Origin of the sequence: Sedimentibacter sp., assembly GCF_038562225.1 — a bacterium.
In the GTDB taxonomy this organism is placed as follows: Bacteria; Bacillota; Clostridia; order Tissierellales; family Sedimentibacteraceae; genus Sedimentibacter.
This window is the reverse complement of record NZ_JBCFAS010000002.1, coordinates 922,743-980,413: the sequence shown is the minus strand read 5'-3', so window position 1 is coordinate 980,413 and position 57,671 is coordinate 922,743. Positions and strand designations below refer to the sequence as shown.

Annotated in this window: 55 protein-coding genes, 1 riboswitch and 1 other annotated feature (2 of these 57 cut by a window edge); of the genes, 29 read left to right on the top strand and 26 right to left on the bottom strand. The window is 43.8% G+C overall.

Going from position 1 to position 57,671, the window contains the following annotated elements; all coding sequences use genetic code 11:
* Window positions 1-1,754, top strand: partial view of an MASE3 domain-containing protein gene (locus tag AAGU76_RS10985; RefSeq protein ID WP_342485527.1) — the 3' portion only. The gene continues 340 nt to the left of window position 1, outside the view; only the last 1,754 of its 2,094 coding nucleotides appear in the window; its start codon lies beyond the left edge, outside the window; the stop codon is at window positions 1,752-1,754.
* Between the two features lie 25 nt (window positions 1,755-1,779).
* Here AAGU76_RS10985 and AAGU76_RS10980 read toward each other — a convergent pair whose 3' ends face one another.
* The 6 genes from AAGU76_RS10980 to AAGU76_RS10955 all read right to left on the bottom strand — a co-directional run bounded on the left by AAGU76_RS10980 (window position 1,780) and on the right by AAGU76_RS10955 (window position 7,458).
* Entirely contained in the window at window positions 1,780-2,460 is a 681-nt protein-coding gene (locus AAGU76_RS10980; RefSeq protein ID WP_342485526.1) for a response regulator transcription factor, read from the bottom strand.
* Between the two features lie 9 nt (window positions 2,461-2,469).
* Window positions 2,470-3,927: a DUF4118 domain-containing protein gene (locus tag AAGU76_RS10975; protein WP_342485525.1), complete on the bottom strand. Its 1,458-nt coding sequence runs from the start codon at window positions 3,925-3,927 to the stop codon at window positions 2,470-2,472.
* A gap of 90 nt (window positions 3,928-4,017) precedes the next feature.
* Window positions 4,018-4,518 carry a DNA-binding protein gene (locus AAGU76_RS10970; protein WP_342485524.1) on the bottom strand — a complete coding sequence of 167 codons (501 nt, stop codon included), beginning with the start codon at window positions 4,516-4,518 and terminating at the stop codon, window positions 4,018-4,020.
* Window positions 4,494-6,032: a potassium transporter TrkG gene (locus AAGU76_RS10965; RefSeq protein ID WP_342485523.1), complete on the bottom strand. Its 1,539-nt coding sequence runs from the start codon at window positions 6,030-6,032 to the stop codon at window positions 4,494-4,496. Before AAGU76_RS10965 ends, AAGU76_RS10970 begins: the two co-directional genes overlap by 25 nt.
* A 110-nt stretch (window positions 6,033-6,142) precedes the next feature.
* Window positions 6,143-6,808, bottom strand: coding sequence for an NAD-binding protein (locus AAGU76_RS10960; protein ID WP_342485522.1), 666 nt, complete (start codon window positions 6,806-6,808; stop codon window positions 6,143-6,145).
* Window positions 6,805-7,458 (bottom strand): TrkA family potassium uptake protein, encoded by a 654-nt coding sequence (locus AAGU76_RS10955; RefSeq protein WP_342485521.1) that lies wholly within the window; start codon window positions 7,456-7,458, stop codon window positions 6,805-6,807. Before AAGU76_RS10955 ends, AAGU76_RS10960 begins: the two co-directional genes overlap by 4 nt.
* A gap of 218 nt (window positions 7,459-7,676) precedes the next feature.
* Between AAGU76_RS10955 and AAGU76_RS10950 the strand changes: the two genes are divergently transcribed.
* The 5 genes from AAGU76_RS10950 (at window position 7,677) to AAGU76_RS10930 (ending at window position 12,152) form a co-directional block, all read left to right on the top strand.
* Complete coding sequence (locus AAGU76_RS10950) at window positions 7,677-9,122, top strand: LuxR family transcriptional regulator (RefSeq protein WP_342485520.1); 1,446 nt, start codon at window positions 7,677-7,679, stop codon at window positions 9,120-9,122.
* A gap of 98 nt (window positions 9,123-9,220) precedes the next feature.
* Entirely contained in the window at window positions 9,221-9,535 is a 315-nt protein-coding gene (locus tag AAGU76_RS10945; protein ID WP_342485519.1) for a LuxR C-terminal-related transcriptional regulator, read from the top strand.
* 179 nt (window positions 9,536-9,714) lie between these two features.
* Window positions 9,715-10,809: a hypothetical protein gene (locus AAGU76_RS10940; protein ID WP_342485518.1), complete on the top strand. Its 1,095-nt coding sequence runs from the start codon at window positions 9,715-9,717 to the stop codon at window positions 10,807-10,809.
* Between the two features lie 292 nt (window positions 10,810-11,101).
* Window positions 11,102-11,539, top strand: a complete 438-nt coding sequence (locus tag AAGU76_RS10935) for a hypothetical protein (RefSeq protein ID WP_342485517.1) — start codon at window positions 11,102-11,104, stop codon at window positions 11,537-11,539.
* A 139-nt stretch (window positions 11,540-11,678) separates the two neighbouring features.
* Window positions 11,679-12,152 (top strand): hypothetical protein, encoded by a 474-nt coding sequence (locus AAGU76_RS10930; protein ID WP_342485516.1) that lies wholly within the window; start codon window positions 11,679-11,681, stop codon window positions 12,150-12,152.
* 81 nt (window positions 12,153-12,233) lie between these two features.
* Here the strand turns inward: AAGU76_RS10930 and AAGU76_RS10925 are convergent, their stop codons facing one another.
* From AAGU76_RS10925 to AAGU76_RS10910, 4 genes are all read right to left on the bottom strand, one after another.
* Window positions 12,234-13,178 carry a 2-hydroxyacid dehydrogenase gene (locus AAGU76_RS10925; protein WP_342485515.1) on the bottom strand — a complete coding sequence of 315 codons (945 nt, stop codon included), beginning with the start codon at window positions 13,176-13,178 and terminating at the stop codon, window positions 12,234-12,236.
* An 82-nt stretch (window positions 13,179-13,260) separates the two neighbouring features.
* Window positions 13,261-14,004, bottom strand: coding sequence for an amino acid ABC transporter ATP-binding protein (locus tag AAGU76_RS10920; protein WP_342485514.1), 744 nt, complete (start codon window positions 14,002-14,004; stop codon window positions 13,261-13,263).
* Window positions 14,005-14,012: 8 nt separating this feature from the next.
* A complete protein-coding gene (locus AAGU76_RS10915) occupies window positions 14,013-14,798 on the bottom strand; it encodes an amino acid ABC transporter permease (protein ID WP_342485513.1) in 786 nt (261 codons plus the stop codon).
* Window positions 14,799-14,820: 22 nt separating this feature from the next.
* A complete protein-coding gene (locus tag AAGU76_RS10910) occupies window positions 14,821-15,681 on the bottom strand; it encodes a transporter substrate-binding domain-containing protein (protein WP_342485512.1) in 861 nt (286 codons plus the stop codon).
* A 246-nt stretch (window positions 15,682-15,927) separates the two neighbouring features.
* On the opposite strand from AAGU76_RS10910, the gene AAGU76_RS10905 reads away from it, so the two are divergent.
* On the top strand, window positions 15,928-16,599 hold the full coding sequence (locus AAGU76_RS10905) for an HDIG domain-containing metalloprotein (protein ID WP_342485511.1): 672 nt from the start codon (window positions 15,928-15,930) through the stop codon (window positions 16,597-16,599).
* Window positions 16,600-16,636: 37 nt separating this feature from the next.
* Here the strand turns inward: AAGU76_RS10905 and AAGU76_RS10900 are convergent, their stop codons facing one another.
* Entirely contained in the window at window positions 16,637-17,218 is a 582-nt protein-coding gene (locus tag AAGU76_RS10900) for a TetR/AcrR family transcriptional regulator (protein WP_342485510.1), read from the bottom strand.
* 217 nt (window positions 17,219-17,435) lie between these two features.
* On the opposite strand from AAGU76_RS10900, the gene AAGU76_RS10895 reads away from it, so the two are divergent.
* From AAGU76_RS10895 to AAGU76_RS10855, 9 genes are all read left to right on the top strand, one after another.
* Window positions 17,436-18,221: an ABC transporter ATP-binding protein gene (locus AAGU76_RS10895; protein WP_342485509.1), complete on the top strand. Its 786-nt coding sequence runs from the start codon at window positions 17,436-17,438 to the stop codon at window positions 18,219-18,221.
* Window positions 18,214-18,921: an ABC transporter ATP-binding protein gene (locus AAGU76_RS10890; protein ID WP_342485508.1), complete on the top strand. Its 708-nt coding sequence runs from the start codon at window positions 18,214-18,216 to the stop codon at window positions 18,919-18,921. Before AAGU76_RS10895 ends, AAGU76_RS10890 begins: the two co-directional genes overlap by 8 nt.
* An 88-nt stretch (window positions 18,922-19,009) precedes the next feature.
* Complete coding sequence (locus tag AAGU76_RS10885; RefSeq protein ID WP_342485507.1) at window positions 19,010-19,633, top strand: LysE family transporter; 624 nt, start codon at window positions 19,010-19,012, stop codon at window positions 19,631-19,633.
* Between the two features lie 87 nt (window positions 19,634-19,720).
* Window positions 19,721-19,834, top strand: a riboswitch (FMN riboswitch).
* Window positions 19,835-20,018: 184 nt separating this feature from the next.
* The gene (gene ribD / locus AAGU76_RS10880) at window positions 20,019-21,122 is read left to right on the top strand and encodes a bifunctional diaminohydroxyphosphoribosylaminopyrimidine deaminase/5-amino-6-(5-phosphoribosylamino)uracil reductase RibD (protein ID WP_342485506.1); all 1,104 of its coding nucleotides are present in this window, start codon (window positions 20,019-20,021) and stop codon (window positions 21,120-21,122) included.
* Between the two features lie 4 nt (window positions 21,123-21,126).
* On the top strand, window positions 21,127-21,777 hold the full coding sequence (locus AAGU76_RS10875) for a riboflavin synthase (RefSeq protein ID WP_342485505.1): 651 nt from the start codon (window positions 21,127-21,129) through the stop codon (window positions 21,775-21,777).
* A gap of 8 nt (window positions 21,778-21,785) precedes the next feature.
* A complete protein-coding gene (locus AAGU76_RS10870; RefSeq protein WP_342485504.1) occupies window positions 21,786-22,979 on the top strand; it encodes a bifunctional 3,4-dihydroxy-2-butanone-4-phosphate synthase/GTP cyclohydrolase II in 1,194 nt (397 codons plus the stop codon).
* Window positions 22,980-22,992: 13 nt separating this feature from the next.
* Window positions 22,993-23,460, top strand: coding sequence for a 6,7-dimethyl-8-ribityllumazine synthase (gene ribE, locus AAGU76_RS10865; RefSeq protein ID WP_342485503.1), 468 nt, complete (start codon window positions 22,993-22,995; stop codon window positions 23,458-23,460).
* Window positions 23,444-24,118: an HAD family hydrolase gene (locus AAGU76_RS10860; protein ID WP_342485502.1), complete on the top strand. Its 675-nt coding sequence runs from the start codon at window positions 23,444-23,446 to the stop codon at window positions 24,116-24,118. The genes ribE and AAGU76_RS10860 overlap by 17 nt, the downstream gene beginning before the upstream one ends.
* A 62-nt stretch (window positions 24,119-24,180) precedes the next feature.
* Entirely contained in the window at window positions 24,181-24,654 is a 474-nt protein-coding gene (locus AAGU76_RS10855; RefSeq protein ID WP_342485501.1) for an acyl-CoA thioesterase, read from the top strand.
* 58 nt (window positions 24,655-24,712) lie between these two features.
* Here the strand turns inward: AAGU76_RS10855 and AAGU76_RS10850 are convergent, their stop codons facing one another.
* On the bottom strand, window positions 24,713-25,369 hold the full coding sequence (locus tag AAGU76_RS10850) for a hypothetical protein (RefSeq protein WP_342485500.1): 657 nt from the start codon (window positions 25,367-25,369) through the stop codon (window positions 24,713-24,715).
* A gap of 166 nt (window positions 25,370-25,535) precedes the next feature.
* Here AAGU76_RS10850 and AAGU76_RS10845 point away from each other — a divergent pair, with 166 nt between their 5' ends.
* On the top strand, window positions 25,536-26,123 hold the full coding sequence (locus AAGU76_RS10845) for a TetR/AcrR family transcriptional regulator (protein ID WP_342485499.1): 588 nt from the start codon (window positions 25,536-25,538) through the stop codon (window positions 26,121-26,123).
* Window positions 26,124-26,332: 209 nt separating this feature from the next.
* Window positions 26,333-26,896, top strand: a complete 564-nt coding sequence (gene yyaC / locus AAGU76_RS10840) for a spore protease YyaC (protein ID WP_342485498.1) — start codon at window positions 26,333-26,335, stop codon at window positions 26,894-26,896.
* Window positions 26,897-26,929: 33 nt separating this feature from the next.
* Here the strand turns inward: yyaC and ilvC are convergent, their stop codons facing one another.
* From ilvC to AAGU76_RS10790, 10 genes are all read right to left on the bottom strand, one after another.
* Window positions 26,930-27,940, bottom strand: coding sequence for a ketol-acid reductoisomerase (gene ilvC / locus AAGU76_RS10835; RefSeq protein ID WP_342485497.1), 1,011 nt, complete (start codon window positions 27,938-27,940; stop codon window positions 26,930-26,932).
* A gap of 50 nt (window positions 27,941-27,990) precedes the next feature.
* Window positions 27,991-29,052: a 3-isopropylmalate dehydrogenase gene (gene leuB, locus AAGU76_RS10830; protein WP_342485496.1), complete on the bottom strand. Its 1,062-nt coding sequence runs from the start codon at window positions 29,050-29,052 to the stop codon at window positions 27,991-27,993.
* 51 nt (window positions 29,053-29,103) lie between these two features.
* Window positions 29,104-29,604, bottom strand: coding sequence for a 3-isopropylmalate dehydratase small subunit (leuD, locus tag AAGU76_RS10825; protein ID WP_342485495.1), 501 nt, complete (start codon window positions 29,602-29,604; stop codon window positions 29,104-29,106).
* Between the two features lie 23 nt (window positions 29,605-29,627).
* Window positions 29,628-30,893 (bottom strand): 3-isopropylmalate dehydratase large subunit, encoded by a 1,266-nt coding sequence (gene leuC / locus AAGU76_RS10820; RefSeq protein WP_342485494.1) that lies wholly within the window; start codon window positions 30,891-30,893, stop codon window positions 29,628-29,630.
* A 12-nt stretch (window positions 30,894-30,905) separates the two neighbouring features.
* The gene (locus AAGU76_RS10815; protein WP_342485493.1) at window positions 30,906-32,429 is read right to left on the bottom strand and encodes a 2-isopropylmalate synthase; all 1,524 of its coding nucleotides are present in this window, start codon (window positions 32,427-32,429) and stop codon (window positions 30,906-30,908) included.
* 91 nt (window positions 32,430-32,520) lie between these two features.
* Window positions 32,521-32,760: a binding site (T-box leader), on the bottom strand.
* Between the two features lie 335 nt (window positions 32,761-33,095).
* On the bottom strand, window positions 33,096-34,469 hold the full coding sequence (locus AAGU76_RS10810; RefSeq protein ID WP_342485492.1) for a S41 family peptidase: 1,374 nt from the start codon (window positions 34,467-34,469) through the stop codon (window positions 33,096-33,098).
* Window positions 34,470-34,572: 103 nt separating this feature from the next.
* Window positions 34,573-35,739 (bottom strand): amidohydrolase, encoded by a 1,167-nt coding sequence (locus AAGU76_RS10805; RefSeq protein WP_342485491.1) that lies wholly within the window; start codon window positions 35,737-35,739, stop codon window positions 34,573-34,575.
* Window positions 35,740-35,750: 11 nt separating this feature from the next.
* The gene (locus AAGU76_RS10800) at window positions 35,751-36,926 is read right to left on the bottom strand and encodes an amidohydrolase (RefSeq protein WP_342485490.1); all 1,176 of its coding nucleotides are present in this window, start codon (window positions 36,924-36,926) and stop codon (window positions 35,751-35,753) included.
* 61 nt (window positions 36,927-36,987) lie between these two features.
* The gene (locus AAGU76_RS10795; protein WP_342485489.1) at window positions 36,988-38,187 is read right to left on the bottom strand and encodes a hypothetical protein; all 1,200 of its coding nucleotides are present in this window, start codon (window positions 38,185-38,187) and stop codon (window positions 36,988-36,990) included.
* A gap of 38 nt (window positions 38,188-38,225) precedes the next feature.
* Complete coding sequence (locus AAGU76_RS10790; RefSeq protein WP_342485488.1) at window positions 38,226-39,512, bottom strand: L-serine ammonia-lyase, iron-sulfur-dependent, subunit alpha; 1,287 nt, start codon at window positions 39,510-39,512, stop codon at window positions 38,226-38,228.
* Between the two features lie 346 nt (window positions 39,513-39,858).
* On the opposite strand from AAGU76_RS10790, the gene AAGU76_RS10785 reads away from it, so the two are divergent.
* From AAGU76_RS10785 to dnaB, 6 genes are all read left to right on the top strand, one after another.
* Entirely contained in the window at window positions 39,859-41,172 is a 1,314-nt protein-coding gene (locus AAGU76_RS10785; protein ID WP_342485487.1) for a folylpolyglutamate synthase/dihydrofolate synthase family protein, read from the top strand.
* Window positions 41,173-41,183: 11 nt separating this feature from the next.
* The gene (locus tag AAGU76_RS10780) at window positions 41,184-42,917 is read left to right on the top strand and encodes a sigma 54-interacting transcriptional regulator (protein ID WP_342485486.1); all 1,734 of its coding nucleotides are present in this window, start codon (window positions 41,184-41,186) and stop codon (window positions 42,915-42,917) included.
* A gap of 104 nt (window positions 42,918-43,021) precedes the next feature.
* A complete protein-coding gene (locus AAGU76_RS10775) occupies window positions 43,022-43,975 on the top strand; it encodes a DUF2232 domain-containing protein (protein WP_342485485.1) in 954 nt (317 codons plus the stop codon).
* 19 nt (window positions 43,976-43,994) lie between these two features.
* Entirely contained in the window at window positions 43,995-46,004 is a 2,010-nt protein-coding gene (locus AAGU76_RS10770) for a DHH family phosphoesterase (RefSeq protein WP_342485484.1), read from the top strand.
* Window positions 46,001-46,447, top strand: a complete 447-nt coding sequence (rplI, locus tag AAGU76_RS10765; RefSeq protein WP_342485483.1) for a 50S ribosomal protein L9 — start codon at window positions 46,001-46,003, stop codon at window positions 46,445-46,447. The genes AAGU76_RS10770 and rplI overlap by 4 nt, the downstream gene beginning before the upstream one ends.
* A 21-nt stretch (window positions 46,448-46,468) precedes the next feature.
* On the top strand, window positions 46,469-47,791 hold the full coding sequence (dnaB, locus tag AAGU76_RS10760) for a replicative DNA helicase (protein WP_342485713.1): 1,323 nt from the start codon (window positions 46,469-46,471) through the stop codon (window positions 47,789-47,791).
* A gap of 167 nt (window positions 47,792-47,958) precedes the next feature.
* On the opposite strand, the gene AAGU76_RS10755 is transcribed toward dnaB, so the two are convergent.
* On the bottom strand, window positions 47,959-49,503 hold the full coding sequence (locus AAGU76_RS10755; protein ID WP_342485482.1) for an SPOCS domain-containing protein: 1,545 nt from the start codon (window positions 49,501-49,503) through the stop codon (window positions 47,959-47,961).
* Between the two features lie 356 nt (window positions 49,504-49,859).
* On the opposite strand from AAGU76_RS10755, the gene AAGU76_RS10750 reads away from it, so the two are divergent.
* Window positions 49,860-51,476 carry a CTP synthase gene (locus tag AAGU76_RS10750; protein ID WP_342485481.1) on the top strand — a complete coding sequence of 539 codons (1,617 nt, stop codon included), beginning with the start codon at window positions 49,860-49,862 and terminating at the stop codon, window positions 51,474-51,476.
* 147 nt (window positions 51,477-51,623) lie between these two features.
* Here AAGU76_RS10750 and AAGU76_RS10745 read toward each other — a convergent pair whose 3' ends face one another.
* Together AAGU76_RS10745 and AAGU76_RS10740 are read right to left on the bottom strand one after the other, a co-directional pair.
* Entirely contained in the window at window positions 51,624-52,787 is a 1,164-nt protein-coding gene (locus AAGU76_RS10745) for an O-antigen ligase family protein (RefSeq protein WP_342485480.1), read from the bottom strand.
* 12 nt (window positions 52,788-52,799) lie between these two features.
* Complete coding sequence (locus AAGU76_RS10740; protein ID WP_342485479.1) at window positions 52,800-53,678, bottom strand: DMT family transporter; 879 nt, start codon at window positions 53,676-53,678, stop codon at window positions 52,800-52,802.
* 113 nt (window positions 53,679-53,791) lie between these two features.
* Here AAGU76_RS10740 and cls point away from each other — a divergent pair, with 113 nt between their 5' ends.
* Window positions 53,792-55,237: a cardiolipin synthase gene (gene cls, locus AAGU76_RS10735; protein ID WP_342485478.1), complete on the top strand. Its 1,446-nt coding sequence runs from the start codon at window positions 53,792-53,794 to the stop codon at window positions 55,235-55,237.
* 62 nt (window positions 55,238-55,299) lie between these two features.
* A complete protein-coding gene (locus AAGU76_RS10730; protein WP_342485477.1) occupies window positions 55,300-56,190 on the top strand; it encodes a YegS/Rv2252/BmrU family lipid kinase in 891 nt (296 codons plus the stop codon).
* On the opposite strand, the gene AAGU76_RS10725 is transcribed toward AAGU76_RS10730, so the two are convergent.
* The gene (locus AAGU76_RS10725) at window positions 56,187-56,882 is read right to left on the bottom strand and encodes a 5'-methylthioadenosine/adenosylhomocysteine nucleosidase (protein WP_342485476.1); all 696 of its coding nucleotides are present in this window, start codon (window positions 56,880-56,882) and stop codon (window positions 56,187-56,189) included. The two genes, AAGU76_RS10730 and AAGU76_RS10725, sit on opposite strands and share 4 nt — an antisense overlap.
* Before the next feature lie 199 nt (window positions 56,883-57,081).
* On the opposite strand from AAGU76_RS10725, the gene AAGU76_RS10720 reads away from it, so the two are divergent.
* Together AAGU76_RS10720 and AAGU76_RS10715 are read left to right on the top strand one after the other, a co-directional pair.
* Window positions 57,082-57,324, top strand: a complete 243-nt coding sequence (locus AAGU76_RS10720) for a GIY-YIG nuclease family protein (protein WP_342485475.1) — start codon at window positions 57,082-57,084, stop codon at window positions 57,322-57,324.
* A 64-nt stretch (window positions 57,325-57,388) separates the two neighbouring features.
* Window positions 57,389-57,671: the 5' end (the start) of a DegV family protein gene (locus AAGU76_RS10715; protein WP_342485474.1), read on the top strand. The gene runs 542 nt beyond the window's last position; the window shows 283 of its 825 coding nt (coding positions 1-283); its start codon is at window positions 57,389-57,391; its stop codon lies beyond the right edge, outside the window.

The following is a 57,671-nucleotide window of genomic DNA, read 5'->3' as shown; positions in this document are numbered from 1 at the left end:
TACAGTTCTGGATGGTTGCAAGGGTAGCGGAACTGGCCACAGTCCTGTACTCAACGTCCTTCATAGACAAAAAAAACAGCAAGTCCAATTACAGCCTCACCGCTGCGGTAGGAATAGCTTATATGGTGCTGGCCATGTCTGCAATCATGAAGTATGATATTCTTCCGGTCTTTAAGGTGGAAGGGCAGGGCCTGACGGCAGCAAAGAAAGCCATCGAATATGCAGTTGCTGCCGGTTTTCTCATAAGTCTCGCAGTGATTTACGGGAAAAGAAAAATGATGGACAGCATAATGTTTGTTTACATAGGAATTTCCATATTGCTGAAGGTCCCCCAAGGCATTTGTTTCACCATGTATCTCGACAAAACCGACACGATCTTTTTCATAGGGCACCTTATAAAGATTGCATCATACTACTTCATGTACAAGGCCATAGTGGAAATCGGCCTGCAGCGTCCCCTGGAAATGCTCATAACTGACCTTGACAATGCAGACAGCTCCATAAAGGAAAAGGAAAGGCAAAGAAAGCTTCTTGAAGAGGCAATCACCGGCAATGAGGCATGCTATGACCTTATCATTGACCATGCGGAGGACGGGATAGCCATAATCAGGGAGGATAGAGTGATATATGCAAATTCAACAGCTGCAACTCTGTTGGGCGCTTCGGATAAATCGGAACTCATAGGCAGGACACCTTATGAATTTCTGGCTGGGGAACACGCGGCAGGCTTGAAGGACAGATTCAGTAAGCTGTTGAAGGAAAAGTCAAGGGTGCCATTTGAAGAAACAGCTATTGCGGCTATTGACGGCAACCCAAGCAGTCTTGAGTTTTCCTACAACTACTTCATATACAGGAAAGTACCGGCCATTCTTGCAATCATCAGGGATATGACTGCCCAAAAGGAAATCAGGTCTCTGAAGAAAGATATCAGTGAAAGTCAGAAAAAACTGATTCAGTCCCAGGAATACAACAGGGTACTGACTGAATTTTTTGCCAACATTTCACATGAGCTTAAGACTCCACTGGCAATCATTCTTGGTACTGTTCAGCTTATATCGCTTAGTAAAGAAGAGCACAAGGGAATCTATAAGGACAAGATCAACTCTTACACAAGCATAATGAAGCAAAACATCTACAGGCTCATAAGGCTTGTGAACAACCTCATAGATACGTCAAAGTACGATTCGGGACACATGAAGCTTAATCTCCACAACTTAGATATTGTAAGCGTTGTGGAGAACATATGCTTGTCCGTGAAGGATTATGTGAACTCAAAGGATATCGCGTTCATGTTCGACACTGATATTGAAGAAAAGATAATGGCTGTGGACGCGGACCAGATTGAGAGAATTGTCCTGAACCTATTGTCAAATGCGGTTAAGTTCACTGACAGAGGAGGAGAAATCCAGGTGAATCTGGAGGATTTGTGTGACAGGGTGCGCATCAGCATTAAGGACACAGGTGTGGGAATTCCGGCTGATATGCAGCAGGTTATATTTGACCGATTTGGCCAAGTGGACAAGACATTCACAAGAAACAGGGAAGGAAGCGGCATCGGACTTTCTCTGGTGAAAACGCTGATTGAAATGCACGGAGGAGAAATAGGCGTCATAAGCAAGCTTGGCGAAGGCAGCAAATTTTCTTTCGAGCTTCCGGTTACATTTATTGAAGAGGAGGAAACAGCTTTCTCTCAGGTGTTTGAAGATAAAGTTGAGAAAATAAACATAGAGTTCTCGGACATTTACGAAAATTAAAAACCGCTTATGCGGTTTTAGTTTTTTATTCATCTGCAAACCGGTATCCGATTCCCACCTCGGTCAGTATGTACCGAGGCTTGGCAGGGTTTTTCTCCAGTTTTCTCCTTATGTTTGCCATGAAAACCCTCAGAGTCTGCATGTCGCTTTCAAGGTATGAACCCCACACTTCCTTGAGAATGTAATTGTGGGTCAGCACCTTGCCTGCATTCTTCACGAGAAGCGTAAGGACGTTGTATTCCATGGGTGTGAAGTGCACTTCCTTTCCTTCCAGCAGGACCACATGTTTTTCCAGGTCTATTTCCAGGTCTGCAACCCTGTATGCTGAAGGTGCTTCTGCCCTGGAATTTCCCTTGTGGCGGAAAACTACCCTTATTCTCGCCAGAAATTCCTTTATGCTGAAAGGCTTTGTCAGATAATCATCGGCTCCCGCATCAAGGGCTTCCACCTTTTCGTTGTCCTGGTCCCTGGAAGACACAACTATTATGGGGACGTCCGAAAAGGATCGGACGCTTTTTATAATGTCGATGCCGTCCATGTCAGGCAGCCCCAAATCCAGCACAATCATGGAAATGTTGTTGGTTGCAATGATATTCATTGCATCTTTTCCTGTGGAAGCTTCAACGCATTCGTAATCCTGAGATCTCAATGAAAAGTTTATGAAGTTGCGTATCTGCTTATCATCCTCAACTATTAAAAATAACAATGTTGCCTCCTATTGTTTTAGATAGAATCTGAAGGTCGCTCCGCCTTCATCGTTGTTTTCAACAAAAATATCTCCGCCGTGGTAGTTTATTATAGCCTTGCATATGGAAAGACCAAGGCCCATGCCCTGCCTTGCATCCTGCATCCGGTTGCTCCCCACGTAGAACATCTTGAAGAGGTTGGGGAGGTCTTTTTCGTCTATACCCAGGCCGTTGTTGTAAACCTCAAACCACACCTTGCCTCCTTCGGGCCATATGGAAACCCTAATTTCATTTTCCGGTGTGGTGTGCTTGATTGCATTGTCAACCAGGTTCATTAGAACCTGTTCAATGAGCTTCCCGTCCATGGGTACGAATAGGACATCATCCGGGAGAATTATGGAAATTTTGTGGTCGGGATAATATTTAGAAGCACGGGCTATGGACGCGGCCACAATTTCTTCCACAGCCTCCTTTTTTATATTAAGTGCCAGTCTTCCTTCCTGAATTCTCGTAAGACTCAGCACATTTTCCACAAGCCTCGTGAGCCATCTTGAATCATCATATATTTCTGACACAAGCCTCAGACTTTCCTTGTCCTCCAAACTGTGGTACAGCATTTCAGAGGCGCCGGTTATTCTTGTAAGAGGTGTCCTCAGGTCATGGGAAATTGATCTTAAAAGGTTGTTCTTGAATCTTTCGTTTTGTGTTTCAGTCTTGGCATTTTCCTTTTCCTCTATGAGGATTTCCCTTTCCATGGCGATAGTAATCTGCATTACCATGGAATCAAACAAAAATTCATTGCTTTTTATCATGTCTTCCAGTTCCAAAGGAAAACATATGTGGCTTATGCACCTGCTGCGTACATTGACAGGAAACGAGCAGCGGTTTTTTAGTATTGTCTCCATCTTGTTAAAGTCTATTTCTTCGCTTTTAACTTCAAGGTTTCCTGACTTTGCAGAAAACATCAGAGGCTTGCTGCAGCTTTCCAGAATGCATAAGATGTCGCATTGCAGAAGGTTTGAAAGGCATTTTGCTGATACCCTCGCTACATCTTTTATTTCGCTTGTTTTTGCCAATGAACTGGTGAGGCTGTATAAAATGTGAGCCTGCCTTTCACGGTCGTCGGTCACTTCCTTAGTGTGTATGAGCTTGCTGGTGAGAGCGCTTGTGAAGACTGCCGAAAGAAGCATTACCACAAAGGTAAAGTAGTAGGATTTGTCTTCAACCTTGAAGGTGTACAGAGGAATGGTGAAAAAAAAGTTGAATGACAGTATGGAAATTACCGAGGCCGCAATTCCGTAAGCGTAACCCTTTGTGTATCTGGAAGTTATCAGCACTGAAAGAAGGTAGATGACGACTATGTTTGCTTCAGTAAATCCCAGATGCTGAACCAGCAGCGACAGCAGAGTGCTGGCTGCACTGAGGGCTATTGTGAGAGCTGACTGCCACGCTGAGTTTGAATGTTTTTTCTTATCAGACGTTAACATTTCATTCCTCCTTTGTTGTTTTGTATAATTATAGTCTTGCAGAAGCAAAATGTAAACAACATTTGGGTAAGGTCATTGTAACGTCTTGCTTTATTTTATCCTGTGACCGGTTTCAATGACGAAAAGCGTGAAAAGCGATGCGGCCAGAGTTGCAGACAGAACTGCTACGGATACTTTAAGGGATGATACAGGCCTCACTGTCTCCTGTCCCTTTTCTTCGATTTCCAGCGAAATTACGTGAATGTCTGACTCGCCGCCGTGCTGCTGGCAGGTTTTGTTGAAGGTGCCGGTTACGTTCAGCATATCTCCCTTGTACTTGTAGCTTCCGTAATGCTGAACTTTTTCTGCATCCTTTTCATCCATCCATATTCCGATGGCGTTTGAGCCGTCATATATATTTATCCAGGCGTGATCGCCGCGTTTCATTTTTTCTCCCACAGCCTCGCCCGTGACTTTGACCGTCTGTTCGTCGAAGTCATCTGCATTTTCAACTAGTTGATTTATTTCAACTAAATCGCCGGCATAGACATATTCAGAAAAGGATACTATCAGTCCGACGACGATGATCAGTGTTTTAATTTGCTTAAGCATGTTTTTTTAATTCCTCCGAAAATATACCCTATGAGAGCAAAGGCTGAAATGAATTCAAGCCTGCCAAGGTACATGGCAACTATATAGAATATCTTCATTGCCGCCGGCATTGATGCTGCCGTGATTCCTATGCTCAGTCCCACGTTTCCGGTTATGGATGCAGATTCAAACGCCGCCCAGGAAAGGGGATAACCGTAGTATGTTCCGAGCATTGTGCCGGCTGCAAAGGTAACTATATAGCAGCATATTATGAGGGCTGATGACTTTACGGCACCGTCTTCCAAGATGTAATCCTTTATGTGGTGAAACTTGTGAAGCCTCATGTTCCTTTCCGAAGACAGTATTTTTTTTATGTCCATGACCAGGCCCTTGAAAACCACTCCAACCCTGAGACCCTTGAAGCCTCCGGCCGTGGAGCAGGCGGAGCCTCCTATGAGCATCACTATTATCAGTATCATGATGCCGAAATCTCCCCATTCCAGCGCAAACTGCCTGGCATAAACTGAACCGAAGCCTGTTGTGGTATGGGCAGAAAGAATATTGAACACAACCCTTCTGAAACCCATGACGGCTCCCGAATACGCATGGATTCTTGATAGCCACATAAGCGCCAAGATGCAGCCTATGAAGGACGTAACGAAGAAGCTCTGCGTCTCGATGTTTTTGTAAATTTCCCTGCTGTTGCCGTGCCAGACTGCATAGTGAAGACCGAAGTTGAAGGACCCCAGTATGAAGATAACAACAGCAACTGTTTCATATGAAGCGCTGTGGTAGTACATGATGTTTTGAGACATAGGCGCAAAACCTCCGGTGCTCCACGATGATTCAAAGATGTAGAGAGCGTGTAAAAATGCGGATACAGGACTTAATCCAATGAGCATTCCGTTTATCCAAAGGGCTGAGGTGCCTATGGCCAGGTATATCATGCTTATTTTCCAGATTTGCCTTGCTGTTCCTTTTACGTTTGGAACAAGCTCCACGTCCTTTCCTTCACCTGCATATATCTTGTATGCTCCTCCGGTTTCTTTCATAAGAAGAGAAAGCGCAAGAACGATCATGCCCTGACCGCCTATGAACGTAAGTAGGTGTCTCCACATGTTCAGTCCGTTTGAAAGATGGTCAAGATCCTGTGTAAGAACCATTCCCGTGGTTGTAAATCCGCTCATGACATCAAAAACCGCATCAAGCATGGATAGGGCGTTGCCGCTGAGCCTGTAGGGTATGGCGCACAGCACTGCAAGCATTATCCATGACAGCGCAGCTACCACAAAACCGTGCTTCCACTGCACATTCACCTTGTTTTTTTTATACCTTATGCCGAAGGCCATGAGGCCAAGACCAGTGACTGTTGAAACAGACATACTTATGATAAAGTCCAGCAGCGGATTCCACTCCCTGAACAAAAGAGATGTGAAAATGGGGACTACCATTAGCATCGTCACTATGAGTATAATGAAGCCTGTGTAATAGCTTATGATACCCAGGCTGTTATTGTTGATTTTTAATGAACTCATTGAATCACCTCATTATGAGAAAAGCTGCTGCAAAGGTAATGGCAATATACGCCCCTATGACAATAAGTTCCTTTGCTATTCCTTTTATTTCAAATTTATTTAAATACATTTTAAAACCTCCGTCTGTGCATCTTCCTTGTTATTTCAGACAACGCAAAACTGTTGGACACTATGAGGATCTTGTCTTTGTCCATGATTTCGGTATCGCCCTTGGGATATATCACGTTGTCGTTCCTCAGTATTGATACGATGACGCACTCTTCCGGCATTACAATATCCTTTATCATTTTGCCGCACCAGGTATTTCCGCTGTCTATGATAAACTCAGCTATAACCATGGAGCCGCGTTCCAGCGTTGAAACTATCCTGTACTGGTTTTTGTCCAGCTCGTATTCTATAAGGTTCGCTATGACCTCGGTGCTGCACACTATGTTGTCGATGCCCAGCGTCTTGAACAGCTGAATGTTCTTGGGGTTGTTTACGCGGGCTATGGTTTTCGCCCCATTGCAGTTGAATTTTGCAATCTGGCATATGACCAGATTTTCCTCATCAGTGCCTGTTACGGCAGCAATTATTTCGGCTTCATCAATTACGGCATCCCGTAGGACATCATAATCCGTCCCGTCGCCGCAAATTACGTCGGACCCTGTGTCTTCCGCTATCTTGAGGCAGGTTTCCCTGTCACGTTCTATTACTACAACGTCATGGTTCTTTTCCAGCAGCGTTCTGAAAAGATTTGAGCCGACCTTTCCTCCGCCTATTATTATTGTTTTCATATTATCGTCCCCCTGGACACCATGTTCAGGAGGGTGTCCATGTTGTTTTTAGGTATGGTGCAGATTATCCTGTCACCCCAGCGGACTGATTGCTCCTTTTGAGGAATCATCCTGTCCTTTCCGCTGATGATGCAGGAAATCAGGCATGAACAGCTTTTTTCAATGCTGTCAACGGTAGTTTTCATGTCCCTGCTTACAAGCACGTCTGCTATTTCAAGATCTTCGCCTATGTCATACACTTCATTGACCTTGTTCAGGCTGAGCATTCTCTTCAGATTGGATATGCCTATGTTGATGGGCTTCAGGGTCTTTATGGCAAGCTTGTCGTAAATGTACTCCTTGCCTGGTTCGTTTACCCGTGCTATGACGTTGGGAACATGGTAGATTTTATCAGCTATGAGGGAAACGGTGATGTTTATGTTGTCGTCGGATGAAACGGCAAGGACTGTGTCGGCCTGTGCAATTCCGGCTTCCGACAGCTTGTCGTTGTCGAATTCTATTCCTTTGAGCCTCAATCCGTTGAATCCGGAGCCCAGAACATTCAGCTTGTTGCTGTCCCTGTCAATTATGCACACGTCGTGGCCTTCGTCTGACAGCTGTCTTGCAAGATTGCTTCCAAGCCTTCCGCAGCCGATTATTATGATATACATTTTATCTCTCTTTTCTTATAGATTTGTTCATTTTTATTAACAACCTGTATTGCTTACCTATGCTAACAGAAAAACCATAAACATTGTATTAAGAATTTAAGCAGGGACATAAATTTTGTATAAAGATTAATCAGACATGTCTATCTGAGATTTCTTGTTGAAACGACACTCAAGATGCTGTATAATAAAATGGAAATAAATAACAGTTTGGAGTTATTATGACGGATATAAACAATGTAGCCTCGGAAGGCGAATCTTCAGACAGCGTTACTAATTACAGGGTTCTGCGAAAACGCAACTATCCCTATGTATACATCTGGATTGTTTACTATGCCTGGGTGGTGGTGTTCACAACCTGGTGGACAGCATCTCCTCTCATCCAGAGCACCTATGGCGTGGATGCAAGAAACATGCTTCACTCGGTGAACCTGATTTCTTCAGCTGTCTTTGTTTTTGTTCTTAAGAGAGAATGGTTCATCACTGCGGCCAGGGCTGGTTCGGTTCTAATTGTGTCAGGCATGGCTGTTTTTTTGCTTTCGAAAAATCCGGCTGTAAATTTGTTCTCATCAGCCTTGACCGGGATATTTCTCGGATTTGTAAACATCAGCATACTTATACCCTTTGTTCTTGTGTTGAACAACACGGAAAAATTCTATGCAGTAGTTGGAAGCAACATTTTAATCAATGTGCTTTCCATCCTTAAGGAAGAATACAACGACTTGTACTTTAAAAACACTGCAGGTGCCGTTATAACCTTTGCAATGCTCATTGCAGGCCTTATTGCTGTTGTGCTGTTTAAAGAGGAAGATGCACAGGTCAATGAACCGTCAAAAGCAGAAATGCCTTCAAGGGTGTACATGACGCTGGTCATCAACTGTATATTCACAGTGCTTTGCAAGGGAATTGCCAAGGGAATGCTTAACTCAGCATCTCTAACCACATCCATGCCTGTAATGAACATATATTACGCAGGAGGTCTGGTGGGATGTCTGTTGTACTTCATTGTTTATAAACGCACGGAAAAAGGCATTCAGCTTTCCTGGAACATTACATTCGGTTCCATAACCATGGGATTTTTGTGCTATTCATTTATTTCCGGCATAGAAGGGCTTATAGGGGCATTCTCCGTGTTTCTGGGAATAGGAAGCACCATGGGCATGATAAACATGTACTACATCCTGGGTGTCATAGGAAAGAAATACCACAGCATGAAGTATGTCAGGATGTCCATACTGTTCATAGGCATATGCGGAGGACTGGCAGGAGTGGTACTGGGCAATCTTGTATATGAGGTAAACGCCTTCAACGTATCAGTGATATCATCCATTGCATCTGCAGGAGTCATGATGCTGTTTCTCATGTTTTCGCCGCTTCTCTCAGAAACGTATTACAGCGACGAATGGGCAGGAGATTCCCAAAAGATAGAAGTCGATAACGAGCACCTTCAAATGTTCAGGAAATATAACCTAAGCAAAAGGGAGACAGAAGTGTGTAAACTTCTCCTTGAAGGGTATACGCTGCGGCAGATATCCGCCATAATGTCTATTGCATATCCCACAGTCAATACATACTGCACATCACTGTACAGGAAGCTTTCCATAAACAGCCGGACGGAACTGTTCATACTATTCAAGGATTATCCCATAAAAAGTAGGTCTCATTAGAACTAATGAGGCCCTTTTTTTATGCTTATTAGAACTAGTGAATGGACTAATGAGCCTTCTTGAGCGAAAATAAGGTAAGCTGCAAAGGAGGTGGCGCCGTGTTTGACAAACTTAAAAAAATATTATCCTCGGGAGGCAAGGAAAGCTACACTAAGATTATAGAAGACGAAGCGTCAGACATGGAAGAGGACAGCAAGCTCAAGGATGTGTCTCAGCTGACGCCCAGGGAATACGAGCTGTACCTGCTGCTGCTTGAAGGCTTTTCACTGAAGGAATGTGCCGAGAAGCTCTCAGTCAAGTATTCAACAGCAAACACCCACATGACTGCCGTTTACAAGAAACTAAAGGTCAACACAAGGGCGGAGCTTATCATTAAGTACAGAAACATAAAAAATCAGGGGGAGATTACGTGAAACGAGCTTGCTGTGAAGCAGGTATGCGGGGAATACTGGCTAAAGGGAGGAGGCGTGTTCAAATATGTGGGGATGAGGGGACCTTTGAAAGTTTGAACGCGCTTAGGGGGTTATTATGATATGAATTTAAAATTTGTTTTGCCATATTATTATAACATAGAACTTATAAGGAGGGAAAAATGAAAAAAATAACAGCTTTACTGATGGCAATGATGCTGCTTTGCCTGCCGGCTGCATTTGCAGTCGAATTACCTGAGGGGGTTCCAACCACCCTCGCAGCTCCGACTATAAGCAACATGGAGCTTTTGAAAAATGAGGACGGCGTTCCGTATTTCCGAATGGAAATAACTGTGCCAAGTTCGATCATTGAACTGGACGAAGCAAGACCAACTGACGGATGGGTTGACGTGGAAATGGAAGGAACATATGGTGAGGGAGAGAATCAAGAACCATTAGCTGACGGAGGCGGGCTTTCTGTATGGGTAAATGAAGAAAATGCCGTACCTGGAAAAGCAAACACATATTATGCAACATTTGATCTGATTGATGAAGGAGGCATGACTGAAACTGACATCAAGGCAAAATCATATTCTTTCAGATACAGATTCTCTTACACCTACTATTACGGCGAAGGACCGGGTGAATGGGATTATGTATACTCTCCATGGTCCAATGAGCTTGCAAACAAATCGGAAAGCTTCTATAAGGACGCCAGTTCCTGGGCCATTCCGGAACTTGACAAAGCCAAGGAAGCAGGATTGATTCCTGCCATACTGGTTGGAGCAGATATGACAAAGCCTATCTCCCGTGAGGAATTTGCAGAGCTTGCTCTCGTCCTGTATGAAAAGACAACTGAAACTTCAGTGCAGCCTGCTGCTTCAAACCCGTTTACAGACACTTCAAATCCTCAGATACTTAAGGCATTAAATATCGGCGTTACCCAGGGTACATCATCAACGACATTTTCGCCTAAGGTTTTGATAAACAGAGAGCAGTGTGCTACCATGCTGTTCAGGACAATAAAGGCAATAGCTCCTGACGGTGACTACACTGTGGAAGGAATAAAGAATTTTCCGGATCAATCTAACATTTCAGAATATGCTGTTCTGCCTACCAAGTATATGTCAAAGCTTGGGATCATCAAGGGGGATGCATCAACAGGAAACTTCATGCCCAAGGCAACAACAACCGTGCAGGAAGCATCCGGCTACGGCATGGCCACAAGGGAGGCTGCTGTTCTGATGTCCGTAAGGACTTACGAAACCATGAAGTAACGGGCATAGCGTCTCATATACTTACCAGGGAACGGTGAAGTACCCTGGTTTTTTTATATAATAGGAAGTCCTTTTTCCTATTATATAAAAACGAGGATTGCAAAGGACGGGACGTCCTTGCCGTTAGGGGGGGTGCGGAGTCAAAAATGCGTAAGCGTTTTTACGCCGAAGGGGGACATAGGTCCCCAAGCGGAGTTGCGGAGCAACTTTTTTCTTTAAAAATAGAAAATTTATACATGATTAATCTTTTGGATTTTGCAGACAATAAATAAAAATTCAAAGGAGGTCAATTATGGAAAATAGTCAGAACACCGTTGATTTGCTGTCGGAAATTTACCGCGGGGCAAAAATGGGCGTTGAAACAATCAACAATCTTTTATCCAAGGTAAATGACAACAAAATTTACGACGAGCTCAAGTACCAGCTCCAAACATATGAAGAGATTGCCAATGAGTCATGCGTGGAGCTTTCCAGAAGAAACAGCGAACCGAAGGACATTTCCCTCATGAACAAGGTGAGTGCTAAAATGAGCGTGGGTATAAACACGCTTATCAGCAACAATCCTTCCCACGTAGCAGACATGCTCATCAAGGGAAATACCATGGGAGTCACTGAAATGACAAAGAACCTTAACTCCGGACAGTGCACTGACAAGGAAATCCAGGCACTTGCCGACAGGTTCATAAAGCTTGAGCAGGACAATATCGACAGGCTCAAAAAGTTCCTGTAATTTCCTTTTGTTGCAGCCGGCTCCAATTGTGCTGATGTTTAAAGTTTTATAATGATGGTATATATAGAATATGGTTTTAATACAATATAGAATATAGAGATTTAAATGCATGCTAATTCTTGAGTTGACGGGTGGTATTATGAAAAGATTTTTTTCAGGTTTATTGAAGTTTTTCAGTTTTATATTGGTCATGCTTTTTGTGTTTGCCGGTTCAGCCTATGGAGGATATCTGTATATTACGCCCTCAAGCACAGTGAGCCTCAAGGGCAGCCCGTCCATCAAGTATACGGTAAATTCCTTCAACAGGGTACTTAGTGTGGAAACCGACAATGAAGGCGATGACATCAGGTACGTGCTGGATGGTCTGAAGCTCAACAACATGAAGATATCCGATGCTCTGCAAAGCACTCTGGGCCAGCTTGCTGAAGAAGGATACATTTCCAGGTATGAAAACCCCGGATTTGTTCTTTCCATTTCGGATGAGGATGAACAAAAGGCCATCAGCCTGGTGGAAAAGCTTAAAAATGATGTGCAGGAATACCTCCAGGTCAGCGGCGTCCTTCAGAATGTGAATATAGAAACAACCGTCAACGTAACCAAAAAGGCAGAATAAAAAGTTCCGAAGAAATTCGGAACTTTCTGTTTAATAACAAGTACATTTAGAACAAATAATTTGGTGAACGAAACTGTGCAGCTATTTCATCACGTTCTGTGGTTTTCCTGCCACAAATGAATTTATGTTGTCAAACACTATTACCGCTCTTTTAACTAAAGCTTCCTTGGTTGCAAAAGCAATGTGAGGAGTAGCTATAAGGTTCTTTGCATGAAGAAGCGGATGATCTTCTGCAATTGGAGGCTCGATTTCAAAAACGTCCACGCCTGCTCCGGCTATTTTTCCTTCGTTAAGGGCATCAGCCAAAGCCTTGCTGTCAACAACAGGTCCCCTAGCTGTGTTTATAAGCACGGCATTTTTCTTCATGAGCGCAATTTTTTCCGCGTTGATCAATCCTTTTGTTGAATCGTTCAAAGGAACGTGCAGCGATACAACATCGCAGGTTGAAAGAAGAGTGTCCAAATCTGTGAACGTAACGCCTTCCATTTCTTTCACTGTCCTTGAATAAGCGAAAACCTCGCAGCCGAACGCCCTGGCAATGGCAGCGACCCTGCTTCCGATTGCGCCTGTTCCAACGATGCCGAATTTCTTTCCTTCAAGCTCGAAGCCCACAAGACCGTCTTTTGTGCCTGATTTTCTCACAACCTCGTTGCATGGAATTATATTTCTGTAAATGGATATGAGAAGACCGAACACTAGGTCGCTTACAGCTGCATTGGAGTAACCGGCGCAGTTGCTCACGACTATGTTTCTTTCTCTGCATGCGTCCATTGCTATGTGGTCAACTCCAGTAAAGGCAACTGCAAGCATTTTAAGATTTTTACATCCCTGTATAACTTCTCTATTTAATGGAAGGTTTGAAACGGCTATTATGTCCGCGTCCTTTCCTCTTTGGATCAATTCATTTGCGTCTGTGGTCCTGTTGTCATAGTATTCAATTTCCAGGGCATTTCCCAGGGCTTCACCAGCCATGCTCAGAAGCTTTTCCTTTTCCACTCCCAATGGTTCAATTATAACTAATTTCATGTTCATACCTTCTTTCATAATGTGTGATTCATTGCCTTAATTATAATAAAGTTTCATATGATTCGTCAATAATTCGATAGAATCAATTTAAGAATCTTGAAAGAAACTCCTTGGTTCTGGGGTTTTGGGGGTTTAAAAAAATTTGCCGGGGAGGACCGTCTTCGGCTATTACCCCCTTGTCCATAAAGACAACCCTCGTTGATACGTCCCTGGCAAAAGCCATCTCATGTGTGACTATTATCATGGTCATGCCTTCACTGACCAGGTTTTTCATGACGCTTAAAACTTCACCAACCATTTCAGGATCCAGCGCGCTGGTGGGTTCATCGAACAACATCATTTCAGGTTCCATTGCCAGAGCCCTGGCAATGGCAACACGCTGCTTCTGTCCGCCGCTTATCTGGGATGGCTTTGCATTTATGTAGGCTGCCATGCCTACCTTCTTAAGGTAGTGGAGGGAAATTTCCCTGGCATGCTTCCTGTCTTTTTTCAGTACGGCGGTAACGCCTATCATGCAGTTTTCCAGAACCGTCATGTTGTTGAAAAGGTTGAAGGACTGAAATACCATGCCCACCTTTGAACGGTAGCTGTTAAGGTCATCAGTGCTGTCGGACACTATTTTCCCTCGATGGAGTATCTCACCGCTTGTAGGTGTTTCAAGCATGTTGATACACCTTAAGAGCGTGGACTTTCCGGAGCCTGATGAACCTATGATGCATATGACTTCACCTTCGTTGGCGGTGAAATCAACGTCCTTCAAAACTTCGTTGTCTCCGAAGGTCTTCACAAGGTGATGTATTTCCATTATTGGATTCAAATTTGACATAAGCCCTCCTATATGGCTTCGATTTCTTTGTATTTTCCCGATTCTTCCTGTGCATATTCTTCACAAAGAACGTAGCTTGAAGGACCGTCAAGCTTAAGTTCCAGAAGCTTTAACAGTTTGGAAACAACAAGCGTCATCACAAGATATACGAGGCATATGATAAAGTACACCTCAAAGTATCTGAAATATGTGGTCGATGCGGACTTGCCGGCCAGAAACAGCTCCGGTACGGCTATGGCGCTTAAAACCGACGTATCCTTTATGTTTGTTATGAGGTTGTTTCCTATCTGAGGAATGATGTTCCTGAAAGATTGCGGAAGCACTATGGAATACATTGTTCTGAAGTGGGTCATGCCCAGGGCTTTGGCTGCCTCTGTCTGCCCCGGGTCTATGGATATTATGCCGCTTCTGACTGTTTCCGCCATGTATGCACCTGTGTTTATGGAAACAACCAGAAGACCTGCGGACATGGAGCTCAAGTCTATGGAAAATACCTGCATAAGACCGTAATATACTATCATGGCCTGCACCATCATCGGCGTTCCTCTGAAAAATTCAATATAGACCGTCAGAAGCTTTTTTACGGTCCAAAGTGCGGCATTTTTAAATTTATTTGTTTTATTATGGGGGATGGTCTGTATAATTCCTACCAGGAAACCTATAATCAATCCAATGAAAGTACCGATGAAAGCTATGAAGAAAGTTATAAAGGCTCCCTTTAAGAACATGGGCGAATATTCATTAAACAGGAAAGGAATCCATCCCCAGAAGGTTGTAGGCAAACTTGATTTCATAATTGTTTCCTCCCTTTGCTGATTAAGACAGCGGTTGAATTTCCAATGCTTTTTTCATCAATTCCTCTTTTTTTGCATCATCCAGTTTGGAAACAACCTTGTTCAGTTCTTCCACCAGCTCGGTGTTTCCTTTCTTAACGGCAATTCCAAAGTCGGTGTCTTCCGAGCTTGTGTCGAAGTCGCCTTCGGACAGGTTAAGAATCACCATGTCAGGGTTGGCCATCTGAGCAGCCAATGCTGTAGGCATGTCAATGACTATTACATCCGTCTTGCCGGACGTAAGGGTTGTGATGGTGGCCGGCGTGGAATCCACAGGCGGTTTTATGTCAGCGTTTTGCAGCTGGTTTTCAATGGTTTCGTACCAGATTGTTGCAACCTGCGAAGTTACCGTCGCACCTGTTAAATCCTTAAGGGACTTGGCATTTTCATACTTGCTTCCCTTCATCGTAACAGCGACTATGTCTGCAACGTAGTATGTATCTGTAAAGTCCACGCTTTCTTTTCTTTTTTCCGTCATAGCCATGCCGGCAACTACGGCATCTATCTTTCCTGAGTTTACAGCCAGAATCAAGCTGTCCCACTCAGTTTTGTATATTTCAACCTCATAACCCAGCTCTTCTGCAATCATCCTGCTGACCATTATGTCGTAGCCGTTGGCATATCCTCCTATTTCGGCTATAGGCAGAGCGCCGTTTTCGTCAGTTGTCTGCGTCCAGTTAAATGGAGCGTACGCGCATTCCATTCCTATTTTCAAAACCTTTTTTTCCGTCTTAGTTTCTGCAGCAGTCTGGGAATCCTTTGCGCCGCATGCTGTCATGGTCAGCACCATGGCGGTGCACAACGATGCAGCCAGTACAGTTGTCATTAATTTTTTTAATTTCATTTTCTCCACTCCTTTGATTCAGTAAAAAAGGCGTCAACTTCCCAAGGAAGCTGACGCCTTTGTCATACCGTTTTTATTTGCTTATTATACTCACACAAAACAGTTGTGTCAATACTTTTTACTTGCAATATAAAATTAAAAAAGGGATTTTTTTATGGAACTGCTTCCATTAATACAAAAGTATATTTTTCTTTTGTGGAGGCAACATAAATATATAAAAATCAATATTTTTAACAAGAGGTGAACATGCAGCTAAAACAGAGGAAGCTGGACTGCTTCAGGACAGATGATGAAACAAAGGAATTTCTTTTGTATGAAATGAACAACCATCTCCTGATGGATGAAAAGCCGTCGGAGTATTTCAACAGCATTTTGGAAAGTCCAATAATGAAGGAACATCCTTTTTCAATGCTGAGCAATTTGAAAAATGCAGAACAGTCGCCTGTTTACCATCCGGAAGGCAATGTGTGGAACCATACCATGCTTGTTATAGATTACGCTGCCAAAGAAAAAAGAAAAAGCAGGAATGAAAAAGTATTCATGTGGGCAGCCTTGCTTCACGACATAGGCAAGCCGGACACCACCAGAAACAAAAAAGGCCGTATTACATCCTACGACCACGAAAAAGTGGGAGCCGTGCTTGCAGCTGAATTCCTGAGGGAATTCACAACCGATGAAAAATTCATCAGAAAGGTAACATCCCTTATCAGGTGGCACATGCAGATACTGCATGTGGTCAAGGAAAACGGATTTGCCGACATACCGGGCATGAAGGAAGAAACCGACATAAGCGAAGTAGCCCTTTTAGGATTCTGCGATAGGATGGGAAGAAAGGGCAGTGACATAGGAAAGGAAAGACAAAACATAGCTGTCTTTCAAAAAAAATGCAGGGACTGTAATCCAAAGGTCCAGCAATGAAAAATGCCACAATTGTCAACGCAATTGTGGCATTTTTTTAACTTATGGATTTCAGAAGCCATTCAACCTGACGGACCATTTTTTCCCTTACAGGGTAATCGTGTCCTTTCTTAGTCCATTCGAGAAGGTATCCGCGCATCAGCACAAATATGGTTGAAGCCAGATCATCGGCATCAATGCTTATCTTAAAAAATTTTTCCCTGATGCCCGTTTCTATGATTTCTGTAAGTACATTGTAGATTTTTCTTCTTTGCCTGTTGCTATGCAATGCGTCATCTGCTATGGCTGTTTTCATGACAAGAAGATTTGCGTAATATCCCCACTGCTCTGCGTATAAACCAAAATGTGTGACAAAATCAATGATGTCCTCGTTTGCTGTGAAATGGCTGCAGATATTGTCTTTGTTGAGCAAAAAATATTCGTCCATGAGCTTGTACATTTCTTGAACGATGGAATCCTTTGAAGTGAAGTAATGATAGAACGACCCTACTGAAATATTTGCCTCTTCGCAGATATCCTTTATGGTTACATTCTTCAACCCTTCCTCATCCATGAGATTTGCAATGACATCGACAATACTCTTTTTCTTTGAGATTGATTGGTATAAGCTAACATTCAATATTATCACCGCCATTAAGATTATATTATACAGAGTATAAAAATGCAACATGCAAAAAACTAAAATCATTTGTATACGAATTTCAGAAACATGAATTTATATTCGTAAAAAAAGTGTTGACATATAAAATTCATGTGCTAAAATGTAAAAAATAGCAAAGGTGCTGTAGATTATCTACGGCGCCTTTTTTTACAAAAATTAAAGAGGAGGGATAACAATGGCATTGCTTGAAATAGATAAACTTACAAAGATATTCGGTGGCCTTACGGCAGTTTCGGATGTAAACATGAGTATTGACAAAGGTGAACTGGTTGGTCTCATAGGACCTAACGGAGCCGGAAAAACCACATTGTTCAATCTCCTTACGGGAGTTTACGCTCCCAGCTCAGGTACTATAAAGCTTGATGTGAACGGTTATATAAAAAGCATAGGCGGGCTTAAGCCCTACAACGTGACAAAGTCGGGTCTTGCCAGAACATTTCAGAATATAAGGCTATTCAAGGATCTTACGGTTTTGGACAACATCCGCATATCCATGCACCAGAATGTTGAATACGGACTGCCTTCATCATTCATTCACCTGAACAAGTACAGGGAAGAAGAGGAAAGGCTAAGAAGGGACTCGGAAGAGCTGATGGATATTTTCAGCCTGAGCCACAAGAAAAACGAGCTCGCCAGGAATCTTCCCTACGGGGAGCAAAGACACCTGGAGATTGTAAGAGCCATGGCTACAAAACCAGTTATGCTCCTTTTGGATGAGCCGGCTGCAGGCATGAATCCCAATGAGACTGCAAACTTGACCAGGACCATTGCAAAAATAAGAAAAGACTACAATCTCACTGTCCTTTTGATAGAGCACGACATGTCGCTGGTGATGAAAATCTGCGAACGTATCTACGTTCTGGATTACGGTATGCTGATAGCCTCGGGAAAGCCGGCTGAAATAAAATCTGACAAAAGGGTCATAGAGGCTTACCTTGGGGAGGATGTAAAAAATGCTTGAAATAAAGAAGCTGAATGTTCACTACGGAGTTATTCACGCCCTGAAAAATGTGTCGCTGACTGTAAATAAAGGTGAAATTGTTACGCTCATAGGAGCCAACGGAGCAGGCAAAACCACGGCGCTCAGGACCATATCGGGGCTTAACAGGGCCACAAGCGGAGAAGTGGTTCTGGAAGGCACCGACATAACAAATGTGGCAGCGCCTCAGAGGGTTGCTATGAACATTTCTCAGGTTCCTGAGGGAAGGAGAATATTTCCGGCCATGACGGTGCTTGAAAATCTTGAACTCGGCGCATATCTTAGAAAAGACAAGAAAATCATCAGGGAGGACATTGAGAAGATGTACGGACTGTTTCCGGTTTTGAAGGATAGGAAAAAGCAAACGGCAGGAACGCTGTCCGGCGGTGAACAGCAGATGCTGGCCATGGCCAGGGCTCTAATGTCAAGGCCGAAAATTCTGCTGCTGGATGAACCTTCAATGGGACTGGCTCCGATTCTGGTCATGGAAATATTCAACATCATAAAAAACATCAATAAAGCAGGAACAACAATTCTGCTGGTGGAGCAAAATGCCAAGATGGCCCTCTCCATAGCAAACAGGGCTTATGTCATAGAGACCGGCTCCATAGTTATGAGCGGCAGCGGAACAGAGCTGTCAAACAGCGAAGAAATAAAAAGGGCATATCTGGGTGGCGATTAGCATGTAATTATGATATAATCGTTGTGGAAACTGATATCTGACTTGATAAGGTTGCCGCAAATAATAATGCTGTTTGTCTGGAGGAAATATGATATTGCTTAAGGGTTTTAAATTTGGAATGCTGCTTCAGCTTGCAGTAGGGCCCATGTGCCTGTTGGTTTTCAACACATCTGCAAATCTTGGATTTTTAAATGGCTTAGTCTTGGTTTTGGCAATCGCCTTGGTAGATGCATCATACATAGCCCTGTCAGGCCTGGGAGTAGCGGTACTTATGAGAAACGAACGTGTGCAGGCTGTCTTTAAGGTGCTTGGCTGCCTGGTGCTTTGCGTGTTCGGGTTGAACACAGCGCTTGGAGCAATGAGTATAACATTACTGCCGGACCTGTCATTGTTTTCAGAAAGCACATCTGAAAATCTGTTTCTTCAGGGAATGCTGCTGACAGCATCAAATCCCATGACCATTGTATTTTGGAGCGGCGTATTTTCGTCGCAGGTTGCGGATAACAACCTTAAGCACGGTGAACTTCGTTTGTTTGGTGTTGGGTGTGTGTTGTCAACCATTTGCTTTTTGTCGCTGGTAGCTGCAGCAGGAAGCTTAGTGAGCGGTTTTATACCTCAATACATCATAAAAATTCTGAATATTGCAGTTGGTTTATTTTTGATTATCTGCGGGCTGAAATTATTGTTAAACAGGCAGAAGACCGAGCCATGAGAAAGCCTCCGTCTTCTCAGCCAGTGCAGCGGACAAAAAAAACAATTGACACAGATGCTTTATGGTATTATAATTTCGTTAAATTGAATATATCTTCAGGGCAGGGTGAAATTCCCGACCGGCGGTAAAGTCCGCGAGCCGAAAGGCTGACTTGGTGAAATTCCAAGACCGACAGTAAAGTCTGGATGGGAGAAGAGAAACGGATATTTGCATCCGCATTTTTGAGCATACTAAGGTTCTGAAGACATTTCAGAACCTTTAATTTTTTTTGACGGTTCTCCCTGAACGAACGCATATATTTTACGTGCGGACTGAATATGTCAATGATTTTTGGGTAATAAAAGTAAAAGATAAAATTTTGGAGACTATAATTCTGGAGGTGCTTATGGATTCTAAGGACGTGTTTTACATGAAAAGAGCGTTGGACCTGTCTTTGAAGGGCGCCGGAAAAACAAGCCCCAATCCGCTGGTGGGAGCGGTGATAGTTAAAGACGGGAAAATTATAGGCGAAGGCTTCCATCAGCATTTCGGAGGTCCTCACGCCGAAGTGAATGCAATAAACAATGCTTCGGAGGATGTTGAGGGAGCCACCATTTATGTAACATTGGAACCGTGTTCCCATTTTGGAAAGACACCTCCCTGCGCCAACCTTATTGTTGAAAAGAAATTTAAAAAAGCTGTGATAGCAATGATAGACCCCAATCCCAAGGTTTCCGGAAGAGGAGCTTCCATCCTGCTGCAAAACGGGATCGAAGTGGTAACCGGAGTTTTGGAAGATGAGGCAAGAAAAATTAATGAGGTTTTCCTGAAGTATATAAGGGAAAGAAGACCCTTCTGCATCTTGAAGACGGCTATGACACTGGACGGCAAGATAGCCACAAGGACCGGTGAATCAATGTGGATAACCAATGAAAAATCAAGGCGGCATGTGTATGAAATAAGAAACAGGGTTTCAGGAATAATGGTAGGTGTCAACACGATCATAAATGACAATCCTTCCCTGACCACCAGGATTGATGGGGGAACGGATGCTACGAGGATCATCGTTGACTCAAGGCTGAGGATTCCTTTGGATTCAAAAATCCTGCAAATTGATTCTCCGAAAAAGACCATCATTGCCACCACTGAAATGGCTGACAAAGAAAAGCTAAAGGCATTGAACAGCATGAAAAATGTAAGCGTGGTAATAACACCTCCGAAGGATTCCATGGTTGATTTGGCATTTCTGTTTGACTGGCTGGGGGGCCAGGAAATAGACAGCGTGCTGGTGGAAGGAGGATCTACATTAAACTTCTCTATTCTTCAAAAAAAGCTGGCAGACAAGGTTATCGCCTTCATAGCTCCGAAGATTGTGGGAGGGGAAAGCTCCAAGACGCCTGTAGGCGGAAAGGGATTTGAGCATCTTTCAGAGGCTGTTCTGCTGAAGGATGTGAGCATAAGAAGATTTGACGATGACATTATGGTTGAAGCATATGTGAGAAAGGACTGATTAGATGTTTACGGGATTAATTGAAGAAGTGGGAACGCTGGAAGGTGCTGCATCAGGCGAAAAGTCCATGAAGCTGACCATACGGGCCAAAAAGGTTCTGGAGGATGTGAAGGCAGGTGACAGCATATGCACCAACGGAGTGTGCCTGACCGTGGCGAGTTTTACCAAAAGCACATTCACTGTGGATGTGATGCCTGAAACCATGCGAAAGACAAACCTGGGAAAGCTCAGGCAGGGAAGTCCCGTGAATCTTGAAAGAGCCTTGAAGGTAAGCGACAGACTGGGGGGACACATTGTGTCAGGGCACATAGACGGCACGGGAACAATAACAGGATACAAGGATGAGGACATTGCCACCTGGCTTACGGTGGAAACTAATTCGGACCTCATAAGGTACATAATACCGAAAGGCTCCATAGCCATTGACGGCACAAGCCTTACGGTTGTTGACACCTCGGAAAATTCCTTCAGGGTGTCGCTCATTCCGGTAACCAAGGAAGAGACCATTCTTCTCATGAAGAAGGTCGGTGATCAGGTAAACCTGGAATGCGACATTGTGGGCAAGTATATTGAAAGGTTCATGACATTCAGGGACAAATCCGGGGATAAGAGTAAAATAGATATGAAATTTCTGGCAGATAACGGATTTTTATAGGAGGAAATATGTTTAATACTATAGAGGAAGCAATTCAGGAGCTTAAGAAAGGAAACATGGTCATTGTTGTGGACGATGAGGACAGGGAAAACGAAGGAGACCTTTTAATGGCTGCTGAGAAGGTGAAAGCCGAGCACATCAACTTCATGGCAAAGTACGGCAGAGGGCTCATTTGTCTTCCCATGCTCAAGGATAGGCTTGATGAACTGAACATAAAGAGCATGGTTGCCAACAACACGGACCCAAAGGAGACGGCATTCACCGTATCTGTGGATTCAAACAGATCCACAACGGGTATTTCAGCCCATGAAAGGGCTCAGACAATACAGCACATGCTTGAGAAGGACGCTAAACCCACGGACTTCAACAGACCCGGCCACATATTCCCGCTTGTGGCAAAGGACGGAGGAGTGCTGGTAAGGACAGGACACACTGAAGCATCAGTTGACCTGGCAAGGCTGGCAGGTCTTAACCCGGCAGGAGTAATTTGTGAAATCATGAATGAGGACGGAACCATGGCAAGAGTTCCCGATTTGGAGAAGTATGCAGAAAAATTTGGTCTCAAGCTCATAACCATAAAGGATCTGGTTGAGTACAGACGAAGGAAGGAAGTGCTGGTTGAAAGGGTGACTGAAGCCAAGATGCCAACAAAGTACGGAGAATTCAACATGGTAGGCTTCATCAACAAGATAAACGGCGAGCATCATGTGGCTCTTGTGAAGGGCGATGTAAATACAGATGATCCGGTGCTTGTGAGAGTTCACTCGGAATGCCTTACAGGAGATGCTTTCGGATCTTTGAGATGCGACTGCGGTGACCAGATGCACGAGGCTATGAAACGAATTGAAGAAGAAGGCAGAGGTGTACTTCTGTACATGAGGCAGGAAGGAAGAGGAATAGGGCTTATAAACAAAATTAAGGCCTATGCTCTTCAGGATCAAGGAATGGATACGGTAGAGGCAAACCTGGCTCTGGGATTCGACGAGGATTTGAGGGACTACGGAATCGGAGCGCAGATACTTTATTCCCTGGGCATTAGAAAAGTTAAGCTCATGACAAACAACCCCAAGAAGATGGTAGGGCTGTCGGGCTTCGGCATAGAGGTTGTTGGCAGGGAAAACATACAGGTGGAAACACACACGGAAAACGAGTTTTATTTGAAAACAAAAAAAGAAAAGATGGGTCACGACCTAAAATTTTAATCTGGAGGAAATCATGAGAATATACGAAGGAAAATTAACATCAGTAAACAAAAGGTACGGCATAGTGGCAGGAAGATTCAATGAATTCATAGGAGGAAAGCTTTTGGCAGGAGCCCTTGATGCTTTAAAGAGGCATGGGGTTGCTGAAGATGAAATTGAGATTGTGTGGGTACCGGGAGCATTTGAAATTCCCTTGGCTGCCAAGAAAATGGCGCAAAGCGGCAAGTACAGCGCGGTTATCTGCCTTGGAGCCGTAATAAAGGGTTCCACGCCTCACTTTGATTTCGTGTCAAACGAAGTTTCAAAGGGTATTGCCAACGTCTCTCTGGAAACAGGGCTGCCTGTCATATTCGGAGTGCTGACCACGGACACAATAGAGCAGGCAATAGAAAGAGCAGGAACAAAGGCAGGAAACAAGGGATATGACGCTGCCTGCACAGCCATAGAAATGGTGAACCTTTTCGATGAGCTGGGAAAATAACAGGAAATTTCATGACGTCAGAACCATCTATCTTGATTTTGACGGAACACTTCACAACAGCATCATCATATACGCACCGTCATTCAAGAAGGCATATGATTACCTTGTTGAAAGCGGCAAGGCAAAGCCAAGAATCTGGAAGGATGAAGAAATATCCGGATGGCTGGGTTTCACCAGGAAGGAAATGTGGGACAGTTTCATGAAGGACCTGGAGGAGCAGCACAAAAATCAGGCAGGCATGATCATCGGAAGAGAAATGCAGGAACTCATGCTGTCCGGTCAGGCGCACCTCTATGAAAATTCTCTTCATGTGCTTAGCGAACTGAAAAAGAGAGGCTTCTGCCTAGTGTTTTTAAGCAACTGCAGCATCAGGTACATGGAAGCCTCGGCTGCAGCCTTCAATCTTCACCGGTATTTCGATGACATGATTTGTTCGGAGATGTATGACTTCATACCCAAGCATGAAATTTTAAGTCTGATCAAGAAAGACTATCCCATGAACCAGGTTATGGTGGGAGACAGGTACCACGACATGGAAGCTGCAGCAAAAAACAGCATATATTCAGTTTTCTGCAGCTACGGCTACGGCAGAAAGGAAGAAGGGGAAGGTGCTTCTGCCTGCATCGGCAGCATTTTAGAATTGCTTTCAATTGTATAAATTTTCATACTTTATGTGGAATTTTTTAAACCGAGCTGTTATAATTGAAAAAGAGGTGAATCATGGAAGCCAAAACAGTTGAAGAGTCAAAAATAATAATGGGAAGCCTCATGCAGCCTGAGCATGCCAACATTGCCGGAAATGTCCATGGGGGCGAAATCATGAAGATGATGGACAATGCCTCAGGCATAGCAGCAATGAGACACAGCCGGACAAATGTTGTGACAGCCAGAGTAGATGAACTGGAGTTCCACCTGCCCATTCATATAGGAAATTACGTGAAATGCATAAGCCAGGTAACGTTTGTGGGGCACAGCTCCATTGAGGTTCTGGCCACCGTGGTGGTGGAAGACCTTAAAGTGGATGAACCGCCGAAGGTGGCTCTCACCGGTTACTTCACCTTTGTGGCTCTGGACAGCCAGGGAAAGCCTGTTGCCGTTCCGGGGCTTAAGCTGATGAGCGAGAATGAAAAGAGGCTATATGAAGAAGGAAGAAAGAGATATCTTAACCGAAAAGAGTCAAGGAAAAATTCCTGAAGGAGCTTCCTGTATTTAAGGATTAAAAATAAAGCTATGGATATGGTACCCATAGCTTTTACTTTGCAAATATCACTTTGAAGTTTTTAACCGTATCGAATAGGCTTTCGTGGACAACTGCCTTTACGTCGAATTTCAAATGTTTGAAGGTGTTCTGAATTATGAAGCTCATTCCGAAAACTGCAATTATAGTTCCGATTCCAACCTTTGCTCCCAAAAGAAAGCCTATGGTCAGAACAGTGCCTTCAATCATTCCGCGGATTGCTCCGATGGGTACATTCTGAAACCTCTTGCCCAGTGCGACCATTAATGTGTCCCTGGGTCCGCAGCCCATGCCGGGGCTTATGTAGAAGTAGGTTGCAAGGCTTACTATAAACTGCCCGGTGAGAAGCATTACAGTGCCTGCAAACATATTGGTCATTTTTGGAACAATGTTCAGGCTCATGAAAATGTCAACAAAGAGTCCTATGAGCACAGTGTTCAGCACTGTGCCGATGCCTATTTTTTCCTTCATAGCCACTACAGCAACCAAAATTACTATTCCCGTGATTATGCTCACATTTCCGTATGAAATTCCTGTTATGTTTGAAACGCCGATGCTGAAGGCGTCCCATGGTGCCAGCCCTATGTTGGCCTGGATTCCTAAAAGCAGTCCTACTGCATATATGACAAGTCCCAACAGCACCTTGCCGGTTCTTTTCATGTAACTTTCCAATTATTTCACCTTCCTCAGTATAAATCATTATATTGTCTTAGATATTTATTGTCAATTAAAATTCGATTGTTACTGAATTTTCAATTATTTTAAATATATTAATAGTAAATGGCGTTTTTTTTTGCTATAATGAATTTAATTAAAATTGCAACTTAAGGAGACAAAAATGGCTGGGGAAAAAACAAACAGCAGAAAAATTCAGGCTGAAGCCACTAAAAATAAAATATATAAAACTGCAATCAGGCTGATGGAACAACGAGGGTACAGCAGCATGAAAATAGAGGACATATGCACAAAGGCCGGAGTGTCTGTGGGTTCTTTTTACAACTATTTCAAATCTAAGAACGACATATTGATTGAAATATACAAAAGAGCTGACATTTATTTCAGGGAAACGGTTCATCCCAACGTAGTCGGCAAAAGTGCGCCGGAAAACATCGTGGACTACTTCGTATACTACGCCAGGTACAATGAAATAACAGGTGTGGAAACAACAAAGCAGCTTTTTGCATCGGCAAACAAGATGTATATTTCAAAGGGAAGGGTAATGCAGGCAGTGCTTATTGATGTTTTAAAAAGAGGCCAGGAGTCGGGAGAGCTTACGAAGGAATTTGAACCTGAAGCCATGACGGAATATCTTTTCATTTCTGCAAGAGGCGTGTGCTACGACTGGGCTTCTCATGACGGAAGCTACGACCTGCAGGAAAAAATGAGAAGTTACATGAAAATGCTGGTTAAGATTTTTACCAACTAGCAGACTTGCTGATTATCACTGTTATCGGGCACTTAAAAAATGCTCCGTACATGTCTTATGCATGTAATGGCTGATTCTAAAATGAGTACCGGGAATACAGGGTTAAGCCAATGGTGTGGATGTGATGAAATTAACAGGGATTAAATTGACGAATGACACATAATGCACCCCCTGCGTGTATATACTAATATACATAGGGGGTGTTTCCTTTGAATCCGATAGAAGTTCATTACAAAAACAGCTTTGCAGCCATCAAGATCGGCAGTTATCTGGCTGAACACATGAAGAGCAATTTCGCACTTGTATGCATCGGTACAGACAAGTGCATTGTAGACAGCCTGGGACCCTTGACAGGAACGCTGCTTTCAAAAGAAAATTTCGAAGGTGATATTTACGGAACGCTGGATAAGCCTGTCCATGCAATGAACATCAACGAATACATAAAAATTTTGAAAAAGAAAAATTATGAAAAAATCATAGCCATTGATGCATGTTTAAGCAACAAGAAAAATCAGGGAGTTATTGAGGTAAGGGAAGGATCCATTACCCCGGGAAAAGGAATAGGAAAGATGCTGCCGGAAATAGGAGATGTTTCCGTAATAGGGATAGTAGATTCCAGCGACAAGGAATTTCACGACCTGGTGCAGGACACAAGGCTGTCGCTGATTTATGACATGGCCCAAACCATATGTAAAGGTGTAATCCTTGCATTGGAGATGAACAACAGGCTCCAATCGGATGTGAACGAACAGGCATCGCTAAGCAGCTTATAAAATAAAAGAGGACCCTTGTGGTCCTCTTCATTGTTATTCTGTTCCTTCAGCGCTTTTTCCGATCCATGACATCATTGATCTGAGTTTCTTTCCTGTTCCGATGATAGGATGTCCCAGTTCTGATTCCTTCATGGCAAGGAATCTTGGCAATCCTGATTTGTTTTCAGATATCCAGTCGTATGCAAATGTTCCGTTTTGGATTTCTGTGAGCACCTGCTTCATTTCCTTGCGCGTATCTGCGTTGATGATTCTTCTGCCTGTCACGTAGTCTCCGTATTCAGCTGTGTCGCTTATGGAGTATCTCATGTTTTCAAAGCCGCCTTCATAGATAAGGTCAACTATGAGTTTCATTTCATGGAGGCATTCGAAATAAGCTATCTCAGGCTGATATCCTGCTGCAGTCAGAGTGTCGAAACCTGCTTTTATAAGCTCGGTTACTCCTCCGCAAAGAACAGCCTGCTCTCCGAAAAGGTCAGTTTCTGTTTCTTCCTTGAATGTGGTTTCGATAACGCCTGCTCTTGTTCCTCCGATTCCTTTTGCATATGCAAGAGTTATGTCTTTGCATCTTCCTGTGTAATCCTGGTGAACTGCAAATACGTCCGGAACTCCCTTTCCTTCCTGATATGTTCTTCTAACCAGATGTCCGGGGCCTTTTGGAGCAACCATGAAAACATCTATGTTCTTAGGTGGTATAATCTGATGGAAGTGAATGTTGAAGCCGTGAGCAAATGCTATGGCATTTCCTTCCTCCAGGTTAGGAGCTATGCTTTCTTCATAGATTTGTTTTTGCTTTGTGTCGGGGGCAAGAATCATTATAACATGTGCTGCCTTTGCTGCTTCAGCAACAGTGAGAACCTTCAGTCCGTGTGACTCTGCCTTTGCCCTGGAGCGGCTTCCTTCCTGAAGTCCCACCACCACATCTATTCCGCTTTCCTTAAGGTTTAAAGCGTGGGCATGACCCTGGCTTCCGTAACCGATTATGGCAACTGTCTTTCCTTCCAATACTTTCAAATCCGCGTCCTTGTCGTAATACATTGTACCCATTTCTTTGTCCTCCTCAGATCCGTCTCCTGACGGACTCATTATTTATATTATTATTTAATGTTACTTGCTATTATTTTTCCCATTTCCTGCGTTGAAAGAGCTTTTTCACCCTTCTTGGCTATGTCAGCGGTCCTGTAACCGTCCTTCAGGGCTTTTTTCACTGCAGCTTCAATTGCAGCTGATTCTTCCAGAAGTCCCAGAGTGTACTTAAGCATCATGGAAACTGAAATGATTGTTGCTATGGGATTTGCTTTTCCCTGTCCTGCTATGTCAGGAGCCGACCCGTGTATGGGTTCGTACATTCCGAAGTTGTTGTCTCCCAGCGAAGCTGAAGGAAGCATTCCGATGGAGCCGGTGATCATGCTTGCCTCATCGGAAAGTATGTCTCCGAACATGTTTTCTGTTACAATCACATCAAATTGTTTCGGATTTGTAACAAGCTGCATTGCTGCGTTGTCCACATACATGTGGCTCAGCTCAACTTCAGGATATTTCCTGGCAACCTCTTCCACAGTCTTTCGCCACAGTCTTGAAGTTTCCAGAACGTTGGATTTGTCCACGCTGGTAACTTTTTTACCCCGGGCCATGGCTATCTTGAAGGCCTGTTCTGCGATTCTTTCAATTTCATATTTTGAATACTCCATGCAGTCGCAGGCGTAATCCCCTTCGGTGAATTTCTTGCCGAAGTAAATACCTCCGGTAAGTTCTCTCATAATTACTATGTCCAGACCGCCTTCAACAATGTCTGGCCTTAAGGGGCAAGTGTCCTTCAACTCCTCGAACATTATTGCAGGTCTTATGTTGTTGTAAAGGTTCAGTTCCTTTCTCAGTGCCAGCAGACCTTTTTCAGGTCTTATGTCGCTGGGAAGGCTGTCCCACTTGGGACCGCCCACTGCACCGAACAGCAGTGCATGGCTGTTCCTGCATATTTCCAGCGTTTCCTCAGGAAGAGGAACACCGGTCGCATCAATGGCAGCGCCTCCTGCCAGAGCTTCGGTAAATTCAAAGGTGTGGTTGTACACCTCACCGACCTTGTTCAGTACCTTGACGGCTTCATCAACAATTTCGGAGCCGATGCCGTCACCCTTTATAACTGCTATTTTAAAATTCATTAAAACCCTCCGTTTTTTTAATTAAGAATTTAGAATTCTATCATTTAATTCTTAACTCTTCATTTTCAATTGATTTTTAACGTAGTTCACCAGGCCGTCGGCGTTGATTATCTGCTCGATGAATTCAGGGAACGGCTCTGCCTGGTATGATTCATTTTTAGTGATGTTCTTGATGACTCCATTTTTGAAATCTACAGAAACTTCATCACCCGCTTCTATTTTTTCTGCAGCTTCGTCGCACTCAAGGATGGGCAGTCCGATGTTGAAGGCATTCCTGTAGAAAATTCGGGCGTAGCTTTTGGCTATTACGCAGGAAATTCCTGAAGCCTTAATGGCTATAGGCGCATGCTCCCTGGATGATCCGCAGCCGAAGTTCTTCAGCGCCACCATAATGTCTCCCTCCTTCACATCGCTGATGAAGTTCTTGTCTATGTCTTCCATGCAGTGCTTTGCCAGTTCCTTAGGGTCCGTGACGTTTAAATACCTAGCCGGTATTATTACGTCTGTGTCTATATCGTTGCCGTATTTGAATACTTTTCCTTGTACAATCATTGTTAGCCTCCGAATTATTTGTATTAGTTCATTATATCGCTTGGATCAGCTATTTTGCCTGCAACCGCAGAAGCTGCAGCAACTGCTGGGCTTGCCAGGTAAACCTCCGAGCCTGTGTGGCCCATGCGGCCCACAAAGTTTCTGTTTGTGGTTGATATGGATCTTTCGCCGTCTGCCAGAATTCCCATGTAACCTCCCAGACATGGTCCGCATGTGGGTGTGCTTATGGCTGCTCCCGCGTCTATGAATATTTCTGCCAGCCCTTCCGTGATGCACTGCTTGTAGATTGCCTGAGTGGCAGGAATAATGATTGCCCTCACATCAGGGTGAACCTTTCTTCCCTTGAGTATTTCTGCTGCCACACGCATGTCTTCGATTCTACCGTTCGTGCATGAGCCGATGACTGCCTGGTGAATTTTAACGTCTCCTACCTGGTCGATGCTTCTTGTGTTTTCAGGAAGGTGGGGGAAGGATACGGTTGATTTCAATGTGCTCAGGTCTATGTCAATAACCTGTTCGTATTCGGCATCTTCATCTGCCTCATACACTGTGTAGCTCTTTGTTGAATGTTCCTTCATGTACTGTACCGTTTTTTCGTCCACGGGGAATATTCCGTTTTTTCCGCCTGCCTCTATGGCCATGTTGGAAATTGCAAAGCGGTCGTCCATTGAAAGTTCTTTTACGCCTTCTCCGGTGAATTCCATGGATTTGTACAATGCACCGTCAACGCCAATTTTTCCTATAATGTGAAGAATAACGTCCTTGCCGCTTACCCATTTGTTTGGCTTTCCTGTAAGGTTGAATTTGATTGCTGATGGAACCTTCAGCCAAACCTGGCCTGTTGCCATACCTGCCGCCATGTCGGTGGAACCGATACCTGTTGAGAATGCACCCAGAGCTCCGTATGTGCATGTGTGAGAGTCGGCTCCTATGCAGGTTTCTCCGGCAACGATCAGTCCCTTTTCAGGTAAGAGGGCGTGCTCTATACCCATCTGGCCCACGTCGAAGAAGTTGGTTATTCTTTGCTCTTTACAAAAGTCTCTTGAAATCTTGCATTGTTCCGCTGATTTTATATCCTTGTTGGGAACGAAGTGGTCAAGCACTATTACAACCTTGTCCCTGTCGTAAACTTTTTCTGCTCCCATTTTTTTGAATTCCTTAATGGCAACTGGTGCTGTGATGTCGTTTCCCAGTACCAGGTCAAGATTCATTTCTATAAACTGCCCTGCCTTAACTTCCTTCAATCCTGCATGAGCTGCCAGGATTTTTTGTGTCATTGTCATACCCATGATTAGTTCTCCTTATTGAATGATATTTTGATTTTCATAGATCATTTTGTTTATGGCATTTATATATGCCGTTATGCTGGCTTCAATGATGTCCGTGCTCATTCCTCTTCCCACGAACTTCCTGCCGTTGTCATTCAGCCTTACCATTACGTCTCCCAGTGCATCCTCGCCTTCGGTTATGGAGTTTATGGAGAAATCGTCCAGTTCGAAGTCCTTTCCGATTATCTTCTCTATGGCCTTGAATGATGCGTAGATGGGGCCGTCTCCGGTGGCTACCTCTTCAGTGACAGCATTGTCCTTTTTGATTGACACCGTAGCAGTTGGTGTGATTATGTTTCCTGTGTTTATTACGTACTTGCTGAGTTCGTAAGTTTTTGGAACATCGATTCTCTGGCTGGAAACCAAGGCTTCGATGTCTTTGTCGTAAACATCCTTCTTCTTGTCTGCTAGATCCTTGAACTTTCTGAATGCTTCATCCAGCTCTTCTTTTGACAGATTGTATCCCAGCTGTACCAGCTTATCGTTGAAAGCATGCCTTCCTGAGTGTTTTCCCAGAACCAGCTTATTTTTGTCAAGCCCTACGGATTCTGGCGTCATGATTTCGTATGTTTCCTTGTTTTTCAGAACGCCGTGCTGATGTATTCCCGATTCGTGGGAGAATGCATTAGCTCCTACGATTGCCTTGTTGGGCTGAACCTTGATGCCGGTTATTCTTGTCAGAAGCGAGCTGCTTCTCATTATCTGCGTAGTGTCTACTCTTGTGGCGGCATTGAAGTAATCCTTTCTTGTCTTCACTGCCATCACTATTTCTTCCAGTGCTGCATTTCCGGCTCTTTCACCTATGCCGTTCATGGTGCATTCCACCTGGGTGGCTCCTGCCTTTATGGCAGCCAGCGAATTTGCCACAGCCATTCCCAGGTCATTGTGGCAGTGAACGGAAATGTCCACATTGTCTATGGCTGGGCACTTTTCCCTGATAGAGGTTATGAGACTTGAATATTCCTCGGGAGTGGTGTAACCCACCGTGTCCGGTATGTTTATGGTGGTGGCTCCTGCCTTTATGGCAGTGTCTATAACCTTAGCCATGAAGTCTATATCGCTTCTTGTGGCATCCTCGCATGAAAATTCTATGTCTTCGCACTTGGACTTTGCATAGGCAACCATCTCTTCTGCTGTTTTGATGACCTGCTCCGGCGCCATGTTCAGCTTGTACTGCATGTGGATGGGAGAAGTGGCTATGAACACATGAATGCGGGGACGTGCTGCGTATTTCAGACTTTGCCACGCCTTGTCTATATCGTCCTTGTTTGAGCGGGCCAGGCTTGCTATGGTGCAGTTTTTGATGTTCTTGGAAATTTCCTGAATTGACATCAAGTCTCCCGGTGAAGCTGCTGCAAAGCCGGCTTCGATTATATCAACGTTCATTCGTTCAAGCTGTTGGGCCATCTCGATTTTTTCCTTCAGGTTCATGCTACAGCCAGGTGACTGCTCTCCATCTCTCAATGTGGTGTCGAAAATTTTAATTGTTCTTTCCATATGAAACCTCCTCGATTAATTTTTTTACTGGAAAGTCGTTCAGAATCCGGCTCCTATGGAAACAAAAAATCCGTCCATGAAAGCATTTGCTTTCAGGGACGGATATAATTCCGCGGTACCACCCATATTGTTTTTATGTACGTATACAAAAAACCACTCTATTTCAGATTCTGACAAATCTTAGCCTTTAACGGGGCAACGTACCATCCTACTTCATTCAGACGATCAGCTCGGGAGCGAGTGTGTTTTCATGACAGTATCGGCTTTCAGCATACGCCGACTCTCTGTAACTTGTCAGGTTGAAAAGTTTTTTCTCCGTCACAGCTTTTGTTGATTAATTTTTTTGAATTGTAACAGAGGCAAAATGGTTTGTCAATAGATTTTTTAAAAATAAATCTGGAAAAATTTTCGCCGAATATCCACATTGTACTTGTATGAAATACAAATTCAGGCAATATGTCTGTCTTTAAGCGAAGCTGAGCAAAAAAATGAAGGCGAGCTTTCGTCAGGTCAATGACAAGGTAGCTTTCGACTTTGTCATTCTGAGGATGTAGTCCGAAGAATCTCATCTTTTCAACATTAGGAGATCCTTCGCTATCGCTCAGGATGACAAAATCTGGGCTTGTCAATAGTCTAACGAAGGCGAACCTTCGTTTTGTGAGTTATTTATTTTGTAAGCGCTGTTATGGCAGCTTCCAGCTGCTTGTCTTCTATGCTGGTCTGTGCGTGCTTAACCAGCGAGCTGTAAAGGGATTTCTGAGTTGCTATGTCTATGGTTCCGTAGGGATACAGGAAGTTGTCCTGCTGGAATTTCATCATCTGCTCATAGGATTTCTGGTCATATACTCCGTCGGGCTCGTCAACTTCGTATCCAAGAGTGTCAAGAATCATTTCAGCTGACAGCACATCCAGGCTTACGGTTCCGAGCACAGGTTTTTTTGCGTTGCTGAATGCAGGATACTTTGCCAGATCTATTTTTTCGTTTTCAACAACTATGTCAGGGGTGATTCCTATCTTATGTACCGGAGTTCTGTCAACAGAAAAATACTCGGCTGTGGTAAACTTCACTCCGCTTCCGTCAACAAGGGGATACAATGTCTGCACTATGCCTTTTCCGAAGGACCTGGTTCCCACGATTACCCCTTCCTTCCTGTACTTGACAGCTCCTGCGAAGATTTCGGTTGCGCTGGCGCTTCCTTCGTTGATGAGAACGGCAATTTCATATTTCTGCTCTTTCAGGCTGCTTGTATACACATCTTCCTTGCCGGTGGCGTAATCAACATACACCAGGTCTCCCTTTGTAACGAACAGGTTGAGCATATCCACTGCAGCATCCAGTGTTCCTCCGCCGTTGTTTCTCATGTCAATCACAATTTTCTTTACGCTGCTTTCATCAAACTTTTCAAGTTCTTTTTCAACAAATGTAACCGTGTTGTCGGAAAATTCCGTAACTTTCAGATATCCAATGTTGTTGTCCATGATTTTTCCTTCAACAGAGCTGGTAACAATGGTTCTTCTCGTAAGATTGAACGTGAGATTCTGCCCGTTTCGTACAACGCCTATGGTAACCTTAGTTCCTTCTTGTCCGCGTATGAGCGTGGAGGCTTCGTTTACTGTCAGTCCAGTGATATCCTTGCCGTCAACGTATTTTATGATGTCGCCGGCTTTGATTCCTGCTTCTATGGCAGGGGAACCGGGAAGGGGAGTCAGAACCATAACCTGCCCGTTGGAGTCTATTATCTGAACACCGATACCGGAAAATTCTCCGGCTGTATCTTCGAGCATTGTCTTATATTCCTCAGGCGTGTAGTATACGCTGTAGTCGTCGAGAACACTGAAAAAACCGTCATAAAGTCCGTTCATGATGTCTTCCTGGGATACTTCGTACTGGTAGTTGGAAAGCACAAATGAAATAACCCTCTTCATAAAGTCAACGTCCTGGTCAAACTTGTCCTGATCCAGTTCCGTCGCATATGCTGCTGTCTGAACGGATAACATCATCATGGCAACAGCAAGAAACAAACATATTTTTCTTTTCATGGCACACCTCTATATTTTAGTCTATACTAAGTATATTTTAAAAAAGTGAAAGTGTAAAGTGGAATATAAAAACCGCTGGAGAGCAGCGGCTTAAGATGTATATTTATTCGTTTAGAAAGTCGTATGCGAATTGTGCCGCCACTGCTGCACCCTTGTGGAGCGTGTCTTCATCCACCAGAAAAAACTCGCTGTGGTTGTTGTGCACAGCACCGATTTTCTCGTTTCTGCATCCAAAGAATCCGAAGAATCCGGGTCTGTCCTTAACCAGGTGGCAAAAATCCTCTGCGCCCATGACCTTGGTCATGGAAGCCAGGCTTTCTTCGCCGAACAGCTTTGCTACGGCATCATGTGCTATTTTGTTAAGCTTCTCGTTATCGTTGTTTATGGGATCGGTCAGGTAGCTGTACTCCAGCTTTGCCTTAACTCCCAGGGCTTCTGCCGTGTTTTCGATTATTTTTCTCAGTTCGCCTTCTATGGAGTTTCTCACCTTGTTGTTGAAAGCCCTTGTTGTTCCTTCCATTTCGATGTGGTTGGCTATTATGTTGAAACGCTGACCTCCGTTCATGGTGCCCACCGTAACAACCGCCGCATCCAGAGGATTGTTCCTTCTGCTTATGAAGGACTGGATGTTCATAACGATGGAAGCTGCAGCGTACAAGGCATCATTGCCAAGATGAGGGGCGGAACCGTGGGACGAAACTCCGTCCACGATTATTTTAAACGTGTCGCATGATGCCATTCTCTCTCCGGGTTCCATGTTGAATATTCCGGCTTCAACACCTGACCATACATGGGCGCCGTACACCGCATCAACATCATCAAGATATCCTTTTTCAACATAGTACCTGGAGCCGAATCCAACTTCTTCACCGGACTGGAACAAAAGCTTTACGTTTCCGTGAAGTTCGCCTTTCAGGTCGTTGAGTATCATGGCTGCACCCAGCTGTACAGCCATGTGGGTGTCGTGGCCGCAGGCATGCATGTTGCCGTTTTTTGAAGCGAAGGGAAGTCCGGTTTGTTCATTGACAGGCAAGGCGTCGATGTCAGCTCTTAACATTATTGTCTTTCCGGGATGATCTCCCTTTATTATTCCGATGCATCCGTTGTAATCGTCGAACTTTATTACCTGGATTCCCATTTTTTCTAGCTCTTCTGCAAGTTTTTGAGTGGTTTTCGCCTCATGCAGGCTCAGCTCCGGAATCCCATGGAGAAATCTTCTTTGTTCGATTATGTAGTCATTGTATTTTTCTGCTAGGTCCTTAATTATCATGGCAATCTCCGCTAATTAGATTTTATTGCAAGAAAATCGGCTGCAAACTGCGCATACAAGGCAGATCCCCTGTGAAGCACTTCTTCGTCCACAGTGAACTTGTCGTTGTGGTTTGAGTAAATGATGTCTTTTGCCTGATTTCTGCCGCCGATGAATCCGTAGAAGCCCGGGGCTTTTTCCATGAGATAGGAAAAGTCTTCCGAACCCATGAGCTTAGGCATGGATACCAGGCTTTCATTGCCGTACAGCTTCACAGCTGCATTTCTTACTATTTCGTTTATCTGTTCGTGTTCGTTGATAATAGGGGCAGCGTAGTAGGAGTATTCCAGATTTGCTCTGCATCCCAGTGCTTTTGCCGTGTTCTCTGCGATTTCCCTCAGGTTCTGCTCCACAATCGCTCTCACTTCGCGGGAATGAGTTCTGACTGTTCCTTCCATTTCAACGTGATTTGCAATGATGTTGAACCTTTGTCCTCCCTTGATTGTGCCTATGGAAACAACCAGTGGGTTAAGAGGGTCGTTTATTCGGCTGACAAGCGTCTGGATGTTCATGATGATTGATGATGCTGCAATCACTGCATCCTTGCCAAGATGGGGAGCCGAACCGTGGGATGAAACACCGTCAACGGTTATCTTGAAGTTGTCCACGGACGCCATTCTGCTTCCTGATTCCAGGTTGAAGTAAGGGGCATCCAAAGACCCCCATATGTGCATCCCAAATATTGCATCAACGCCGTCAAGAACTCCATTATCGGCGTAATACTTTGCTCCGTAGCATGATTCCTCGGCAGCCTGGAACAGAAGCTTCACTGTTCCGTTAAGTTCATTTTTGTTTTCATAAAGGATTCTAGCTGCCCCAAGGAGCATTGCAATGTGCGCATCGTGACCGCAAGCGTGCATGTTACAGTTCTTTGATGCAAATGAAAGGCCCGTGTGTTCCTCCACAGGCAGCGCGTCAATATCGGCACGGAGCATCACAGTTTTTCCTGGTTTTCCTCCCTGGATGGTTCCAACAAGGCCGTTGTAGTCAGGGAATGTTTCAACATCTATGCCCATTGCTTCCAGGTCCTGTGCTATGGCTTTTGTTGTGTTCGTTTCTTCGAAGCTCAGCTCGGGTACGGAGTGGTAGAACCTTCTTCTTTCAACAATGAAATCATTGTATTTTTCGGCTGATAACTTAATATTCATAATACACCTCTCTATTTAAAATTAACCCGGGCATAGCCCGGGTTTTGTATTTCTATTCTCATTACAGCATATTTACAAACAAACCGGCTACAATTACCGATGTTATGGTTACGGTTATGAATCCGCCCACAATCATCATAGGAAGAAGCTTGTTCATGAGGAATTCATGCTCTTGCGGAGTCTCGGCAAGTGCCTTTACACATTCTTCAGTCAGTATGTAGTTTGGAGGGAAGCCGTAAAGTGCTGTCAGGGACACAGCAAATGCCATGTTCCAGCTGATGCCCAGCGCTTTTCCCGCTAAAATGGATGTCACTGCCATTCCTGCAACACCGATAATTATGATTGTAACAAGAGGGCCTGCTGCTTCCATCAGAATTTGCGGAGTTGCATCCTTCAATCCTGAAAATACGTAAACCATGAGCACAAACATAAGGAACCCGTATGAATTTGCCTTGTTCAGCGAATCTTTGTCCAGGAAGCCTATTTCAGTAAGAATGATACCGAGTATCAGCGCCCATACTGCCTGGTTAAGGCCTGTTAGCACCGACAGCTTGTTTGCTAAAAATGCCGAAGCGGTCATCTTGGCAATTATAAGACCTGTGGTCATGTATTTCTGAGGAACAGGCGGAATGAGTTTCTTTCTTTCCTTTTCCTTTACCTGAAGATTTCCTGCTGATTCGTCAACTGCAGTAGCAGCGGATTCAGATACTGCATCGCCGGAGCGGAAGGCTGCAAGAAGTTTTCTTCCTTCCTTCTTGAGCATCACTGCAGTAAGAGGGTATCCTGCAAAGCCCTGACAAACATACATGGCGATTGCAAGCACTGCCGCCGATGTGAGTCCCTTTTCCAGGGCTGCCTGGTTCATCATGGTTGCAGCCACTATGCCTCCTGTAAGAGGAGGAAGACCTGCTATTACGTACTCTTTTCCAACAAGAGGGATACAAATTACCCAGCATGCTGCAACCATACCAACCAAACCTGCCAAGGTAATCACTATTACCTTCCACTGCTGGAGCAGCTGCTTGATGCTGATGATTGTTCCCATGTGAGTTATGCAGAGCATGATTACCAGTAAGCCTCCCAGAGGAGCTCCCAGTCCTGCCAGGACCACTATGTCCTTTGGAAAGAAAGTCCAGTAACCGATTAAAAATAAAATTGCTGTCACAAATACAGAAGGAATCCATGCTTTTGTTTTTGTACCGATGAATTCGCCAATGTAGTAGACAACCGCCACTGTGAAAAGCGCTAAGATGTTGTTCATTCTAATACCTCCCAATATTAGTTTATTATATAATTATGCTAGCATTTGTTCAGCATAACCTCCAATATAACTTCATCGGTATTTTTCATTCCGATGTTTGAAACCTTGGCAAGGTTTTGTATTGTTTTTTCGGGCGTGTCTCCCAAAATGCCGTTGTCATCCGGTATGAATATATTTTTAAGCGCCATTTCTGACGCATCTACGGCCGCATCAACGGAAATGGACAGCTTGTAAGAGCAGCCTAGCTTTGCTCCGTCACACAGCATCCCTGAAATTCCTGCTACCATGTTGTTAATTGACGATTTGATCTGTGTTGAGCTTCCCCCCAGCAGATAAGTGAGCCCTGCAGCACATCCCACGCCTGCTGCCACACCGCAGCCGCACACGGGAGACAGTGCTCCAAGATGGACTTTCACGAATATGGTGACCAGGTGACTGAGGGTAATGGCTCGTATTATTTTATCCTGCGTAATGTTGTTTCTGCTTCCGATAAAAGCAATCGGAATTATTGCCACAAGACCGTGATTTCCGGAGCCTGCGCTGCTCATTACCGGCAGCAGGTATCCCGACATTCGTGCTTCCGATGCTGCTGCCGTATAGGCCTTGGCCATGGAAAACACATCCTGGGCATGGCTGTAGAAGTAACCTGCAAGTCCGATTCCCGTGTGTTCAGATAAACCTGCGTCCGCTATTCTCATATTCATGTCTATGCCATTTTGAATGAATGCAATGTCATCAATGGCGACGCTGTCTGAGAACCGGATAAGGTCATCTATTGAAAAATTTTTTATCATATACTTTATTTCAATATTTTGAACAAGCTTATCTGTTGATTCTATACCCGCCGTACACGGCTTGTCAACCAGTACTTTGCCATTTTTGCTTTCGTACACGATATTGGTGTGTGCGTTTCGTATAACAACTTCTGAATTATCTGATTTGCCTGTAGCCCTCACCCTTATGTAAAGACCGCTGATTGTATCGTTCAGGCTAAGCTTTATGATGCCGGATTCCACCAGCTTCAACGCCCTGTCGATGCTTTCGTTGTCCACGTCCTTCAGAACCTCCAGAATGTACTGGGATTTTCCTATAACCAGCGACAGAGCGGCGGCGAATAATATTCCGTGTTCGCTGGTTCCCGGAATACCCACACTCATGCCGTTTTTCAAAATATTTTTGTCCACTTCTATATCAAGCTTTGTAACTTCACAGCCTAAAATTTCCTTTGCCCTGGCAACCGCGTAAGCAACGGCTCCCGGTTCGGTACATCCCAGTGCGGGAGTAACCTGGTTTCTAAGTATTTCAATAAGCAGATTTGTATTCATGTTTCTACCTCCTTTGCTTTATTTATGCATAAATCGTGCCAACTGTCAAAATCAGGGAACCGCCAGATTTCAACGATTGTAAAATAAAGTACATGACTGCAAAAAAAGAAATTATCATATTTGATAATATATTGGTTGTTAGACATAAAAGTATTGACAAACAAAGGACCTTGCATTTATTAAAATTGCTAAACGTTTATCAAATTTGATAAAAAGAAGATTCGGGGAATTACGATGATAAAATGACATAATATTTTTGCTAATATTTCCCTCAGGCAGGAATTTAACTTTTTTATTTGTATAATTTATATTATAATATAATCAAACAATTAACGGGGGTGGAATATTGAACTACAATGACGCAATAAGTTTTATCCGCACAGTACATAACAACGGCACGAAACTCGGTCTTGAGCGAACGAAAAGGCTTACAGAACTTTTGGGAAACCCTCAGGAAAGTTACAGAATTGTTCATGTGGCGGGAACCAACGGTAAGGGTTCCACCTGCAACATGATACATGATGTGCTGGTTGCTTCGGGCTATAAGACCGGCTTGTTTATCAGTCCGCATCTGGAGGAGTATACGGAAAGGATTCAAATCAACAAGGTGCCTATCGACAGAGAATCGCTGACACGAATCGCTGAAATTGTCAAAGAAAAGATAGACATAATGAGAGGCGAGGGAGTAGATGAGCTTACGGAATTTGAAGTAATTACAGCCATTGGCTTTAAGTATTTTCAGGAACAGAAAATAGACGTCCTGGTGCTTGAGGTGGGCATGGGGGGAAGGTATGACGCCAGCAACGCCATTCGCGAAAGCATTTTGTCAGTAATTACATCCGTTGGTCTTGATCACACTGAATTTCTGGGAAACACCCTGAAGGAAGTGGCCTACGAAAAAGCAGGCATTATTAAGGAAAATTCTCAGGTTGCTGTTTACCCGCAGTCCCGTGAGGTCGTTGACGTCATACTGCAGGAAGCCGGGAAAAAACATGCGGCAGTGTACCTGGCGGACTCAGAGGACGTAAGGCTCATTAACAGCGATTTGACTGGACAAACCTTCGAGTACAGGAAAAAGGATGTGTTTGACCTGCCAGAAGTAAGGATTAATTTTCTCGGAGAGCACCAGCTTCGAAATGCAGCCACCGCTATTTTGGCACTGGAACTGTTGAAGAAGTCCGGGTTTTCCATAACGGAGGAAAGCATTTTAAAAGGACTTGCAGGCTGCACTTATGCCGGAAGGTTTGAAGTAATAAGCAAACATCCGCTCATCATTCTGGACGGCGGTCACAACAAGGACGGAATCGAGGTTTTTGCAAAAACAGTTTCCGAAAATCTCAAGGGCAGGAAATTAACATTGTTCTATGGAATGCTGCGGGACAAAAATCCGGAAACAGTGCTTGATTACCTGCATGCCATAAGCAAAAAAATATACACTCTGACACCTGACAGCGACAGGGCAATGAATTCGGTCGACCTGGCACAGCTTATTAAAAACCGTATCGGTATTGAAGCAGTGCCTTTAAAGGATGATGCTGAAATAATTCCGCTGGTAGACAGCCTTGAGGAAGATGAAGCGGCTGCCTTTGTGGGTTCATTGTATATGATAGGAAAAATAAGGACGCTTCTTAGAAAGCATATAACGGAAAAAGCATACTAAAGAGGATAACGATGAGTTTACTTATGAGCATCAGGACAGAGCTTTCCCACATAGTTGAAGCTTTGAAAGCAGTGACGAACGTGGATATTTTAATCGTGGATGAAAATCTCGACCGTGTTGTTTCAACTGTAGAAAAAAACTTTGAAACAGGAGCCAGGGCTCCCATGTATTCTGCTTTTCATAATTGCATGATCACCGGAGAACAGTACTTTCTTGAAAATCCCAAGGACGATCCTGTCTGCCTCAACTGCACATCCAGGAACACATGCAGGGAGCTGATTGAATTTTGCATACCGGTAAGGTTCAGCGGCCGTATCATAGGCGTGCTTGGAATGTGCGCATACGATGAGCTGGCAAAACAAAATCTCCTGATGAACAAGGAAAGCTACATGAATTTTGAAAGCCAGTTAAGCCACATAATTTCAACCATACTGAGCGAAAAAAACATAACGCGGAAACTGGAATACAGGTCATCGGAGCTTTTGACCATAATAAACTCCATAAACGAAGGAATTGTCATAGTAAACAACAAAAAAGACATCATTACAACCAACAATTATATAAATGAAAAACTGAAATCAACTGCAGGTTCATCGATGAACCTGCGGGAGCTTTTGCCTGAAACAGCCTACAGGAAGCTGTCATCCCAGAATTTCAGCGGGGAAACAGGGCCTGTGAAGATTAAGGGAATGGAATTCATGATCAGCGCAAACCCCATCATCATAAAGGATACTCAGGAAGGGACAGTGCTGGTGCTTTCAGATTTTGACAAGATGAAGGAATCCGTTCTTGAGCAGAACAGAATGAAGGATCTCATAACATTCGATGAGATTGTCGGAGAAAGCGAAGCCATACGCCAGGCCAGACGTGAAGCCGTCCAGGTTGCTGAAAGGGACGCTTCCGTTCTCATAATCGGAGAAACAGGAACAGGTAAGGAGGTTTTTGCCAGGGCAATCCATTCAGCCAGCCGTAGAAAAAGCGAAGTGTTCATGGCTGTCAACTGCGGCGCCATACCTGAAAACCTCATCGAAAGTGAGCTGTTCGGTTATGAGAGCGGTTCATTTACCGGGGCCAGCAGCTCAGGCAGAGCCGGAAGGTTTGAAATATGCAGGGACGGAACGTTGTTCCTGGACGAGATTGGAGACCTTCCTTTCATGATGCAGGTGAAGCTTAACCGTGCTCTTGAGGAAAAAGAAATAGTGAGAGTGGGAGGTCATACTCCCATAAAGGTCAACCCCAGGATAATTTCTGCAACACATAAGAACCTGGGGGACCTGGCGCAAAAGGGACTCTTCAGAGACGACCTTTACTACAGGCTCAACGTTGTTCCCATATATCTTCCTGCCCTCAGGGAAAGAGGATATGATGTAATAATACTTGCCAGGTATTTTTTAAGCCGCTTCGCCAAGGTGTATGGAAAGGACCTGCAGGGGTTTACTGCGGAAGCCGAAAAGGTTCTGATGAAGCACAGTTTTCCGGGAAACATAAGGGAACTGAGAAATCTGGTGGAATACGCAGTTATTTTTGAGGAAGACAGCCTGGTTGGAGCGCAGAACTTAAAGCGTAAAATGGGCAAGGGAATAGAAACGGAAGACTTAAGTCTGGCTGAACTTACCCGGGTCTACGAGAAAACCGTCATAGAAAGCAAGATTAAAAATCTGGGCAATTCGGTGGATTCAAAAAAAGAAGCAGCCAGGCAGCTGGGCATAAGCATAGCAACCCTGTACAGGAAGCTGGAATCGTGATGATGCAAAAGTCCAATGAACGGTAAAATCAAATAAGTTTTTGACTTTATAGGGGTTTTGGGGTAAAATAGTATATTAGATTATAAATATCAGATGAGGTTACAATGAACAGAAACTTAAAAACATCAAGCATTACAGAAGCTGCTATGATTACAGGCATTCTTGTAGTGGTGGCATATCTGTCTTCTTTTTTTTCAATTGTAATGTTTTTTTACCCTACGCCGGCAATAATACTTGCTAAGAGGAAGGGACTTAAGTATTCGGCTCTTTCGCTTATAGCTTCCGATATACTGATTTCAATGCTTTTAGGGATTCAGACAGGAATGATATTCCTGATTTTATACACACCGCTGGCTGTGGCTTTGTCCTACGGAGTGTGCAGGGACGAGGATGCCAACAAGACCATACTTTACGGCTCCGCAGCATACATGGTTTCATTCGTGGTATTGATACTGCTTATGAATGCAGTCATGGGAATAAATTTTGTGCAGCAGATGACAGAAATGTACGATGAAAGCATAAATATAATGAAAGAAATGGTTTCAAACGCTCCAGCAGGCATGGGCGGCGCGGATACCGAAAACATGATAAAAACCTTCGACGAAATGGGAAAGACCATGAACTTCATAATAACCAACGTGTTTCCTGCAATAATGGTAGTATCATCCGTACTGACTTCCTATATAAACTATGTGGTTGCAAGCAGGTTTGCAAGGCGTTTCTCCATAGACATAAAGCAGCATGAAGGTCTGAGCTACTTTTCATTTCCAAGGTCTTTCATGATCGGCATGGCAGGGCTTTTGCTTTTGTCCTTCCTGCTTAGTTTGGTAAACATAAACGTGTCTGCAATTCAGGTCAATCTGTTCATGATTGTTTTTGCGGCAATGTTCATACAGGGATTTGCGGTATTGAAGTTTTACCTGATGAGATCAGCCATGAGCAGGGCGCTGAAGACAATAATAATGGCGACGGTGCTGCTGATGAGCGCAGGACTGGCGCAGATGCTGGCTGTAATAGGACTTATGGATCTGGCTATCGATTTGAGAAAGATAAAATAAGCTTTATGGAGGTAATATTTTGAATGATAAAATGACTCCTAAGTTTTTGAAGGATGACAGTGTTATTTATTTCGTAGTGATAATTTTTCTGATTGCGGTGTTCCTCATTGAAGGCATGTATATTTACGTGGGATTTTCCGGACTGCTTCTTCTTGGCGTGACGGCATTTGCGCTGAGAAAGCAGGTAATCAGGGAAAGGGAACTAAAAAATTACATCATAGAATACACCAAGAACATAGAAAATTTGTCAGTGAATTCCTTTTATTACTCTCCTTTGCCAATTTGCATCATAGGTCCCGGCGGCAAGGTATTCTGGTTCAACAGCAAGTTTCGGGAACTGGCAGGCAGCCAGGCCGAAGAAATTGAAAACATAGAGGAATTTGACAAGGATTTTCCCATTAAGTCAATAGAAGGCAACAAGGAAGGGACAATAAACAATATTGAAATTGACAAGCCTGCAAGGAGCTTCAACCTTATGTACCACGAGCTTGAGGAGGGAAGGTTCGGACATGGCAGGTCATACGTGTGCTACTGGAGCGAAACCACCGCATACACAAGCCTCAAGACAAGGTACAACGATGAAAGAACCATTGCAATTCTTGTTCAGATAGACAACTACGACGAAATATCCGAAAAGCTTGACAAGGGCGAAAAGTCTGCCATGACTGCGGAGGTTGAAAAGATTCTCAATAAGTACGCTTCCGAAATGAACGGCTTTGTGCTCAAGTACGACACATACAAGTTTTTGATGATGATAGAAAACAAGTACCTGGAAACATTGGAATCCAGGAAGTTTCCGATGCTTGACGATGTAAAAAACCTTAAGGGCAGCGGGGATTTCAATTTCACACTCAGCATCGGCACAGGAGCACTGGCCAAGAATCTTACCCAGCTCATAGACTATGCGAAGGGAGCCCTGGATGTGGCTCTTGGAAGAGGCGGCGACCAGGCAGTTGTTAAAAGAATTAATTCCGTAAAGTTTTACGGAGGAAACAGCAAGGCTGTTGAAAAGAGGACCAAGGTCAAGGCAAGAATCATTTCTTACGCCTTGAGGCAGATAATCGATCAAAGCTCCAATGTTCTCATAATGGGCCACAGAGTAGGGGACATGGACAGCCTGGGCGCATCCATTGGTCTTTACAGCATTGCCAGAAGCAGGGGCAAGAAGGCTAACATAGTTCTAAACAACGTGAACTATGCCCTGAAGAACATGCATGAAAGAATGAAGCATGAGGAAAGCCACTACAAGGATGCACTCATAACCACCGAGGCGGCTATGACAATTATTGATGCCAACACACTGGTTGTTGTGCTGGATACTCACAGAAAAAGCTACGCCGAAGCACCTGAGCTTCTTGACAAAATAGACAAAATCGTCCTCATAGACCATCACAGAAGGAGCGAGGAATACATCGAAAACACTCTTTTGGACTATATCGAGCCCTACGCTTCCTCTACATGCGAGCTGGTCTCAGAGATCGTGCAGTACATGGATGACCACATAAAGCTCACCAAGTTCGAGGCTGATGCCTTGCTGGCGGGAATAGTGGTGGATACAAACTCATTTACGTTCAAGACTGGTGTCAGAACCTTCGAGGCTGCTTCATTTCTGAGGAGAAACGGAGCAGATACGGCTGACGTCAAGCAGCTGTTCAATGAAAGTCTGGACTCCATGAAGAAAAAGACTGAAATAATTGAAAGGTCGGAAATACTTTTCGGTGATGTGGCGGTGTCATATATTGATGAAATTTCTGAGGATTCCAATGTAATAGCTGCGCAGAGCGCCGATGAGCTTCTGACAATCAAGGATGTGAAACTAAGTTTTGTTCTTGTGAGAAACAAGGACTACATCAATATAAGCGGCCGGTCCACCGGTAACGTGAATGTCCAGGTTATAATGGAATCATTGGGCGGAGGAGGACATCTGAACATGGCCGGCGCCCAGATACCGACCCAGGACATGGAAGAAGCCAAGGAAAAATTATATGAGGCAATTACCAATTATAAGAAGGAGATTAAGAACAAATGAAAGTGATATTACTTGAAGACGTTAAGAACGTGGGAAAAAAGGGACAGATTATAAATGCCAAGGACGGCTACGCAAGAAATTTTCTTTTCCCGAAGAACTTAGCCATAGAAGCTAATGACAGCAACATGAAGAATCTGGAACATGCAAAAAAGCAGAAGGAAGCAAAGGAACTGGAAATTCTTCAGGAGGCCAAGGCACTTGAAGAAAAACTGTCCGGTGTGACTGTAGTGATCAAGACCAAGACAGGAGAAAACGGAAAGCTATTCGGTTCCATAACAACAAAGGAAATAGCTGAGATTCTGGAAAAGGAACACGGCTACTCTTTTGACAAGAAAAAACTTGAACTGGATGATGCAATAAAGTCGGTAGGCGAATATTTCGTAAAAGTAAGGCTTCACCCCACAGTAAATGCAAAGGTGAAGGTAATAGTAACAGAAAAGTAAGAGGTTGAAATGTCAGAATTGATGAATTTAGGAAAAGTGCCGCCCCACAATGCGGAAGCGGAGCAAACGGTTCTTGCCGCTGCAATGATAGACCACCTTGCTGTTGAGAAGATAATCAACTTGCTGAACAACGAAGATTTCTACTACGAGGCCAACAGGGAAATCTTTGACAGCATCAAGCAGGTTCATATTCAGAATATTCCCGTTGACGTGCTCACTGTTTCCGAAGAGCTGAAGAAAAGAGGAAAGATTGATTACATCGGCGGATTCGAATATTTGGCAAAGTTAACCGAAAATATAATAACTTCCAAAAATGTTGAGGCATACTGCAACATAATCAGAGAAAAGTCAACCCTGAGAAAGCTCATAAGCGCTTCCAACGAGATTATCGAAAAAGGATACAGGGAAAACGACGAAGTGCAGAAGATCATAGAGCTTGCGGAGTCCAGGATTTTCGCCATATCACAGAACCGAAGCATCAACAGCTTCACCGAAATAAAGGACGTGCTCATGAACGTCTTCAACCAGCTTGAGGAAAGGGCCATGAACAAGGGAAGCCTCACGGGGATCACAACAGGCTATGATGATTTGGACAGGATGACGTCCGGACTTCAGAGATCAGACCTCATTCTTCTGGCTGCAAGACCTTCCATGGGAAAGACCGCATTGGCTCTGAACATTGCCATGAACGCCGTGAAAACCGGAGCCTCAGTTGCCATGTTCAGTCTGGAAATGTCAAAGGAGCAGTATGTTCAAAGAATCATAAGCATGGAATCCATGGTTGAGAGCACAAAACTTAGGACAGGCAATCTGGAAGACGATGACTGGAGCAGGCTCATTTCAGTCATGAGCACAATTTCAAACTACAATGTGTTCATAGACGACACTGCATCCGTTTCACTGTTTGAGGTAATGTCCAAGTGCAGAAGGCTCAAGCTGGAGAGGGGACTGGACCTCATAGTCATAGACTACCTTCAGCTTATGACAGACGGAGGAAAGGGAGGAGACAACAGGCAGCAGGAAATATCAAACATTTCAAGAGGCTTGAAAGCTCTGGCAAGGGAGCTTGACTGCCCGGTAATCGCTCTGTCCCAGCTTTCTCGTGCACCGGAGCTTCGTCAGGACCACAGGCCTATAATGTCTGACCTTAGAGAGTCCGGAGCCATAGAGCAGGATGCGGATGTGGTAATGATGCTTTACAGGGATGAATACTACTTCAAGGAAGAGTCCGAGAAGAAGGGAATAACCGACGTCATAATAGCCAAGCATAGAAACGGCCCCGTAGGCACCGTGGAGCTTGCATGGATAGGACAGTATACGAAGTTCGGAAACATTCAAAAATAATTAAGAATTAAGAATGAAGAAAATAAAATTAAGAATTAAGAATGAAGAGTGAAGAATTAACGGACAAAAAATTCAGGCGAGCCTGAATTTTTTTAATTTAATAAGGACTTGTGCGCGCACAAGTCCTTTCCGCAATTCTTAATTCTTAACTATTAATTCTTAATTATTTACACTTTTCTTGCAATTATAATCTTGCTGCCGGGTACCAGGACGTTGTCCGGAGGAAGTTCGTTGAGCTCCTTCAGATAGTTTATGGACAGGTTGTAGTTCTTCGCAATATCCCACACTGTTTCGCCGGGCTGAACAACTCTGAATATGAGGCTGGGCATCTTGCTGTGATCCACAGGTCCCACTTCCTCTATGTTGCTGATGACTTCTATTTCATCTTCATCTCTGAACTTCATGGATACATTTATATCGCAGCTTACAATCACAGAATTGCTTCCCTTTCTGTATGCGCTGCACTTGCTTAACTTGATTGCTGAATCAACATTTGGAGCAGCTTCCCCTTCAAGGTCTATGGAGGCGGTGAAAGGCATGGAGCCGTAGGCTTTGTCGATCTTGTTTATGTCTGAGTTCAGGTAAAGCACATTGACGTCAAGGAATCCGTCGACAACATACCTGTCTTCGTAAAGCCTTTTTTCTGAAATTTTCGGGCTGAAGTCCACTGTATAAATGTCTTTGACTGTACCTGAGAGCACATCCAGGTTGCTTTCAAACTTGACTGTCTTGTTCTTTATATCCTTGAGGGAGTTCAGCTTCACCTTGTCTGAAGTCAGCTGAAGAAGCGACTCCGTGGAATAGCAGTCTGTTATGATGTTTTTTTCAACAGTATCATAAAGTGTTGCATTGATGGTGAACGGCAGATTGAACTCAATGAGCCTTTTTTCGTTATCATAGTTTTCTGCGGTGTTAAATGTCATTTCGCCGGGAATTATGTCTATATCCTTGAGAGCGCTTCCGCCTGAGTTCTTCGCTTCAAGGTAGTGGGTGAAGGGAAACTCTTCGGACACATAGCCAGGAGTGCTCAGGCTGTTGTTTTCGGCGTACAGGAAACCAACCTTGCAGATTCCTTCCACAAGCATTTTGTCGTCCATTTCATCAACGTTTGTTACGTAAACGCTTGATTCAGACTTCAGTATGCTGGCTATTTCGTCGGAATTCTTTCCTATTTCAACTCCATCACTGATGCTGGCTTCCTCGGACAGCATCCTTGACGTGTCTGTATACCTGATGTTTCTGGTTTTTGCCTGGAAGCTTCCGTCAGATTCAAGGTTGGACACGAAATCAACTGGATGGCTGCTGATAACATCCGTATCGAGCATAACCACTGACTTCACCTGGTATGTTCTTTCTGTGAGAGGCTCGGCGTCCATGTAATCTATGTATGCTCTTGGCTGAACATCCATATGATCTGAAGCTCCGGCCACAGGTATTTCTTCTGAGAACGGAATGCTGCCTGATACCGAGCAGACAACTGTCTCTTCATCGTTGGAACGGTATATTATGTTGTAGACTACGTTGCCATAAACATCAACCTTTCCGCTGCCTGCGGATGTACCGGTAATCTTAACCTTGCCTTCTGTTGAAATTATTTTTTCTATATCAGGCAGGCTGTCGGCAACAGTAAATTCGTTTTCCAATAACACTTCATTGGAGCTTGAATCAATAATCTCATTAATATTGAATGTATCGCTGAATAATTTAAACAAAATAAATCCTCCTTTAAGACGTGCTAAATTTCAGTATTCTTTTATAAATGTATATGCGAAATAAAATATACATAGTACAACTTGTTTGAAAAAGAAAAAAATTTTTAATAAAATTATTGACCTTTTAACTCTTTTAATATAGAATTGGAAAGTAAATATTTTATCTGAATTTGTTGTTTTATTTAAAGTTTTGTGATTGTTACGGATACAGCAATTATATATTTTAAAAATAGTGGAGACTAAAAAAAAAACCCCTTTTTTGTCTCCATTTTTATTTTTCAGAACAATTGCAGAATCAACATAGTAGGAACTATTAAATAAAAAGCAGGTGAATAACAGGAGTACAGGAGGAAAAAATGCCAAAGTATATTTTTATTACGGGAGGAGTTGTGTCTTCCCTGGGGAAAGGAATTACAGCAGCTTCTCTGGGAAGACTTTTGAAGGCCAGGGGACTGAAGGTTACACTGCAGAAGTTTGACCCATATCTGAATGTGGATCCGGGAACAATGAGCCCGTACCAACACGGAGAAGTTTTCGTTACGGACGATGGAGCAGAAACTGACCTGGACCTTGGTCATTACGAGAGAATAGTCGATATTGACCTTACGCAGTACAGCAGCATCACATCAGGGAAAATTTACTGGTCTGTGCTGAACAAGGAAAGAAGAGGAGACTATCTGGGAGGAACCGTGCAGGTAATTCCTCACATCACAAATGAAATCAAGTGCATGCTGAAAAGAATAACTACTGTTTCAGACGTGGATGTTGTCATCACTGAAATAGGCGGAACTGTAGGTGATATCGAGAGCCTTCCGTTTTTGGAAGCAATACGACAGATGCGCTACGAGGTTGGCAGAGAAAATGTAATGTACATACATGTTACATTGCTTCCGTATCTTTCAAAGGCCGGAGAGCTGAAAACTAAGCCCACACAGCATAGCGTAAAGGAACTTTTAAGCATTGGGATACAGCCTGACATGCTTGTTTGCAGGACAGAAAAGGAGCTCACATCTGATTTGAAGGCGAAGATTGCCCTGTTCTGCAACGTTGACAAACAAAACGTGATTCCAAATACAGATGCAGACTCTCTGTATGACGTGCCGCTTCTTCTGGAAAAAGAAGGTCTTGCAAACCTGGTATGCAAGTTCTTCGGATTTGATTGTTCGGAGCCGGACCTTACAGAGTGGAGAGACATGGTTCAGAGGGCAAAAAACCCAACTCACAAGGTTAAGATCGCCTTAGTGGGCAAGTATGTGGAGCTGAGGGATGCGTACCTTTCCGTTGCTGAAGCCCTAAAACATGCAGGAATTGATAATGCTGCCGAAGTTGAAATTTCATGGGTGCATTCAGAAATAGTGAATGAAGACAACTACAGGGACATTATGAAGGGACATGACGGAATACTTGTTCCCGGAGGCTTCGGAGACAGAGGAATCGAAGGTAAAATTCTGGCAGCAAGATATGCAAGGGAAAACAAAAAGCCATTCTTGGGAATATGCCTTGGAATGCAGATGGCTGTTGTGGAGTTTGCAAGAGACGTCCTTTCATACGAAGGCGCCGACAGCACAGAGTTCAATGAAGATACAAAGTACCCCATGATTCACATCATGGAAGACCAGAAGACTGTTGAAAACAAGGGAGGAACCATGAGGCTTGGAACATATCCCTGCAGGCTCATGGACGGGACCAAGGCCAAGGAAGCCTACGACGGTGCTGACATGATTCACGAAAGGCACAGACACAGATACGAGTTCAACAATGCATTCAGGGATGTCTGCAAGGAGAACGGATTGATAATTTCCGGCGTTTCACCGGACAACAAGCTTGTTGAAATAGTGGAACTCAAGGATCACCCGTGGTTTGTGGCTGCTCAGTTCCATCCTGAATTCAAGTCAAGACCAACTAGAAGCCACCCGCTGTTCAAGCACCTGGTAAAGGCAGCGATTGAAAATCAATTAATAATTAATAATTAAGAATTAAGAATTATGGGAGGCATTGTGCAAAAGCACAATGCCTTTATTTTTTATATAAATAACATCCGTTGGTTTTCCAACGGATGTTTTCCATTAATTCTTCACTCTTCATTCTTAATTTAAATAAATTCTTCATTTGACTGATTATCAATTATCAATTGTCAACCGCTTCATCGCTCCAGCATACATACTGGCTAAAAGAAGTATCTGGGGAGTCAGTAAGACTGAGTCCACCGTTCCGTGGATAAGAGCCATGGAAAGCACTGCGAAGGCCGTAACCCACGTTTCTTTTTGTCTGGAAGCTTTTATGTTATGAAGAACAGCACAAACGACCCTGTAAAGAAGTGTTGAAGCAACTAGTGCACCTATTGCCCCTGTTTCCGTGAATACCTGCAGGTATATGTTGTGGCAGTGTTCGATGTTTGGCTTTACGGCGTCAGAGTAGCTGGAAATATGCTTGAACAAGGTGCCGAAGCCTATTCCGGTGAAGAAATGATCCCTTATGATGTTCAGGCAGGCCTTCCATATTTCAATTCTGTAGAGGAATGAACTGTCGCCGGCTGCCCTCGTTGGGCTCACCCTGCCTATGCCAAGCAACGCATCGGAGCCGAAAATGGCAGCCGAAACAAATGCTGCATATTTAAGGTACTTCCTGTCAAACAGGCTGGCTGCTAAAAGCGACGCTATGAGCGAAATCCAGGCTGTACGTGAAAATGTGAGAAACAGACACACAAGTCCAAGGACCATGGCTGCAAGCTCCATGCCCGGGTTACGCAGGTCCAGCTTTTCACAGGCCATTATTACTATGAAGTTTATGAAGAAACCAAATACGTTTGGATTGTAGAATGTAGAATATATTCTCCTGCTCAGCTTGAACTGTCCTGCATCCACCCACTTGGACGGCATGGAGAAATCAGGGCTCAAAAACTGGGCTATGCCGATTAAAAAAACAATTATTGACACCATAAACAACAATTTTTTGGCTTTCTGCAGATCCTGTGCATTTATGGACGAAAAAAACAGATAATAGGAAAACATGCAAAGTCCAAACATGGCTGCAAAGGCAGAAGATATGAGTCTGTAACGGGAAAACAGCACCCCTGTAACACAGTACAGAGCCACGAGCACAAATTCGTCCTGTGCAGCTTTGTGATTGAAGGCTGAAGATGGGACGCTGGCAATAAAAACTGCTGCAACAAACACATATGCAGCAGGAACAAACACAATGGATGATATTAACAGCAAAAATACTTTAATACAGCTTTTTTCAGATGCTGCTTCCAAAGTTTTGCCTGAAATTTCGTAATTCATGAAAACCTCTGATTAAATTTTTTCTTTATTCTGTGTAACTATGTAGTAAAAGATACCTGCTAAAATGATTATTCCGCCTGCAAGGGTATACAGGGTTGGAATTTCACTGAAGAAAAACAATGCCATTATGCTTGCGAATATGGGCTCGCTGAGAGTTGAAACCGAAATCAGCGTTGAAGAGAAATATTTCACCAGGTAGTTGTATACCGTGTGTCCCAGTATGGAGCAGAAAAATGCCAGTGCGAAAAAGAGGACGAATTCTCTTGCCGGATACGGATAAATTGGAATGTTGCCTGCAATGCACATTGCAAAAAGAACAACGGCTGAAACAGAGTACACTATGAATACGTAAGTTCCGGCACTGAGGCGTTTTCTTACAATGCCGCCTATGACCAGGTACACAGCCACGAAAATTGCTCCGAGAAATGCCAGAACGTTCCCGGCCATCATGCTGTTTTGGCTGCCGCCCGCAGAACCCATGGCTATTATGAATGTTCCTGCCAGGGACATGGCTATGCCTATGACCATCCGGTATGACGGTCGTTCCTTCATTATGAAGAAGTTCAATATGGCCACAAACATAGGGCTGCAAGCCACAAGAACCGTTGAATTTGCTATGGTGGTCATCTGTATGGAAGAAATCCACGACGCGTAGTGCAGTGCCAGGAAAAAACCGCTGGCTGCGCAAAGCGCGAAGTCCTTAGCTGAAATTTCGGAAAATTCATTTTTGTTCCTGTACAAGACGGGAAATAAAAGCATGAGGCATGTGAAGAGCATGCGGTATGCCGATATTGCCAGCGCCGGTGCGTTTGAAAACCTGATTATTATGCTTGACAGCGACGTAAAGAACGTTCCTGCCAGTATCCAGTATTTTGACGGTGTTTTTTCCATGATTACCTGCCTTTCGATGTAATAATAGCATAAGAGGTTTATTATTTCAATACGGTAACAAAAAGAATAGCTCAATATAATATATAATAAAAAAAATTGTTCAGGAGGCAGCCATGATTGATATTTTCAGTTCCATATCGTTAGTGTACCTAATAAACATTGCTTTGGCTGTCGTTGTGATTTTTTTGGAGAGGAAGGATCCCACAGCCACGCTGGCATGGGTCCTGGTACTGCTTGTTTTCCCGGGGTTCGGATTTTTGCTCTACCTCATTCTTGCGCGAAACTTCAGCAGCAAGAAACTCTTTGCCATGAAAATATATACAAGAAAAACTTTCGGCGAATACATAGCAATACAGCAGGAATTGTTCAATTCCGGAAAGCTGGTGTTAAACGACAAAAACACTGAAAGGTTCAGGGACCTGATAAAGATGAACCTTTTCTACCACGGTTTTTCCTATACCCAGAACAATGATGTAAAGATATATACGGACGGTAGGGATAAGTTTAAGGAGCTTTTCGAGTACATGGAGAAAGCCGAAAACCACATTCATGTGCAGTACTACATCATACGGGACGATGAACTGGGAAACAGACTTTTTGAGATGTTGAAGAAGAAATCATCGCAAGGAGTAGAGGTCAGGCTTTTATACGATTCCGTGGGTGGCAGGAAAATAGCAAAGGAAAAAATACGCGAGCTAAACGATGCAGGCGTTAAGGTTGCAGTGTTTTTTTCCGGCCGTCTGCCGTTTTTGAATTTCAAGGTCAACTACCGAAACCACAGGAAAATTGTGGTCATTGACGGCAGGACAGCATTCATCGGAGGCTTTAACATAGGAAACGAGTACCTGGGGCTGGACAGCAAAATCGGGTACTGGAGAGACACGCACCTGAAGATATGCGGAGATGCCGTCCTGGACCTTCAGATGCGCTTTTTCCTTGACTGGAGCCACACGTACCATGAGGAGCTTGTGTTCATGCCGTCTTATTTTCCTGACAGCAACAATGAGGGAAAGGTGGGCATACAGATTGTAAGCAGCGGACCGGACCAGCCCGATGAGAACATAAAAAGCTCCTATGTGAAAATGATCAGCTCTGCAAAGGAAAGCATCATTATCCAGACGCCATACTTCATTCCGGATTCAAGTGTTTTTGAAGCCATAAAGATAGCTGCCATGTCCGGTGTAGATGTCCGTATAATGATTCCATGCAAACCTGACCATCCCTTTGTGTACTGGGCCACCTACTGGTACTGCGGAGGGCTTCTTAAGTACGGCGTAAAGGTGTACACCTACGAGTACGGTTTTCTTCATGCCAAGACCCTGGTGGTGGACAAAACGGTATCGTCCGCCGGCACGGCAAATTTCGATATGAGGAGCTTTAAGCTTAATTTTGAAAGCAATGCAATAATCTACGACAGCCATGTTTCAGAAATGCTGTACAACATATTCATGGAGGATTTGTATTATTCGGCGCAGCTTACAAGGGAACTTTATCTGGAAAGAGGGATAACCGTAAAGTTTAAGGAGTCTGTCAGCAGGCTTCTTGCTCCTCTGCTTTGAAATAGATTGATATTTTTCATTAAATTGGTATAATTAGGTATAACTCAAGAAAAGGTGATAGTGTGAAAAGATATTTTGCAATATACAACCCTTCATCCGGGAAGGAGCTGGCTTCACAGAAAATATTCCATGTTTCCGAAACAATCATGGAAATAGAAGATGTTGAGATGACGTTTGTTGCCACCAAGAAGAAGGGTGACGGTGAAACGGCTGCCATGAGGGCGTGCCGTGAAGGATACGATCTTATAATTTCCTGCGGAGGAGACGGAACGGTTCATGAGATAGTCAACGGCATAATGAAAAGCGAGAAAAGGACCAGACTCGCCATTCTTCCTGCAGGAACAGTGAACGATTTTGCGGAACAGCTTAGGATGCCCAAGGCATACGCAAATTTTGCCTCACTTTTGATGAAGAAGAAATTCAGGACCATTGATGTGGGAAAAATGAACGATGATTACTTCATAAACGTTGTGGGAGGAGGAGCCTTCACCAGCATTCCTCACAGCGTGACAGTGGAAGCAAAGACCATACTCGGCAAGTATGCCTACTATTTCAAGGCTGCGCTGCAGGTGCCCGGTGAGCTTGAAAGCTGTCATGACATAACGTATGAAATTGACGGTGAAACATACAGGTTCAACACGCTTTTGTTCCTCATAGTAAACTCGGCGGGAGCAGGAGGGTTCAAGTACCTTTGTCCCAACGCAAAACTCAACGACGGTCTCGTGGACATAGTCATATTCGAAAAAACAAATAATGCTGACCTCCTTCAGATATTCACGAAGGTTTTTAACGGTCAGCACATCACTCATCCCAAGGTTCATTACTACCAGGGAAGCAATATTAAAATCAGCTCCGACAAGAAATTGTCAGTGGACATGGACGGAGACTTCGGAGGATATGCTCCTGCCGAAATTACTTCTGTACACGATGCCATAGAGCTGCTGGTTCCTTAAGAGACAGTTTTTAAGAAGTTGTTGATGAGATTTATGGATTTTTTTGCAGCAATCTGCACGAATGAGGGGAAATCCATGTGAGCCGAGCCGTCTGCCTTGTCGGAGATGGCTCTCACTATGCAGAAATCAACCTTGTTCAGGTAGCACACGTGACCTATGGCGGCACCTTCCATTTCAGCGCACAGGGCATTGAAGTTTTCAACAATGTAATTTTTCTTTTCCATACTGCAGATGAACTGGTCACCTGATGCTATGGTACCTGTGAATACCTTTGTGTTTTCCAGCTCCCTTGCAGAATCAGCTACCTTTTCCACCAGCTTTTCAGGGCATGGTATTTCTATAAGGTTCAATCCGGAAATGAGCCCTACGGGATCGCCTATGCCCGACGTGTCAAAATCGTGCTGAACAACCCTGCTTGAAACCACCAGGTCTCCTATGCCAAGCTCTGCGTTCAGGCTGCCGGCAACTCCCGTGTTTAGTATCGCGTCAGGCGAAAATTTCAATATCATGGTCTGGGCGCACACTGCAGCATGAACCTTTCCTATTCCGCATTTTGCCACCACAACGTCCTTTCCGTTCAATGTTCCCTGACAGTATGTGATTCCGCTTATTTCTTCTTTCTTTATGTTTTCCATGGATTCGATGAGTTCTGCAACCTCGATGTCCATTGCTCCGATTATTCCTATTTTCATTGTCTTCCTCCGATTTTTATAAGGGTATTTTAATATAGTGAAAAGAAAATGTCAAATATAATCGGAAAGCTTACCATCTGCCGAATTGTCCGTCCTGTACATCAAATACCTCTTCTGAAACTGATATTTTAAAAATTTTAATACCCGACTGCTGAATTTGTGTTAAAATAAACTTAACTGATAATAATAAGGGTGGATTATGCATTACATATATATTGTGGAGTGCTGTGACGGCACTTTGTACACAGGATACACAAACAATCTTGAAAAAAGAATAAAGGTTCACAATGAAAAAAAAGGAGCCAAGTACACAAGGGGAAGAACTCCTGTAAAGCTTAAATACTTCGAGGAATTTGAAGACAAGGTTGAAGCCATGAAGAGGGAGGCGGAGATCAAAAGCCTGGACAGACCAAAGAAACAGGCGCTTTTCAGTATCGAATGAAAAAGTAATTGTATGCATTGTAAAATTTTGTTATAATGGTGTATAAAATATGAGGAGTGAATGTATGGTGAAAAATTTGATAGTTGACAGCTGCGTTGACTTTGATGAATATACTCAGGATATAGAAAGGGTTCCTTTCAGAATACTGATTGAAAATGAGGAATTAATTGATGAAAACTTGGATAGGAACGAGCTTATCCGGAAAATGAAAAACACATCAAATCAGATTAAGACGGCCTGCGCTCCTCCTGAAGAATTCGTAAGGAAGCTCAAGAGTCAGGCTGACAATTTCATAGTGACGATTTCCAGCCAGCTGAGCGGTTCCTACAACAGCGCCATGGTAGCGG

Excerpts from the sequence above, each read along its gene's own strand:
- AAGU76_RS10975 (WP_342485525.1), bottom strand. The coding sequence starts at position 3,927 with ATGTTAACGTCTGATAAGAAAAAACATTCAAACTCAGCGTGGCAGTCA.
- AAGU76_RS10970 (WP_342485524.1), bottom strand. The coding sequence starts at position 4,518 with ATGCTTAAGCAAATTAAAACACTGATCATCGTCGTCGGACTGATAGTA.
- AAGU76_RS10965 (WP_342485523.1), bottom strand. The coding sequence starts at position 6,032 with ATGAGTTCATTAAAAATCAACAATAACAGCCTGGGTATCATAAGCTAT.
- AAGU76_RS10960 (WP_342485522.1), bottom strand. The coding sequence starts at position 6,808 with ATGAAAACAATAATAATAGGCGGAGGAAAGGTCGGCTCAAATCTTTTC.
- AAGU76_RS10955 (WP_342485521.1), bottom strand. The coding sequence starts at position 7,458 with ATGTATATCATAATAATCGGCTGCGGAAGGCTTGGAAGCAATCTTGCA.
- AAGU76_RS10950 (WP_342485520.1), top strand. The coding sequence starts at position 7,677 with ATGACGGATATAAACAATGTAGCCTCGGAAGGCGAATCTTCAGACAGC.
- AAGU76_RS10940 (WP_342485518.1), top strand. The coding sequence starts at position 9,715 with ATGAAAAAAATAACAGCTTTACTGATGGCAATGATGCTGCTTTGCCTG.
- AAGU76_RS10935 (WP_342485517.1), top strand. The coding sequence starts at position 11,102 with ATGGAAAATAGTCAGAACACCGTTGATTTGCTGTCGGAAATTTACCGC.
- AAGU76_RS10930 (WP_342485516.1), top strand. The coding sequence starts at position 11,679 with ATGAAAAGATTTTTTTCAGGTTTATTGAAGTTTTTCAGTTTTATATTG.
- AAGU76_RS10925 (WP_342485515.1), bottom strand. The coding sequence starts at position 13,178 with ATGAAATTAGTTATAATTGAACCATTGGGAGTGGAAAAGGAAAAGCTT.
- AAGU76_RS10920 (WP_342485514.1), bottom strand. The coding sequence starts at position 14,004 with ATGTCAAATTTGAATCCAATAATGGAAATACATCACCTTGTGAAGACC.
- AAGU76_RS10915 (WP_342485513.1), bottom strand. The coding sequence starts at position 14,798 with ATGAAATCAAGTTTGCCTACAACCTTCTGGGGATGGATTCCTTTCCTG.
- AAGU76_RS10910 (WP_342485512.1), bottom strand. The coding sequence starts at position 15,681 with ATGAAATTAAAAAAATTAATGACAACTGTACTGGCTGCATCGTTGTGC.
- AAGU76_RS10905 (WP_342485511.1), top strand. The coding sequence starts at position 15,928 with ATGCAGCTAAAACAGAGGAAGCTGGACTGCTTCAGGACAGATGATGAA.
- AAGU76_RS10895 (WP_342485509.1), top strand. The coding sequence starts at position 17,436 with ATGGCATTGCTTGAAATAGATAAACTTACAAAGATATTCGGTGGCCTT.
- AAGU76_RS10890 (WP_342485508.1), top strand. The coding sequence starts at position 18,214 with ATGCTTGAAATAAAGAAGCTGAATGTTCACTACGGAGTTATTCACGCC.
- AAGU76_RS10885 (WP_342485507.1), top strand. The coding sequence starts at position 19,010 with ATGATATTGCTTAAGGGTTTTAAATTTGGAATGCTGCTTCAGCTTGCA.
- ribD (WP_342485506.1), top strand. The coding sequence starts at position 20,019 with ATGGATTCTAAGGACGTGTTTTACATGAAAAGAGCGTTGGACCTGTCT.
- AAGU76_RS10875 (WP_342485505.1), top strand. The coding sequence starts at position 21,127 with ATGTTTACGGGATTAATTGAAGAAGTGGGAACGCTGGAAGGTGCTGCA.
- AAGU76_RS10870 (WP_342485504.1), top strand. The coding sequence starts at position 21,786 with ATGTTTAATACTATAGAGGAAGCAATTCAGGAGCTTAAGAAAGGAAAC.
- ribE (WP_342485503.1), top strand. The coding sequence starts at position 22,993 with ATGAGAATATACGAAGGAAAATTAACATCAGTAAACAAAAGGTACGGC.
- AAGU76_RS10860 (WP_342485502.1), top strand. The coding sequence starts at position 23,444 with ATGAGCTGGGAAAATAACAGGAAATTTCATGACGTCAGAACCATCTAT.
- AAGU76_RS10855 (WP_342485501.1), top strand. The coding sequence starts at position 24,181 with ATGGAAGCCAAAACAGTTGAAGAGTCAAAAATAATAATGGGAAGCCTC.
- AAGU76_RS10845 (WP_342485499.1), top strand. The coding sequence starts at position 25,536 with ATGGCTGGGGAAAAAACAAACAGCAGAAAAATTCAGGCTGAAGCCACT.
- ilvC (WP_342485497.1), bottom strand. The coding sequence starts at position 27,940 with ATGGGTACAATGTATTACGACAAGGACGCGGATTTGAAAGTATTGGAA.
- leuB (WP_342485496.1), bottom strand. The coding sequence starts at position 29,052 with ATGAATTTTAAAATAGCAGTTATAAAGGGTGACGGCATCGGCTCCGAA.
- leuD (WP_342485495.1), bottom strand. The coding sequence starts at position 29,604 with ATGATTGTACAAGGAAAAGTATTCAAATACGGCAACGATATAGACACA.
- leuC (WP_342485494.1), bottom strand. The coding sequence starts at position 30,893 with ATGGGTATGACAATGACACAAAAAATCCTGGCAGCTCATGCAGGATTG.
- AAGU76_RS10815 (WP_342485493.1), bottom strand. The coding sequence starts at position 32,429 with ATGGAAAGAACAATTAAAATTTTCGACACCACATTGAGAGATGGAGAG.
- AAGU76_RS10810 (WP_342485492.1), bottom strand. The coding sequence starts at position 34,469 with ATGAAAAGAAAAATATGTTTGTTTCTTGCTGTTGCCATGATGATGTTA.
- AAGU76_RS10805 (WP_342485491.1), bottom strand. The coding sequence starts at position 35,739 with ATGATAATTAAGGACCTAGCAGAAAAATACAATGACTACATAATCGAA.
- AAGU76_RS10800 (WP_342485490.1), bottom strand. The coding sequence starts at position 36,926 with ATGAATATTAAGTTATCAGCCGAAAAATACAATGATTTCATTGTTGAA.
- AAGU76_RS10795 (WP_342485489.1), bottom strand. The coding sequence starts at position 38,187 with ATGAACAACATCTTAGCGCTTTTCACAGTGGCGGTTGTCTACTACATT.
- AAGU76_RS10790 (WP_342485488.1), bottom strand. The coding sequence starts at position 39,512 with ATGAATACAAATCTGCTTATTGAAATACTTAGAAACCAGGTTACTCCC.
- AAGU76_RS10780 (WP_342485486.1), top strand. The coding sequence starts at position 41,184 with ATGAGTTTACTTATGAGCATCAGGACAGAGCTTTCCCACATAGTTGAA.
- AAGU76_RS10775 (WP_342485485.1), top strand. The coding sequence starts at position 43,022 with ATGAACAGAAACTTAAAAACATCAAGCATTACAGAAGCTGCTATGATT.
- rplI (WP_342485483.1), top strand. The coding sequence starts at position 46,001 with ATGAAAGTGATATTACTTGAAGACGTTAAGAACGTGGGAAAAAAGGGA.
- dnaB (WP_342485713.1), top strand. The coding sequence starts at position 46,469 with ATGAATTTAGGAAAAGTGCCGCCCCACAATGCGGAAGCGGAGCAAACG.
- AAGU76_RS10750 (WP_342485481.1), top strand. The coding sequence starts at position 49,860 with ATGCCAAAGTATATTTTTATTACGGGAGGAGTTGTGTCTTCCCTGGGG.
- AAGU76_RS10745 (WP_342485480.1), bottom strand. The coding sequence starts at position 52,787 with ATGAATTACGAAATTTCAGGCAAAACTTTGGAAGCAGCATCTGAAAAA.
- AAGU76_RS10740 (WP_342485479.1), bottom strand. The coding sequence starts at position 53,678 with ATGGAAAAAACACCGTCAAAATACTGGATACTGGCAGGAACGTTCTTT.
- cls (WP_342485478.1), top strand. The coding sequence starts at position 53,792 with ATGATTGATATTTTCAGTTCCATATCGTTAGTGTACCTAATAAACATT.
- AAGU76_RS10725 (WP_342485476.1), bottom strand. The coding sequence starts at position 56,882 with ATGAAAATAGGAATAATCGGAGCAATGGACATCGAGGTTGCAGAACTC.
- AAGU76_RS10720 (WP_342485475.1), top strand. The coding sequence starts at position 57,082 with ATGCATTACATATATATTGTGGAGTGCTGTGACGGCACTTTGTACACA.